The following is a 56698-nucleotide window of genomic DNA, read 5'->3' on the forward strand; positions in this document are numbered from 1 at the left end:
CCCTTTTCACGAAACCAAGTACCTACACGTGAAAAAGTAGAAACGTGAGGAACGAAATATAAACCACAAGATACACGAAATGAAGGATATTGATGCAAAAAACGTGTTAATTTGCGTAAAGAGTCAATTTGAAATACAGTTTTCAAGAAAAAGCATTTCAGTAAGGCTTTTCTACAGATTGGTGGGCGACCTGTCACAGGCGGAACGCCTTCAATAGTTAAACTGTCTACGTATGCAAATAAAATCTGTAAAATGGATTGATTTTCATCAAATTTGGTTATCATACTAGTAAATCCGTCCTTTCTGGAGATAGTTTCGGTTACTATCATTTTTCCAGGAAAACGGATTTTTTTATGCATTCATTTTTGGATATTTATGAGTTTTGCAACACCCTCTATAAAAGTAAATCCAATTCATTGCCTCTATGAAACTCATATTAACTTGCATGACAATATAAAATAACGCTACTGTATGAGCTAGCAAAAATAATATAAAATGCACTCGTAGGGATGCTCTAAGTATAGACATCTCTTTTTTATTGAAATGCGTAATATAAAACGTTATGCCCCATACGAAAATCATCATAACACTTAAAACAAGCTTTTGATTTAAATGATCTTTCATCATGTCTAAATTGAAAACCTTTAAAATCATAAACAGCATAGTTATTACTAATAAAGTCACCATACTACTTATAATGCTAGAAATTAATATATTTCTTTTTGGAAGATGAAAAAGTGTAGAACCATACTTCAATTCATTCCCTCGTTTCTATGTCTTAATTTCCCCCGCATCGAAAGAACTATTTCTATTAAAATAACATATATTACATATTTCGTCTGCATACTTGTTTCTATCATAAATGTATTGTCTTAATATTCCCTTAATCAACAGTTAAATTGTGGCATACAAATTACTCATTCTTGAAAAACTTAATTTCAGCATTCCACTTTATGATATAATAACTATGTTTTGGAAATCCTTAATACTATTAAAGATTTCATATAAAAATACGAAAGAATTAATAAAAAAGGAGTTGCTCATTTTTGCTTACTAAGTTTAAGAGTTTGCCTAAAGCGGTATATGTAATTTTGGCGCTTTCTTTCCTGTTGCACGTTTTTTGTTTAGTAAAACAGCCAGGATTAGATGGAGAGTTAGTCAAAGTAACATATGGTGCAAATGATGCCTTTAACTATTCGTTAACAGCTGAACAACTATTAAAACATGGTGTATTTGGTTATGTGTATTTAGAACCTAGTGAAGTTCCAGGAAAAAATGCATATATTACACCAGGTCAGCCATTACTATTAGCTGGCGCTATGATTATTTCTGATATTACATCAATTCCTTACTATTACGTAGCAACTGTTATTAACATGATCATGAACCTTTGCACAGTGCTATTAGTATTCTTAATAGGAAAAGAATTGTTCGAAAAAAACATTTATGGAATTGTTGCAAGTATTTTATATGCTATTTATCCAAGTAACTATACATACTTCCGTACATTGCTAACAGAAGTTCCATCCATATTCTTATTGGCGTTATGTGTATATGTATTTGTTCTCGCATGGAAATACAATAAAGTGAAATTCCATATATGGTTTGGAATTGTCGTTTCAATTTTACTTATGTTCCGTCCAAATCCAGCTCCAATGATGCTCATTCCTGTTCTTGTTGTGTTATTTACATATGGATTTAAAGACTCCATTCGAATCGGATTGTTATGGTTTATCGGACCTTTCTTTATTATTGGCGCATGGGTTGTTCGTAACTACTTAGCACTCAACCAATTTATTTTATTCTCAACCCAAGGTGCAGATCCACTAATTGCCGGTGCAGATCCATTTAATAAAATTGGATATGAAAATATAGTAAATGAAATGAGGGCTAAAGGCTTAGATGACAAAGGTGCATACGCAAAAGAATTAATCAAGAACGGATTTAAGACGGACTTCACTTATTGGTTCTCTTGGTTCACTGTCGGTAAAACAATTGAATTATTCAAAACAGCTCCTGCTGTAGACCAATACCGTATTCACAACTTTATGCAACTATGTCATAGAGTGTTTATCATCGGTACATTCTTGAGCAGCTTCTGCTTCATGCTAAATTCATTTAAACATAAACGCGTTATGATGCTAGTAGCAAGTTCTATTATTTACATTATCTTCTCAAACTTATTCTTAGCAATTAATCGCTATGGATTTTTCATTAATCCTCTTATGTGCTTAATTCTTGCATACGGATTAATTCACATTGTGCAGAAACTTCCATTCTTCCGCACTAACCAAGCATAATAAGAAAGAGGTCGTCCACCGTTGGACGACCTCTTTCTTATTCCCCACACTTTACACACGGCCAATTTGTCCATTCTGTAATTACACTTTAATTCCGTATGTATGTGTTTCTGTATTTGTCAAAATATCTTTCACAACACCACTCACTGCTTTATGTATAAATGCAAGTTTTTTACAACTATTACTATAACGAAAAGAACCCGCCACAAGACAGGTTCTTTTCGTTATTTTATGATAAAAGAGAAGATGATTAGCATGTGTATTATATAAAAGGAAGCAGCCATATTTTCCATACGATACATACGAGTACTGTAACTACAAAATCAAAAAAATCTAATCTCGGGCTTTTTTCATATTCATATGTAGCCACATATGAAACCATTTTATTTTTGTATATTTATGGATGTTTTTCTTTGCAAATCGGTAAATAAGCATTTGCATAATAAAAAATCCGGCCACAAAAATAAATAATAAGATGAGAAATCCAATCACAAAATTCCTCCTATTTTTGTAGCGTTTTTTCTACTATCCGATTTTTCAAAACCCACTCTTCAAACTGGGCACTTCCAAATTCCCAACTAAGATCGCGAGCATGTACAGAAAAAACGTAATAACCGGCATATTCATCCATAAACCTACCTAACTCTACATCGTCTTTCTGAATACCGTATACTCCAAAATTAAAATACACATCCCATACGTCTTCATTCTTCCTCTTATAAGCAATCGATTCCATATCACATTCTGTCCCGAAATAATCAAGATGTAAATGTACGCTATCATCGTATTCGTACTCCATTTTATCACCCCTTATATTTGTACTTCTTTACCTCCAAAAAAATTCCTGCTATCTACACTCACATATGGGCACTTACCTACATATCATGCTTGTAGAGTGACTTCTGGGAGGTGTTATATAGTGAAAAAATTAATCGCGATTTTTTGCATCATGTTACTAGCTGTTTTTACTTTTGCTGCTTGTAGTAGTAAAAAAGAAAGTACGAAAGAACAAACCCAAAACATTCGCGTCGGCGAAGTTACCCATTCTCTCTTCTATGCCCCATTATATGTCGGGATTGAAAAAGAATTTTTTAAAGATGAAGGACTAAATATTGACCTACAAACAACAGCTGGTGGCGATAAAACGATGACCGCCCTATTATCTGGCGGAATTGATATTGCTCTCGTCGGTTCTGAAACATCTATTTACGTTCATCAACAAGGAGCGAAAGACCCTGTCATTAACTTTGCACAACTTACACAAACAGATGGGACATTTTTAGTTTCACGTAAAAAACTAGACTCTTTTAATTGGAATGACGTAAAAGGTGTTACATTTTTAGGACAGCGTAAAGGCGGCATGCCGCAAATGGTTGGGGAATACGTTTTAAAGAAAAATGGCATTGATCCTCGCAAAGATACGAACTTAATTCAAAATATCGAATTTGCTAATATTGCAAATGCCTTTGCATCTGGTACAGGAGAGTTTGTCCAGCTCTTTGAACCGACTGCAAGCATATTCGAAAAAGAAGGTAAAGGTTATATCGTCGCTTCATTCGGAAATGAATCTGGTACTGTTCCTTATACAACATTCATGGCAAAAGAAAGTTTCTTAAAGAAAGATAAAGCTGCTGCTGAAAAGTTCACACGTGCGCTCTATAAAGCACAGCAATGGGTTGATACACATAGTCCAGAAGAGATTGCTGATGCTGTTTCCCCGCTATTTAAAGACACTTCAAAAGACATTACAGTAAAAGTAATTGAACGGTATAAAAAGCAACATTCTTATGCGACAAATCCACTACTAGATGCGGAAGAATGGAAACAGCTCCAAACGATTATGAAAGACGCTGGTGAATTACAAAAAGAAGTCCCACATGAAGCGCTCGTCAATACAAAAATTGCCGAAAGCGTTATTAAGAAATAGAGGCGAAGTGTATGAGTTTTTTACAAATACGTAACGTTTCTCACTGCTTTTTTGCAAAAGAGAATGCCAAACTTATTCTTGAAGATATGAGCTTACAAGTGGAAGAAGGCGAATTTATTTCTATACTCGGCCCAAGTGGTTGCGGTAAAACAACGCTCCTCTCAATCATTGCTGGGTTACTTGATCCAATTGATGGTATTGTCTTTTTAGATGGTGAACCAATTACAACGAAAACATCATCTATGGGATATATGTTGCAGCAAGATTACTTATTCCCGTGGAAAACGATTGAAGAAAATATTATGCTTGGACTTCATATTCGAAGAATTTATGATGAACAAATGAAAGAACATACTTTAAACCTTTTAAAGCAAGTCGGTCTACATGGGGTAGAAGGACAATATCCTCGTGAACTATCCGGCGGTATGCGTCAACGTGCTGCTCTCGTTCGAACGTTAGCAACTAATCCGAAAATTTTATTACTAGATGAACCATTCTCCGCACTCGATTATCAAACGAAATTAAAACTAGAAGAACTCGTTTTCAACTTACTAAATAAATATAAGAAAACATCACTACTTGTTACTCACGATATTGAAGAGGCGATTGCGATGAGTGATCGTATTTATTTACTTCAAGCGAATCCTGGAAAAATCGCGAAAACCTTTATCGTCCCGGAAAGTATCCGTTCTTTATCACCGTTAGAAGCACGCCATCACTACGATTTCCCAGCCCTCTTTCAAGATATATGGAAGGAGCTGGAACGACTTGGATAATATAAAACAACTACATGAACAATTTCGAAAGAAAGAACGCAGGCGTGCTTGGATTGCTCGCTCACTACAGCTTTTACTACTTATTCTTTTCTTTGCACTATGGGAAATAGCTAGCAAAAAAGAATGGATCGATCCTTTACTCTTTAGTTCTCCTTCGAGTATTTGGGATCTCTTCTTAACGAAATGGATCGACGGTTCACTTTGGGTCCACATATGGACGACATTGCTGGAAACAGGAGTAGGTTTCATTCTCGGAACGGTACTCGGTGCTATTATTGCCACGTTTCTTTGGTGGATGCCACTTCTAGCCCGCGTACTTGATCCTTACCTCGTCGTCCTAAATGCAATGCCAAAAGTTGCACTCGGTCCAATCATCATCGTTATTTTCGGTCCAAACATTTCATCTTCTATCGCAATGGGAGTAATCATTTCCATCATCATTACCATTCTCGTTATTTACAGTGCATTTCAAGAAGTCGATTCTAACTATATAAAAGTGATGGATACATTTGGCGCAAATAAATGGCAATGTTATAAGCAAGTCGTTCTCCCTGCATCCTTTCCAGCAATTATCTCAACGTTAAAAGTAAATGTTGGTTTATCCTGGGTCGGTGTTATTTTCGGAGAACTTCTCGTTTCCAAACAAGGACTTGGCTACTTAATTAGCTACGGATTCCAAGTCTTTAACTTCACACTCGTCTTACTTAGCGTACTACTCACATGTGTTCTTGCAACTCTTATGTATGTATTTGTTGAGGCATTTGAAAAAATTCTAATTGGAAAAAGAAAAAGAAGCTGACTCAAAACAGTGCGCTATAGTCAGCTTCTTTCTTTTACCTTTTATCACACATTTTCATTTCATTTGTAATGTTTCCATCCGCAACCGTAACTGTATGGAAACAGTCTTTCACACGTACTGTAACGACATTATCTTTTCGATCTATCACATGATAATCATTAAACTTTTCATTCAAAGCACTACGAATTTGCTCCCCTTCAAAAATCGGAAAACCGTGAGACATTACCCAAATGAGACCAGCAACAGCAAGAATCGTTTTCATACGTTTCATTACCTCCTCGAGAGTAAACTTATAGTCCCTACAACACGCGCATTATAATTGTGTCTAAATTGTGACATTTTTATACTAATTCTCTTTTGTGCCTCCAGTTCCTTCTTCTTTTTGATAAAAATACAGAATTTTCAATTTTATCAACATAAAAAAACGCAAAGAATTAAAAATTCTTCACGCTTTTCTTTAACGAAACTATATCGAAAGCATAACTCACATTAGTCTCCACTTTGTTGTTCTATCGTTTTTGAAACATCATATAATCCCGACAGCACTTCCGCTCTCATTTTTACAAGCTCAGGGAACTGATAGAAGAAAGCAATTTTCTTATATTTTAACTCTGTTCCTTCTTTCACCTTTTTTGAATCTTGCAAAATGAACGCTGTAAATGTATCTGCGATATCTTCCGTTACATTTGTTGTTCCATATAGCGATACAAAATCATCATGCTTTTCTTTATAAAATTCAATTTGTGCCTCTTCACTTTCTTCTACTTTCTTTTCTGTCCACTCTTGCTCAATTGGTTTCCAAAATTCATTATAAAATTGGTTAATATACGAAGTTTTTCTCGCACATCCATTTTTCAAGAACACCGTTTTACATTTATTTCGATATGATGAAATGTCTTTCTCTTCATCAAACGCCTCTAAATACTTTCTATCCACTGGTACTTGTTTATGTCCAATCGTTAATACGTGAGCCGTTTCATGAATTAATGTTTTCATCACTTCATCTATATTCACCCCAGAATCCAGCACGTCTAAACTAAGCACCCAATCTCTCGGGTCATCTATACTTGGCATGACATGGGCAACAACGCCATCATAACCATCCGTTATTAGACCAAATCCTGTTATATTCTCACGATATTTCACTGGGACGAGAGTGCGATACATGTCCCATAAGGTTTCATGATACTCTCTATCTTGTCGCTGACTTAACAAATCATCTTTTGCTACTTCGTCATCTGCAAAAACTTTATTCAATCTCTTACGATCCAATTTCTCAAAATAAGGATCTACAATTTCATCATCATCGATATAATAAGAAGCTAAAAAGAAGTAATTGTCATCCTCTTCTTTTTTCTGTTCCGCCTCTTTCATATTCATACTTTCATACTCTTCTATGTCATAATCCTCTACTTTTTCAAGTTCTGAAAGTCCCTCTATCTTTTTATATACTTTTTGTAATGTTTTATCTCCTATTTGCGTGCACTCTTCTTCTGTTTTACAAATTTCTTTTTCTTTTGTAACCTCGATAGCACTATCGCATCCTGCAACTAAACCGCTTGCTATAATACAACACACTAACTTGCCATACAGTTTCTTCATACAATCCCCCATTATTCCATTCTACAAAATATCATAATCATTTTTTTGCGAATATGCGATAATTAATTATAAAAACTGCAAGGAGGCTTCCCATGATTCGTGCAATCCTATTCGACTTAGATGGAACACTATTAGATCGGCGCCAATCTTTAGAACAATTTATTTGTGAGCAATATAATCGCTTCGCCTCACATTTGAAGAGCATAGAGAAATCAGAGTATTGTTCTCGATTTCTTGAACTCGATAATAATGGCTATACGTGGAAGGATAAAGTATATGCTACTCTCCTTTCCGAATACAACATTACTACTTTAACGCAAGAGCAACTACTACACGACTATATTACAAACTTCCAACATCATTGTATTCCTTTCAAAAACACGCATGAACTACTTCAACAGTTAAAACAGCGAAACATTAAAATTGGTATTATCACAAATGGTTTTACTGAATTTCAGATGAGCAACCTTCGAGCACTACATATACATACGTATACAAACACCATTCTCGTTTCAGAAGCTGAAGGAATAAAAAAACCTCACCCTGAAATTTTCGAACGTGCTTTGCAAAGACTAGATGTTAAGGCAGAAGAATGTCTTTATGTTGGAGATCATCCAGAAAACGATGTGCTTGGTTCTGAACAAGTAGGGATTCTTGGTGTTTGGAAAAAAGATTCGTTTTGGGGTGATTTTAAGCATTCACGTATCGTAGATGATTTGTTGGAGGTGCTTTCGTTTTTAGAGGTGGAGATAAAAATACAATAATAGTAATTAAATTATATCAACAATTTTCACAATATATTGATTCACCGACAAAAAATAATAAGAGGAGGCAGTTATTCAAAAACGCCTCCTCTTTCTTTATTATTCATATACTGTAAACTGTGGTTTACTCGGATGATCTTTTACTAGCGCATCATCTGGAAACTTTGAAACTTTTTGATATACGGCAATGTCGCCGATACACCCTGCTGTTAGTAGAATTCCTAAAAATGAGAGTGGCTCCAGATTCATAGCTAATCCCAATACAATTGGCAAAATTCCAGTTGGTAAAAACGGAAGCATTAACACTTTCTTCATTTGCTTTACTGTAACCGCCTGTTTAGAATGAGCATATGCAACACCTAATTTCCAATTAACGCCCCATTTTAGTTCACTCCACGGAACACCTCCGATATAGCGAAAGCCAATTAAATGTATCGCTTCATGAATACAAACGAGAACAATCATTGCGATAATAAAAAGAAACATCGTTAATAATGTAACTTCGACTTGAACCCCACCTGAAAGAAATATATGCAAATAACCAATTCCAAACGACAAAGCAATTATTATAAAAAATAAAGAAAAGTTTAATTTAACCATCGAAACAGTAACAGTCGTTTCTTTTCTTTTATCCATCTTCCCCCTCCTAAAATGTAAATATTTCTTTACAAAATTGTATAATATACCCAAAATAATGTAAAGATATATTTACATTTATTCTTACATACAAAAAAAGAAACCGGCTACTTTACTTCGTAAAACAGCCGATTTCTTCTATATGTTTCATCGTACGCGCTAATACGTCATCGCGCATTATAAAGCTAAATTTTCTATTCGTTTTAATGTTGTCAGGAATGTCTTTTAATAAAACAGACCCTTTCGTTTCTTCGTAATGCGTATGTTCTTCTACCGTACTAATTGTTGCAAAATAAATGTTTTTAATGATTATTTTGTCTTTTCCAGATACTTTGTATTGTCCTAAGTAAGTTAAATCAGAAACTATGCCGCCGGTTTCTTCATGAACCTCTCGAACTGCCGCTTCTTCCGGTGTTTCCCCTAGTTCTACTTTACCACCCGGAAATTCAAGACCGCGACGTAAATGATGCGTTAATAACCATTGATCCCCGTACCGGCATACAACCCAAACATGCTTTGGCTCAGGAGAAAATGGATAACGTTCAAACGATAATTGTACAGTGTTGTGGTAATAATCTTTAAATTTGTACATGCCATTACTCCCCTATTGATGGTTACAAGTTTTTCCTACCACAAATTGTAGCATATTCTCGCTTTTCTGCATAATATTATCCAATTACAATCCATTGATTATTCCCATTTGCGCGACTAATTCTTTCGTCTCATGATTTCCTAAATCGTAAATCATTTTATATGCTTTTTGTAGTTGTTCATCATATCGGTCATTATTTGAATCGTGATGATACTCAACAAATGGAACGTGGGAGCGTACAAATGAACCTAAATCTTCTACATATGCTTGATCGAAGTGCTCTCTTAATTCCGTAATTTCCTCATCATTTGCGGAAATCTCAAAATTATACGTATCCGCCGTCTTCACTTGTGAAATTTGACCGTTTCCTATTGATATATAATATGTTTTTTTCGTCTCCATGTAACACCCTTCTTTCATCCTTTTAATTTCTATTGTTTTCATCAATTACAAAATTATGTAAAATAAAGAAAAGGAGGGATTTTATGTTCAAAATATTAATTATCGGTATTATCATCGTCCTAATCATCCTCGTACTCTCCATCATGACAATTAATAAAGGCTATGCTTATAAACATTCCGTCGATAAACTAGAAGACAATCCTTATACAAAAAAGAATAAGGAGAATTCCTAATATACTTCGCATCATAGTAGCACTCACTGTGATCGTTATGTCGGCAATTGGATTATATACAGGTCAAAATAATTTTTTACCTCTTTCACAATTTCTATTAGGGGCTTTAATGTTTCTCATCGCATTTGAACAAATAAAGAAAAAGGAATCAGCAACTGGACTTATTTGTATTATTGCCGGTGCTTTCATTTGGATTGTTCTCATCATTAGCTATATCAAATAAAAGGAGGTACATGCATGCTAAAAGGAGTACGGATTACTTTATCACTTATTGCTTTATCTATAGCAATCTATGGATTTTTTACTAGTAATAGAGAAATAATGCCGTATATGTTTATCTCTTTAGGAGTTATGGCCCTCACCATAAGTTTAGAGGAAATATTAAAGAGGCAAACAGGAGGTAGTGTGCTCGCTCTACTAGCAGGAGCCGCTGCTTTATTTATTGGTTTCACAGAAATATTCCGATAAATGGTCTAAAGGAGGCTATACAATGCTAACTCTAACTATATTACGGAGTTTTTTAGCATTTCTCATGCTTCTCTTACTCATTCTAAGCACTTATATCGATGTTACCGATAATTTTTCACTTCTTCCATACTTACAATTTATTCTCAGTTGTTCCTTTATTCTTCTAGGAATTAATGAATTAAAATCCGGACGAAAATCAATGAATATCCCGTATTTTTTCGTTTCTGGTCTTATATTCTTCTTCTTAATATCGAACTACTTTCACTACATGTAGAATGAAATTTTGACCAATTTAGCATTTATAATTATTTTCTCTCAGTAACTATGTCTTTCTACTAAGGGGGATTCCATGTTAAAAAACATTCGAATTATAATCGCCACTATCGCTCTTTCTCTCGCCCTATTTAGCTTCTTTGCAAACTTCACTATTCTTTTACCTTACGTGTTTATCCTTTTAAGTATTATGTTTATCCTTTTTGGAATTGATGAAATGAAGAAACAGGAAAAAGCAAAAGCATTTGTTTATTTTCTCGGTTCTGCCTTTGTTTTATATGTTGGAGTATCTAATATATTTTCATAAAAAAGAAGAGTATGGTCGCTCTTAGCACAATAAAAAAACTGCCCTTTCACAGGCAGTTTTTCTTCTTATCCAAACACTTTCTCAAGTTCATCTTTATCTTGGCTTAACCAGAAGTTCATTAAGCGTTGTGCTCCTTCTAAATCGTGAAGCTTCGCTTGACCACATTGTGTTTCATTTGCAGCTGGAATTTCTGTAATTTGAACCGCATCTTTTAATGTTAGTTCTAATAAATCAATAATTTCTCGTACTGTCGGTGTTCCGCTTACTACAAGATAATATCCTGTTTGGCAGCCCATCGGTGAAATATCGATAATATCAAAGTGCGGATAACGATCAATATATTTACGTAAATTAAATGCTAATAAATGTTCTAACGTATGAATAACATCTGGTTTCATTGCTTGTTTATTCGGTTGGCAGAAACGAATATCGAATTTATTTACAATACCGTCACTACCTACATTGTGAACTCCGCAATGTCTTACATAAGGTGCCTTTACAATCGTATGATCTAATTCAAAGCTTTCTACTGATGGCATACAACATCTCTCCCGCTTTTAATTTAATTCCGTTATATCCAATATGATATAACGGAAATGCACATTAGTAAAGTATTATGTACAGTCGTGCTATAATACTTTAAGAATATGCTGAAAAGGAGACCGTTATGAAACAGATTTTTATTGGGATTATACGCTTTTATCAAAAGTTCATTTCTCCGATGACACCACCAACATGCCGTTTTTATCCGACTTGTTCTCATTACGGATTAGAGGCGTTTCAAAAACATGGTGCATTCAAAGGCTTTTGGCTTACTTGTAAGCGTATATTAAAATGTCACCCTTTCCACCCGGGAGGATTTGATCCTGTCCCAGATAAAAAGGATGACAAAGTAAATTCTTAATTGTCGTAACCATTCACAACTAAATCTAATTTTCCTGTTTCAGGATCGATAACAAGACCGTGAACAGGTACTTCTTCTGGAAGTAACGGATGGTTGCGAAGTATCGATACGCTATGTTCTACACTTTCTTCTACACTAGAGAACCCTTGTAGGAATCTTTCTAAATCGATTCCAGAATAACGGAGTGTATCTAATTTCTCATTTGTTATACCGCGCTCTTTCATCTTCTCAATTGTACTGCTTGCCTGAATTTTTGCCATACCGCAATCGTGGTGACCAACTACACAAACTTCATCAGCACCAAGTTCATATACAGCAACTAAAATACTACGCATAATACTTCCGAATGGATGTGAGATAACAGCTCCTGCTACCTTAATAATTTTCACATCACCGTTACGCATATTCATTGCTTTTGGTAATAATTCAACAAGTCGTGTATCCATACAAGAAATAATTACCATTTTTTTATTCGGGAATTTTCCTGTTTCATACTCTTCGTATTTTTTCTCTTCAACAAATTTCTCATTGTACTGCAAAATCTCTTCTAATGACTTCATAGTAAAGGACCCTCTTTTCTCTCGTTTACACTACATAAATAGTGTACCAAAATATGAAAAACTCAAAAAGGATATCGCTTTATAGTAAAAATAAGATATTTTCAGATAATCGACATAATTCTTTCAAAATATACACACAGCTTTGTAACAAGTTTCACATACTTTAAACGTATTTTCACTATAAACTGATTGTAGATAATGTAAAAAAGGAGTGAATATTCATTATGTCCGACGTTCTGTTACTGAGTCGTTTTCAATTTGCAATTACTATTTTTTATCACTTTTTATTTGTACCTTTGACAATCGGACTTGTCATTTTAGTAGCATGTATGGAAACTCAATACGCCCGCACATTGAATCCAACATACCGCAAAATGGCAAATTTCTGGGGTAAATTATTTACAATTAACTTCGTAATGGGGATTATAACCGGGATTACGATGGAATTCCAATTTGGAACAAACTGGTCTGAGTACTCCAAATATATGGGAGACATTTTCGGATCACCTCTCGCAATCGAAGCACTTGTTGCCTTCTTCTTAGAATCTACTTTCATGGGAATATGGTTATTCGGTAAAGACAAAATTTCACCAAAGTTCCGTGCCTTCTGCATGTGGATGGTTGCACTTGGAACAAACATTTCTGCCCTTTGGATTATTACAGCAAACGGCTTTATGCAAAACCCTGTTGGCTACGTAGTACGTAACGGCCGCGCTGAATTAAATGATTTCTGGGCACTCGTTACGAATCCATACGCTTGGAATATGTTCTTCCATACTGTAGTTGGTTGTTATATTGTTGGTGCTTTCTTCGTTATGGCAATTAGTGCCTATCACTTATTACGTAAAAATGAAGTTGAATTCTTCAAAAAATCATTTAAGTTCGGCTTAATGTTAGGCTTATTCGCCGCAACAATTACACCGTTTATGGGACATCAATCTGGTGTATCAGCGGCTAAATATCAACCCGCAAAAGGAGCTGCGATGGAAGCAGTTTGGGAAACCGGAAAAGGACAAGGCTTCTCAATTGTTCAAATTCCTGATGTAAAAAACGAGAAGAATTTTGAATTCCTTACGATTCCAAAACTCGGAAGCTTCTTCTATACAAACTCATTTGATGGCGAAATTGTTGGTTTAAAGGATATTCCGAAAGATGAACGTCCAAATGTTAACCTCGTGTATTATAGCTTCCGCTTAATGGTTGCACTCGGTATGTTCTTTATGGCATTAACTTGGTATGGCTTCTATTTAAACCGAAAAGGAAAACTAGAAAACTCAAAACGTTATTTAAAAATTACAATATGGTCTGTCTTACTTCCTTATATCGCGATTAACGCAGGATGGATCGTCGCTGAAGTAGGTCGCCAGCCATGGACAGTATATAAACTAATGCGTACAGCAGAATCTGTATCACCTATATCCGTTCCGCAAATTTGGTTCTCATTAATTAGTTTAATTTTGTTCTACACTTTACTTTTAATCGCAGACGTATATTTAATGCTGAAGTTTGCGAAAAAAGGACCTGCCGCATTAGAAGAACCTGCTACTGAGGGAGGTGTGGCTCATGTCTCATGATATGCTTGCAATCATCTGGTTCGGTTTATGGGGCGTGATTTGGACAGTTTACTTCATTCTTGACGGGTATGCACTTGGTAACGGAATGATTTTTCCCTTCGTTACGAAAGATCGACAAGAACGAAATCAATTACAAGAAGCAATTGGCCCGTTCTGGGGCGGTAATGAAGTATGGTTAATTACAGCTGGTGGCGCAACATTTGCTGCCTTCCCAGTCACGTATGCTAATATGTTTAGTTATTTATATACACCGTTATTCTTAGTATTACTTGCACTATTTGCTCGTGCCGCTGGACTGGAATTCATGCATAAAGATGATTCACCAATTTGGCAAAAAACTTGTAAATGGGCATTTGCAATTGGCAGTTTCCTAATCGCCTTCTTATTCGGTGTTACATTCGCTAACTTGTATTACGGACTACAAATCGGAAAAAATGGCTATGAAGGAAATTTACTTAGCTTACTAAACCATTACGGTATATTAGGTGGTCTTTTCTTCACTGCTATATTTGTCGTATCCGGTGCCCTTTGGGTCATGATTAAAACGACTGGTGAAGTATCTGATCGTGCTTATAAAATCGCAAGACCATTTTCAATGGCAGCTGCTATCATTTTAGCTATTTTCTATGTAGCAACTGCTAATAGAACAAACTTATTCCAAAACTTTACAGAATATCCGGTACTATTCATTCTTCCAGTACTTGCAATGCTAATGAGTGTACTCGCACTAATTATGGTGTACAAACATAAAATTGGCCTTGCATTCACATTCGTTTGCCTAACAATCGCAATGTTTATGACAACTGGCTTTGCAGGTATGTTCCCAAGAATGTTACCATCTCGTATTAACGATGCATACAGTACAACGTTATACAACGCAGCTGGTAGTCAATTAAACTTAAAAATTATGTTCTTCGTTGCAATGGTCATGGTACCAATCGTTATTGGATATCAGCTTTGGAGCTACAGTCTTTTTAAAAATAAAATTCATAAAGACTCTGCTAAAGGGTATCACTAAGTTAAAAAAAGACACTTCGTTTGAAGTGTCTTTTTTTTACGTATGATTTTCGATAAGATGTTATATTTCTAATCTAACAACTATACTACAGAAGAATCATTAACAGCTCACAGCTAGATTGTAGCACAGGACAAGTTCATCATTTTATGCAATTTTACATACTGTACTATAAAGTAAACTGTATCCCCTGATCATTCGCATCATTATCCCATACATCAGCTGTACTAATCCCGCTAAACGTTTGTACTTTCATTCCTGTATTTGATGATCCCGATCCATTATAAGCCTTCGTCTTTTCAATCGGCTGTACGTTATATTTGTCACCTACATTAATTGTTCCATTGCAGTTTTCAATAATAACACCTTCCACAACTGCCGGCATTTTGTCACCCACTTTCATTTCTTTACTTTTATTTTATGAAAATCGCCTAGAAAAATAGCATGTTTCAATAAGAAAAAGCACTCAATTTGAGTGCTTTTTCTTTAAGCATAAAGACAAGTTTGGAGACAGTTGACTTCTTCAAAATTTTATTAGGGGTAATATTTTGAAAAAGAAAGCCTTTCATATGTAGGTTAACACCACTGGAATATATAGTAAATTGATAATATTTATACGGAAGATTGCTAATGTTTAGTATAGATAGTTTACACTGTGCTAACAGTGAAAACTATCTATACTAACAAAAAAAGATGCCTTCAAAAAAGACACCTTTCAAAAACAGACACTATAAAACAGAATTATTTATTGTTATACGATTGTTAGATACAAAAAGTAGAGGGAAATGTTTGTATTAAATTCTGCTTTATAAAGTCTGTCTACAACTTATATTGTAATCCTCTTCATTTGAAAAAAAATATAATATGCACAATTGCATACAAAAAGAAAAAGCACTCTACTGAGTGCCTTTTCAACCATTTTACTTTTAATATATCGCTTTGAATATATTGTAACATATGTATCCATATATTTTATTGAGAAAATTCAAAATCCTTTTTCTTTCATTTTCACTTATAAAATCATGTAATATAAAAGGTATGTCAAATTCTTATACAAGTTGAGGTGTACTATATTTATGCTGTATTTTGGAATTATTCCTCTTATATTGTTTATTATTTTTCTTATCTCATATTTAAAAGATCCGCGGAAAATAATAAACGGCTTTTTATTTAATTCCTTTGTCTGTTTTTTCCTTCTTTTTTGTGTGATTATATCTGTGAATTCAAGTAGTGATGTCCTACGCTATATTATAATTTTACCTATTTTAGCACTTCTTATTATGCTTCCTTTCGGTATTGTTGCTTTAATGTTTGGGCTATTTCTTAATGCTAGAATTTTAATGAAGCGAGAAGGAAGACGGTTCACTAACTGTTTAACACTCCTTGCTGCTTTAGGGATGTTATTCTTTATGTTACTCCCTATCATAAATCCAGCAAGTTTGGTCTCATCGCATTTAGAGCCTATTTTCGCAGCTATTTCTCTTATAAGCTTCTATTTCTTTATACACTTATCTAACTTCTTAAGCGCTTATTTTTTATACCAATTTAACAGACCAAGACGTAATCAAGATTTCATTATCGTTCTTGGTAGTGGCTTAATTAATGATAAAGTACCACCCTTACTTGCAAGCCGCATTAATAAAGCTATCGACTTCTATTGGAAACAAGCAGCTGTAAATACACCACCGACAATTATTTTCTCTGGTGGTCAAGGTCCAGATGAAGGTCTTCCAGAGGCAGAAGCAATGCAAAATTATGCTGTTGAAAAAGGAATTCCTCTTGAACATACAGTCCAGGAAAATCGCTCTGTAAACACATATCAAAACATGTTGTTCTCTAAAGAAATTATGGATTCTTTAAAACCTGAAGGTAAATATAAAAGTATTTTTACAACGAATAATTTCCACCTTTTCCGCGCTGGTATATACGCTAGACAAGCTGGTCTTAATAGCCAAGGAATCGGGTCAAAAACTGCATTTTATTACTGGCCTAACGCAATGATTCGTGAATATGTTGCGATTGTCGTAATGGGACGTAAGCGCCATATGAAAATATGTGGAACTATTTTAGGTTTCGCTTTATTCATATCAGTACTTAGTTTTATATTTTCTTAATAGCATCCCATCCTTTGAAAGGATGGGATTTCTTATACTGATTTCAAAAATATTTTAAAGATAATATGGTGATAATATTCCCTGCATACATCCATTAAAGGAGAATTTTTTCAAATTAAATGTTAAAATAAAATTTAGGTGTGAATTACGTAACAAATAAGAAACTAGTTTGAAACGAGGAAATTACATGGAGAAAATTATCAAAAACAAGCCCAATAAGCTAAGAATTGCTTCAAAAGCTTTGATGATTATTATTGGGGCATTTATCACAGCGTACGGATTAGAAGCAGTATTAATTCCAAATAACGTATCAGACGGTGGTGTAACTGGTTTAAGTATCGTTAGTTCAAGATTATTTGGATTGCCATTAGGAGCTCTAATCGCAGTTATTAACATTCCTTTCGTTTGGTTAGGATATAAGCAAATCGGTAAAAGCTTTGCTATTTATTCCATTATCGGGATTGCTTCATTAGCAATAGGTACCGTTGTCATGCACGGAATACCAGCTATTATTGAAGGCGATACATTATTAGTTACAGTTGTTGGTGGTATTATCATCGGTTTTGGTATGGGACTAGCATTACGTAACGGTGGGGCATTAGATGGAATCGATATGCTTGCTGTATTACTTTCTCGTAAGTTACCATTTGGAACGAGTGACCTTATTTTATTCTTAAACATGTTCGTATTTATTTTCGTATCAACGGTATTCGGCCTGCAAGGAGCTATCCTTTCGGCAATTGCTTACTTTATCGCTTCGAAAGTGATTCATATCGTTGAAGTTGGTTTAAGTGGTTCAAAAGCATTTAAAATTATTACAAAAGAGCCTGAATTAATGGTAGAAACAATTCGCGATCGTTTAGGCCGAAGTGCAACATATAACGAAGTATACGGTGGTTATTCAAGAGAGAAGTTTAAAGAAATTTCATGTGTAATTAACCGTTTAGAAGAAAGTAAAATGAAAGAACTTATTAATGAAATCGATCCACATGCCTTTATTACAGTTTATGACGTAGCAGAAGTAAAAGGCGGTAACTTTAAGAAACGTGATATTCATTAATCGTTATGAAAAAGAGGGTGTGCCAAAATTTTGGCACACCCTCTTTTTATTATTAAGTTGCTATCGTTATCAGTTTTTGTCGGTAAGTCGATATATTTCAATAATCGCTGATATATTTTTACTTCCTCCCTTATGCCTAAATCGTACCACCTGAGAGGAATTAATTCCCATAACAAAAAAGACCAAAAAGCAAATTCCACTTTTCGGTCTCTACACTATCTTCTCTTCGTAATTTTTCCTGAACCACCGACCCTCGTTTTCGGAGGAGATGTATTCCTTGGCGGCGTTTTAATAGATGATTTTGGCTTCACATCTGATCCGCTTGAACCGCCTGGTGTTTTTGTAATTTTACCCTTGCTTCCAGTAGAAGGTGGGGGCGTCGTATTACTTCCTTTTTCAGTAATACTTCCCTTATCACCTACTGATGGTTTCGAATCTACATTATCGCCTCGCTTAATGATAGACCCTTTCCCTTCCTTCGTAATTGGAGGTGGGGTTTTCTTTTCTTCTTTCGTAGGTGGTCTCTCTGGAATAACTGGTTTATGATTTTGTCTGTCATTATATCCTCGATAATCACCGTATGATGATTTTCGTGAACCGAATATATCGTTTAATATGCTACCCATAATATATCCTTGCAAGAAGGACGGTTGGTAATTTTGACGGACAAATTCTTTATTACTTATTTCAATTAACGTATCAGATGGTTTCTCTTTATCCTTTTGCAGGTTATAAATCTTATCAGAATAAACGAGGAACATTTGATTTTCGTCTTCTTTAGATGCTTGCTTCGGTTCTCTTTCGTTAATGAGTTCCTTCGCTACTTCAGGAACTGACCGATTGGCGGCCCTATACACGTAAGATTCTTGTTTACCTTCCTTGGCAACAGATTCAAGTGGATAACGGTCTTGAATCGACTTTGTCTGCCCGCCTTGACAACCTGATAAGGCATAACCAGCAACAACAAGTAATATAACGATAGCAAGTATAGGGATCACAAACGATTTAATCATGGTAAACAATCGGTTTGACATGATTACGCCCCCTTACGTTGCTCTTATAATTTGTACATCAGCAGGAATGATTGCTTCTCCCTCATACATCATTGTGCGACCATTTTGCCATTCAATACGCAATAATTTTCGATTATCTGATTGGAATTCCCATATATACTGTTCTTCTGAAGCTGAGAATGGAGTTTTTCCCATCACAACAACACGTCCGTTATATTGTTCTTCCATATGGTACTCGATATCATCCATTTCAATTGTCGTCGGAATTTCATCAATTGAATCTAAGCGACCATCAATTGGTGTATATAATTTGTAATACGTATTTTCACGATCTTCAATTTTTAAATAACGAATGTCTTTCCCGTCTTGCAGTGTCAAAACAATTTCCTTGCGAGAATGCATACTCGTTTTCCCAGTTAATTCGTACATGACTAATGAAACTTCAATCATATCACCAGGAGCTAACGTTAAAAGACTCTTTTCCGGCTTCGGTGGCTCTGGGCTTTTCATTATATTTTTAATTCGTTTAAATAAACTCATGATCTACCCCTCCTTTTCTCTTTATAAACAAGCACCTAAAATAAGTGCACCAACAATATGTAATGATCCAGCTAACATCGCATGTGCAACGCTGCCTTCTTTCGTACCTTCTTCTAAATCTAAGCCAGACATTTTCTTTAACACAAATTCGATAAACATTTCTACCACTAATAAAATAACGAAAGAAACTGCTGATGCAAGTAGCGCTTGCCATAAATCATTTGCTTTCGTTATCGATTGAGATAAAATGTACCCTTGTGCAAATAATTTCATAATAAAACGAGTTGTTACAGCTGTATTTCCATTTTTGATTTCTTTTAAATCATTGTATTTTGTAAAAATTGAATCAACCCACATAATTGCAAATAAAAGTACTGCACTCGCTCCAGTCCATACAAGCATGGCAACTACATTCATCCATGTCATTGCAAAACCTCCTCTAAAATATAATAGAAAACCGACATGAATATATTTAGACATGTCGGTTCATTTGTCTTTATTCTATATTATTTCTCATACTGTTTCATAATACGAGCTAATTCATCGTCAACAGCAGAATTTTTGTTTAAGCTTGCGAATTCATCATCTAATGATTTTTCTTTCTTATAAACTTCACCGCTTGCTTCCGCTTCAGCCTCTAATTGAAGAGCTTTCTCTTCCATACGGCTTAAACCAGCTTTTGCTGAGTTTGAATCAAATCCAGACATCGCCTGATTAATATTCTTTTGTGCTTTCGCCGCATTTACACGCGCTACAAGTGTTTCACGTTTATTTTTCAGCTCATTTAATTGCTTACGCATTTCTTCTAGCTTTAGGCGCAGGTTATCAGCAGCAGCTTTATTTTGCTCGTAGCTTGCTTTATACTCATTCATTTTTTGCTCTGCATTTTGTTTTTCTTCTAATGCACGACGCGCAAGATCTAAGTTATTAGCTTGAACAGCCATATGAGCCTGCTCTTCACGTTTTTTCACAAGTGCTTCTTGCTCTTCAAATAATATTTTGAATTTCTTCTCAAGTGCGATTTGAGCTGCTACACTTTTCTCAGCCTCTTGTACATCGGCTTGCATATCGCGTAAATATTGATCAGTCATCTTAACTGGATCTTCCGCTTTTTCAATTAACGAATACACATTTGACATTGTTAAATCTCTTAATCGTTTAAATACAGACATCTAAATTCCTCCTATGATATACCTCATATTTCAAATTCACTACTTGGAAAACTGAAAAATCTCCCTTTACAGTAAAGAATATTCATTTTACAGCCTATGTGTTTATTATAACAAAACTAATATGTCCTTACATGTTATTTCCAAAATACATCCATTATAATATGACATTCTATATACAATATTGTATTTCTAATATATTCTCATTATCCCTCTTTGAAATTAACTTACTTTTGCGCACTTTCACTAAATTACATAAGTGTAATGTTACTGTAAGCTAACTCGATAGTTACGTTTCCATATTTCTTATACACTAATACCAGAAGCAGCAAACAAGCTTCTCATCATTTCGGAACTAATACAAAAATGTATTTACTATAAAACATATAAAAGGAGAAATCATCATGAAAAAATTAGTAGGAATCGGATTAGCAGCAGCAATTTCATTTGGAGCATTATCAGGTTGTTCTTTATTAGGAGAAAAAGCGAACGGCTTTGTACTGTACGGATCAGAAGAACAAGTTCAGCAAATTACAGATAAAAACAAAAAAGAAGTGAAAGAAAAAGACTTCTATAAAATGAAAATGACAACATTAGATGGTAAAAAAGTTCTTGTAATGGATAAGAAAACTGGTGAAGAACTAGTGAAAAAAGAGTTACTTAGCAAAGTTGATGAAAAAGACAACACGAAACCACTTGATAAATTACCAGCTGTAACAACAGAACAAGGTGTATTATTTGCAAAAGAAAAAGTAGAAAATGCTGCACTTGATGGGGCAAAATTAAAATATGAAGGCAACACAATTATCGGAAGTGGTCGTGCATATACAGATATGTATGCGATTGTTGATGACGCAACTTACAGCAATGTAAAAGGTGATGAAAAATCTGTAGGTGTATTAAAATTTGATAAAGACCCAAGTAAAGAATTCCATGGTTACAAAGGCGTAGAAGCTTCTCAACTTGTAAAAATTAAAAAGTAAAAAGTAAAACAAAAAAGCTTTGCGAAATTCGCAAAGCTTTTCCTATTTATTATGAGCAATTTGCTCCATATCCGGGCTACAAGTTTGCGACTGACATGACTTATTTAAAGAACATGCTGCGCATTTTCCTTTTTTACTTCTCTTTACAAAATTAACTAACGTATATGCTGCATAACCAAAAATGATAGCTCCAATTATAATATTGACCATCATCACAATACATCTCCTTCTAGAATCCGAGTAAGGATCCAACTTGGTATATAATGAGCGTTAATACATAAGCAACTACGAGTGGATAAACGACTGAAAAAATCGTCCACTTCGCTGATCCTGTTTCACGTTTAATAACAGCTACCGTCGCTAAACACGGAACATATAATAAAATAAAGAACATAAATGCATAAGCTGATAATGCTGTATAATGTGCTCCCATTACATTTCCAAGCACATCTTCTTTAACTGCATAAATAATTGCCATTGTAGAAACGACAACTTCCTTCGCTAAAAATCCTGTTAAAAGGGATGCTGCAGCTTGCCATGTTCCGAAGCCGAGCGGTGCGAATAGTGGTGCGATAAATCCACCAATCATCGCTAAGTAACTGTCTCCCATATCAACACCAAATCCTGATGGACCTGCATAGTTTAATAACCAAATGACAACCGAACCACCAAAGATGAATGTACCAGCTTTACGAACAAATCCTTTCCCTTTCTCCCATGTGCTTAGCCATAATGTTTTTGCTTGTGGCACACGGTAAGGCGGTAATTCAATTACGAAAATAGACTTTTCCGCTTTCAAAATCGTAAGAGACATAATTTTTGTAACTAATAACGCAAGAACAATCCCTGCAACATATAAAGAAAATACAACAGCCGCCTGACTATGCGGGAAAAATACGCCCGCAAATAATGCATATACAGGTAATCGTGCTGAACAAGACATAAATGGTGTTACTAAAATGGTAAGTAAACGTTCTTTTTCCTGTTCAATCGTTCTCGCAGCCATGATACCTGGAACGTTACATCCAAAACCGATAATCATCGGAATAAAAGCTTTTCCGTTTAAGCCGAAAAACTCCATAATTCTATCCATAACAACTGCAATTCGCGCCATATACCCTGAGTCTTCTAATAATGAAATAAAAAAGAATAGTGCAAAGATTTGTGGTACGAATACTAATACAGCACCAACACCGGCAATAATACCTTCTGTAACGAGCGCTTGAATAAAATCAGAAGCTCCAATACTTGTAAGTCCAGCCGTCACCCAATCCGTAAGCTGGCCACCAAAAAACTCATCTAACATATCCGATAAAGGTGTACCAATCCACGTAAACGTAACCTGAAAAATAAAAAACATAACTGCTAAAAAGATTGGAAGTCCTAAAATTTTATGTGTAATTAATCTATCAATTTTTTCTGAAAAAGGAATTTTTCCTTCTTTCTCATGCTTCATAACATTTGTTTTTAACTTTTCAATATACGCTTCACGAGTTTTGTAAATGTGCTCTTCTAACGTACAATCAAGTTTTCCTTCTAAGCGAGATCGAATGGCTATGAGTTCCTTATAAATTGGTAATGCTTTCATTTCTTTTTCTACTACTTCGTTATTGCTTAAAAATTGAAGTGCTAACCATCTCGGATGCTCGTAATTCGCTGTCTCTAAAAGAGCAATTACTTCTCCAATTCCTTCATCCATTTGTACACCATATGAAATAAGAAATGGCTTTTTCTCTTGTTTGTTATTTTCTTTAAGAGTCGTAAGCAGTTCTTCACAGCCTTTTCCACTTCTTGCAACAACAGGAACGACTGTTACACCTAATAGCTCTGATAATCGTTTTACATCAATGACAATTCCTCTTTGCTTCGCCACATCAACCATGTTTAAACCAATTGAGACTGGCTTACCAAATTCAAGTAACTGCAACGTTAAATGCATATTTCTTTCAAACTGCGAGGAATCTACGATATTTAACATATGATTAAATTCTTCTGTTAATAGAAAGTTTGTTACAACACCTTCATCACGTGAAACTGGATTTAAATCATAAACACCTGGTAAATCAATTAATGTTCCTTGTCTATCTTTTAATTTACCAACCTTCTTTTCTACTGTTACACCGCTCCAGTTTCCTACATACTCATAAGAACCAGTAAGTGCATTAAATAATGATGTCTTCCCTGTATTCGGATTCCCTAGCAAAGCTACCTTATTCACGCTAATTCCACCTTTATCATTTTCGCGTCACAATGACGAATACTAATTAACTGTCCACGACACTCCAATGTACAAGGACCTTTGAACATCGCTTTCTGTTTCAGGCGAAGTTCGCTTCCTTCAGCAAGACCGAAAGCAGCTAGTCTACGCTTTAATAGCTGATCTAAAGACTGAATACTTTTTACTAACACTTTCTCTCCAATTTTAATATCTACTAAGCTCATAACCTTCCCCCTCAGAAGAGAATGATAATTATTTTCAAAAAAATTATACCACACCCAATTTCTCTTGTACTATACCCTTTTGCTTCATATTTATTAACATTTCGCTACAATTCTATTTCAATTATTGTCATACTGTATTCGTTTGCCATTCTCATCCATTTCACTTACAATAAAGAGGGTGTTGCAAAACTCATAAATATCCAAAAATGAATGCATAAAAAAATCCGTTTTCCTGGAAAAATGATAGTAACCGAAACTATCTCCAGAAAGGACGGATTTACTAGTATGATAACCAAATTTGATGAAAATCAATCCATTTTACAGATTTTATTTGCATACGTAGACAGTTTAACTATTGAAGGCGTTCCGCCTGTGACAGGTCGCCCACCAATCTGTAGAAAAGCCTTACTGAAATGCTTTTTCTTGAAAACTGTATTTCAAATTGACTCTTTACGCAAATTAACACGTTTTTTGCATCAATATCCTTCATTTCGTGTATCTTGTGGTTTATATTTCGTTCCTCACGTTTCTACTTTTTCACGTGTAGGTACTTGGTTTCGTGAAAAGGGNTATTGCTTCAGGATATAAAAGATCAAAATGTGTTATTTTCCGTTGCAGATGCTGCTTACGATAGTCAACGTATTTATGAAATTGCACGAACATGTAACATCTTTGCCATGAATCCAATCAATCCTAGGAATGGTGAACAAAATAAGAGTACACATCGTCGTGTATTATCTCATTTTATACAAACTATCTTTGGTAAACAATTGATGAAAGAACGTAGGAAAATTGAACAACAGTTTAGTAAACTCAAAGATAAAGGGTTGGAACAGCCACGTTGGTATGGTCAAAATCGCTATCTATTGCATGTTCAGCTAGTTTTTCTGATTCATAACATTGCATGTTTATTTTAGTTTTGCAACACCCTCAATAAACAATAGCAAATAAAGAATTTCGTTATCACTGGGGGAGCCATGCCGCTGAGAGGGAACACTTCGTTCCGACCCTTCGAACCTGTTAGTTAATGCTAACGCAGGGATTGTGCAAACGTCCGAAATACATACCTCATTTTTATTTACGTATTTCGTATCCTCCTATGATATCTATTCTTTTTTGTATAACTTGGATTTAGGGGGAAACAACATGCGTAACACCAATTTACAAGCGATGATCGAATCTGCTATTCTTGCAGCCTTCGCCATGATTATCGATATTTTACCATTATCACTTAAACTTCCAACAGGCGGTTCTATCTCATTCGCTATGATTCCTATTTTTATTATTGCTTACCGCTGGGGCTTTAAATCAGCTTTCTTAGGCGGTTTAGTTTGGGGACTATTACAAATTGTCGTGGGAGATGCTTATATTTTAACACCTGTTCAAGCATTCATTGAGTACTTCATTGCCTTTGCTTTTATCGGATTTGCTGGCTTATTCTATCGTCCAATTCAAAAAGCACTTTTAACATCCAATGAAAATAGCTTAGAACAATCAAATTTAGGTAACCGTAAAGACAAACCTTCATCAAAACAAAATCAGGGTAAGAAAGTCCTTGCTTATATTATCCTTGCTACATTTATCGGTAGCTTTGCTCGCTATTTCTGCCACTTTATTGCCGGCATTATTTTCTGGGGACAATATGCACCGAAAGGTCAATCAGCTGTGTTATATTCATTAATCGTAAATGGAAGTACAATGCTTGGTTCTTTTATTTTATGTACCGTTTTACTTATATTTTTATTTATCACTTCACCACGATTATTCAAAAGCATCAGTGCTTATCAAATGAATACACAAAAAAAGGGCGCTTAATGAGCGCTCTTTTTTCATATCGTAATATCAATTAAAAATACAATAAATGCGCAAAAGAAAATAAATACCATTATACTTAGCCAATTGCTATGCACGGTTCATCGACTCCTTACATAACCTCATATTCTAAACAAATTATACTGATTAAAAATAAAGATTAGGTAAAGATAATATGAAAATAAATTAAAAAAGCGTAAATCATATTATTTACGCTTTTTTCGGTAAATAGAAGTAAAATAACACACCATCTTCTGTATTTCCTGCCCCATATTCAGTATCATGTAGTTCTAAAATATTCTTTGAAATGGCAAGCCCAAGTCCCGTCCCACCTTGTGAACGCTGACGAGCTGTATCCACTCGATAAAAACGATCCCAAATTTTATCTAATTGTTCTTCTTCAATGTGAGTACCTTTATTTTCAATGCACACTTTTATACGATCCTTCTCATCTATTGTAGAAATAATAATATCTTCTTTATTTGGTGTATAACGTATGGCATTCGTAATGAAATTCACGATGACTTGTTCAATCCGGCCTTGATTTGCAATCACTTCAAATGAACATATATTTTTATGAACACGAAGCTCTTTTTTCTCTATTTCCACAGATAGATGTTCACATATGTCTTCAATTACTGTATCAATATAAAACGAATCCTTTTTCATTTTATATGTACCAGATTCAAATTTAGCTAACTCAAGCATATCCAAAATTAACGTATCCATTTTGTCTACTTCTCTCTCCATTGCCTGAAAATAATACTCTTTTTTATGTTCAGCTACCCCGTCTTTTAAAATAGAAATACAGCTTTTCATAATACTTAGCGGTGTTTTTAATTCATGTGAAACACCAGAAATGAATTCTTTTCGCGTCTTTTCTAACTTTCTTTCCTTTTCAATATCTTCTTCTAACTGCCCAATATGCGAATGGAGTTTATTTGATAGAACATTAATATTTTTCGATAAATCTCCAATTTCATCTTTTGAAGTAATCGGTATTTTTTCTGTAAAATCTAATTGTGCTATTTTCTTCGTCGTATCATTTATTTTTAGTAATGGTTTTGCAATTTGTTTTGAATAATAAAACGAAGCTAAAAAAATAAGAACGACTACAAATGCAATGATATAGATGTAATAATCTTGCACCATTTGTACAGCTTCATCTACAGGCTGTAAAGAAGCCATCGCATAAATATATGTTACTGATCCATCTTTTTCTTTTATTGGTTTCATTAATAATTTATATTTTATATCATTCTTTTCATAGTCCATTGTCTTTGTTGAATACTCTATTTGATTACTCTCTTTTAGTAATACATCCGTTTGAAATTCTTTTATACTATCCAAAAACAAAGTATTTTTATAAATTGGATTTACGAGGCCTTTTACATCTGGAAACTGTACTTTTGTAACAAACCCACCTATATAAGCATCTGGTTCTTGGGCAGCTTGCTCCTGAACAGCCGGCTTCTTTTCCTTACTTACTTGTTCCTCAGCTGCTTTCTTTTTCTCCTCATCTAATTTACTCATTTTCTCCTTAAATGCTTTTTCTAACGGTTTATTAGATCCACTTAAATTCTGCTTAGATAACGAGAAAAAGAATGGAATAAAACTATCTCCTTTTTTCACTCCAGAAAAATAAATTCCTTGGCCTAGAAACTGATCTGATGATTTATTCTCAATCTCTTCTATATTGACGAGATTGCCTAAAGGAATTTTGAATATTTGTTGTCCAAAGCTCTTTTGTTGCCTACGATCTATCGTTACTTCAAAATAAAAATCATCTGCATGTTTTAAATTCCCGTTCTTATCTAATGTCGTAATCCACGTATTATTTTCTCTTAAAAAGTCTTGCTCTAGTTTTTGAATTTCTTCTGCATTTCCTGCATAATTTAAATAATTCTTCTCAAAGGAATTTAAATTTACTTTAATATCTTCCACTTTTCGATTCGCATAATATTGTTTAAAAAATATCGTTTGTCCAATAAATATCGTCGCTAAAATCAACATACATAATGCTGTTGTAAGAGTAAATAATTTTAGTACAATTCCTTTTCTCATATATTCCCCTCAAATTTATAACCAGTTCGTACTACAGTTGTAATGTACTTTGCTTTCTCTCCTAATTTATTTCTTAAATTACGAATATGACTATTCACCGTTCGATCATCACCAGCAAATTCATATCCCCAAATTCTTGAAATGAGTTGCTCTCGCGTTAAAACGATTCCTTGATTTTTCATGAAATACGCTAATATTTCAAATTCTGTATGCGTTAAATTAATATCGGTTCTATCTACCGTAACAGTGCGAGACGGAAAATGAACGTGAATGCCGTGGATTGATAATGTATCATCTTCATTCTCTAAAAATTGCTTTGTCACTTTTCTGCTTTCTAACAACCTTTTCGCTCTTGCTAATAAAATTGGCGGACTATACGGCTTCGTCACATAATCATCTGCCCCAAGTTCAAAACCAAGTAACGTATCGTCTTCATCTACACGCGCCGTCAGCATAATAATAGGCACCTCGGACGTCTTTCGAATCCTTCGGCAAACAGACCATCCATCGAGTTCTGGCAACATAATATCTAAAATAACTAAATCAACCTCTTCTTCTTCAAATACAACTAAAGCCTCTTTCCCGTCCCTCGCTTCAAACACTACATATTGCTCACTTAAAAAATAATCTTTTAATATTTCACGTAATATGTCTTCATCTTCAACAATTAAAATGTTTTTTGACATAACTTATTTATCCCCCTCTCGCTTTCAGAAACTATAATTTCACTTTGAATAACTAGCAGTTAACTTCGCCTCGATAATATATCTATCTGGTGCATCCCCTATATAATTAAATGGGTAACAAGTTGTCAGTGTTAATATCGGTTCTTCTTTTTTTATAATAACAGTGCGATCATCCGCATGGGTAATCCACGTCTTTTGAATTTCGTATGTGTACGTTTTATTATCATACTCTAAAATAAGAGTATCCTTTTCTTTCAACTCTCCTAAATCTGTAAATACAGTATCTCGATGTCCACTGAGTACAGTATGTCCCCCTCCAGATGGAGTTGTCGTTAAATCGCTAACGAACATACCCACTCCTTTTTTCAAAGTCGTATCATCTGCTCCCCAATATATAGAAAACTTCTTCTTTATTTTCGGTATGTTTAACATCGCTACCTTTTCTCCTTCTTTATGTTCTGTTTGAGAAGAAGGCACTTGAGAAGTTACAGGTGTTTCATGAGAAAGTTGAGTATCTTGTATATTTTTAAGACTCTTTATTTCTTCTGCAGTTAATTGCCCGGCAGAGCTTCTTCCTTTATACCATTCCACAGCATAATAGGATCCCATGAATAGCCCTATAGCCATCAATATGATACCGATATAATTGAGTAACTTCATTCTTCATTCCTCCATGCCAAAAATGGTAGGAGTAACCTACCATTTTTAATATATGAAATTATCCCATTCTTTATAGGAAAATATTTTATTTACGCTTTAATCTTATTGCGACGATTCAAACCAAATAATGTACCTACCGCTACAAGACATGCACTTAATCCCATCATTGCTACATTATTTGATGCTGTATTTGGTAATTTTTCACCTTGTATAACTGGCTTTGCTACTTCTTTTTTAGCTACTTCATTCTTTTGCTCGGCTTTTATCGCTGCTTCTTTTTTGGCCATATCGTTTTTTAACTGTTCTTGCGCTATTCTCTTTTTCTCTTCTTCACTTTTTTTCTCAGCTTTTATTGCTTCTTCTTTTTTAGCCATATCATTTTTTTCTTGTACTTGTGCCGCTTGCTTTTTCTCTACTTCACTTTTTTGCTGTTCCTTAATTGCTTCTTCTTTTTTAGCTTTATCTTGTTGCACTTGCGCTTCTTCCTTTGTTACTGTTCCAGTATCTGCACTCGCTACTGAAGAATATCCTACTGTTAAAAGTGCCATTGCACAAATTGGTAATAGTTTCTTTTTCATCTTAATTCTCTCCTTATATTTTATTCACATCAACTCGCACCAGATGTATTACTAGAATAAGCAAGAGATATAAATATAAGATGCAGATGAAATATATTTCACTTAAAGATTTCATTGTAGAAAAAGAAAAAAACATCGCAATATGTACGATGTTTTTTTCGGGTGTGTGTCTCAATTATTTACATGTTACTTTCGCGTGATTTGGAAGTAGAACGGGCTGGAGCGATAACTAATTGTCTCGGCTCAGTTTTCTTGAAGTGATTTTTGACGTTACACTTACGACGTTGAACAACCCACGCTTTAATAGGGTTTGTTAAAATAATCTTTTGCTCTTCGTTAGGGGCCTCTTCTTCAAACCTACAACTCTCGCTCCATTTATTCCATTTCATTGTAAATTTAGAAGAAGAATGATCATCTTCACGATCAAACAAGTGCAAAAAATCCATTTTTCCATCTAGCATTACGGTGTTACTAGTCGCTAAAAAAAAAAAGGTCGTCCAACGTTTCTCCATGCCCTCCTACTCCTTTTTCACATATAGAGTGCCTAAAACTTAATTTACCTAAAATATGCTTGCCTTTTACCTTACACCCATAGTTTATCCAAAATGCTCTTATGCAACTATCGATTTGCCTTACAACTACCTTACATTTTTGTAAGAAACAAAAAAACCTTCACTCGATATAATGAAGGTTTCTTACTTTTTATCTATATGATCTCTCATATCATCAAGTCCAGCTTCTTTTAGCTGCGACATCATACCGTGCGAAATTGCTCCTAACACTAAAGTCATTCCAATTAATGAAATACGAATCGCAGGTACATCAATTACGTAAGCCAACAGGCCAAGAACAATTGTTAAAAGTAATGCTTTTATAAATGTTACACTTGTGTACTGTTTCTTCTTCATCATATTCACCCTTTATGGAAGCGTTTTCTTAATACACTTAGTATATCATATCATCAGATGATTTTGGCGTTATCTTTGTAAAAAATTACTATCTCCTTTGACTTTTTCTATTCTATCCTTTACAGTCGAAATGTTCGCAAGTTTTACACTGTAGGAGGATTACAATGAATATTGAAATAAAAGACACTTTAATTTCTGAAGAACAATTACAAGCAAAAGTTAAAGAATTAGCACTTCAAATCGAACGTGACTTTGAAGGAGAAGAAATCGTAGTTATCGCAGTATTAAAAGGTTCATTCGTATTTGCTGCTGATTTAATTCGTCACATCAAAAATAATGTAACAATTGACTTTATTTCTGCATCTAGCTACGGAAATCAAACAGAAACAACAGGAAAAGTGAAACTACTAAAAGATATCGACGTAAACATTACTGGAAAAAACGTAATTGTTGTAGAAGATATTATCGATTCTGGTTTAACACTTCATTTCCTAAAAGACCACTTCTTTATGCATAAACCAAAAGCACTCAAGTTCTGTACATTACTTGATAAGCCAGAACGTCGTAAAGTAGACTTAACAGCTGAGTATGTTGGCTTCCAAATTCCAGACGAATTCATCGTTGGATACGGTATCGACTGTGCGGAAAAATATCGTAACTTACCATTCATTGCTTCAGTTGTAACGGAATAAGCGTATAACTTAAAAAATTGATAGTATATAAAATGTATATCGGCGATTTTTTAAATATATCGACTTACCGACAATAACTGACAATGTTAGCATCCAATTAATAGGGAGAAGCTGTTCTAAAATACATGGGCACAGCTCCTTTCTTTCCATTACAAACTACAGGGAGAGATGAAATATGACAAAGACAAAATTTGAAAAAGTACTCCTCATCGTAAATCCGAAAGCTGGACAAGGTGACTTACATACAAATTTAACGAAAATCGTACCACCTCTTGCCGCAGCTTTTCCTGACTTACATATCCTTCATACGAAAAAGCAAGGTGATGCAACAAAATATTGCCAAGAGTTTGCTAGTAAAGTAGATTTAATTATCGTCTTTGGTGGTGACGGCACTGTATTTGAATGCACAAATGGCTTAGCACCTCTTGAAACTAGACCTACACTTGCAATCATTCCAGGCGGAACTTGCAACGACTTCTCTCGCACACTTGGCGTTCCGCAAAACATTGCAGAAGCGGCAAAACTTATTACAAAAGAACATATAAAACCAGTTGACGTTGCAAAAGCAAATGGACAACATTTCTTAAACTTCTGGGGGATTGGTCTCGTATCTGAAGTATCAAACAATATCGATGCAGATGAAAAAGCAAAGCTTGGTAAAATCGGTTACTATTTAAGCACAATTCGAACTGTAAAAAATGCTGAAACATTCCCAGTAAAAATTACTTATGACGGACAAGTATATGAAGACGAAGCTGTCCTTGTCATGGTTGGAAATGGTGAATATCTTGGTGGTATTCCATCCTTTATTCCAAACGTAAAATGTGATGACGGAACACTTGATATTTTCGTAGTCAAATCAACAGGTATTCAAGCATTTAAAGATTACATCGGAAAGAAACTATTCGAGGATTCAAATGAAAATGACATCTTCCACGTAAAAGCGAAATCCATTCATATTGAAACGAAAGAAGAAAAAGAAGTAGATACAGATGGAGAAAGTTCGCTTCATACACCTTGTCACATTGAATTATTACCAGGACACTTTACGATGATTTATAATCCTGCGGTTGTGTAAAGAAAAAAACGAGTGCTAGCACTCGTTTTTTTCTCTTCTAATCTAGTTATGTCGTTGAATCATTTCTTGTATTTCTTTAACTCTCTCTAAAGTAATTCCATTTCTTTGTTCGATCGCTAAAGGATGCTCGGTTGGCTCTAATTCAACATACGGTGCCGTTCCAACTTCTCTTATATGTACATTTGTTTTTAAATTTAATGTTTCTGGATAAACTGGTATTTCTACAGATAACCAACCAAAATAAGGATCACTATTTTCTCGGCCTCTCTCATCCCACTTTTCTAATACTTCATCATAACTTTCTTTACTAAGTGATACCCACACAGTCCATATGAAATTTTCGTGGTAGTCAATGATAGGAAGCTCTAAACATCCTCTAATAAAATAATGTTCATCATCCATTACACAAAGATCTGATGTTAAATGGAAGCGTTCCTCTCTTTCATGGGGCGCTACCTCGTAATAATAATATGGTGCTTCACTTCCGTAGCATAGAGGTAGTGCAAAACGATGCATTTGTACTTTTTCTCCGGATTTTCTTCTTCTTTTCATTTGTTATTCTTTCTCCTATCCTTTTCAGTCACAATCAAACTCTATCCAATTTCTCCAATGCGTATTAGCATTTTCATTCACAATAACACTTGGATCTTTCTTCTCTATTGCAGCGGCTACTGATTGGAAGAATTCATTTTCACTTACTTTTTCGTCTTCAACATGTTTCCATTCTTCCGTTTCATACGCTACTTCCCAGTCGCCTTCTAAACCGAACTCTTCTAAAATTTCTCCTTTATCCCACCACAATAATTTTTGAACTTCCTCATTAGTAGCAAGCATACGCATGAAGTATGTTGGATAATGCTCTGTCGTTTGTACTTCTATTCCATTATTTATATAATCTTCTTCTGTAAATTCATATTCAAAATGATGCTCGCGAATTTTTAAACTGCCGGTATAAATATTCGGTATAAATTCACCTTCATCATCAAACAACTCATAATCGCCATTATTTAATTGTAAAATGCAATCATCACCCATTGAATGAGTAATTCTATCGCCATATACTTGAATATCATTACATACACCTAATGAACCTACACCAACAATTTGAAACACCATTAGCCAATCCTTAGTATCTTTAAAGAAAAGAGAGAATTTCACTTGTGAAATATCCATATATTCATTATCAAAGGCAGGAAATTCATACTTACTTTGCTTTTTATCTAATAGTTTTAAAATATCTTTTTGCATATGTAGCATCTTCACCTCGATATAAACAAAAATATTTTTTTAATTTCACTAGAGTATAACATAACCATACTTACCTGTGACATTCTAATAACACTACTAAAAAATAGAAGAATGGCTTGTTTGCATACTCTAGTTCTTTTTATGTACAATGAAGGAAAGAAGCACCTTCATATAAGGGAGAGGACAAACTTTGTTCAACCAACAGTTAGTTAATTTACGCATTGATTTTGCATTTAAACAATTGTTTGGTACGAATGGTAGCGAAGATATTCTAATTGCATTTTTAAATGCTATGTTACAAGAGTCTTTAGAGTCGCCCATTGCTTCTCTACAACTAGAAGATCCACATTTACACAGGGAATATGAAGAGGATAAGTTATCTATTTTAGACATTTCAGCGACATTAGACACAGGAACAAAAGTTAATGTAGAAATACAACTCAATAATAATCACGATATGGTTAAACGCAGTTTATATTATTGGGGAAGACTATACACATCTCAACTACAAAAAGGGATGCCCTACAGTGCACTTCACAAAACCATCACCATAAACTTACTAAACTTCGTAATGTTTTCGGAACACCCAGCCTTCCATACAACGAGCATATTATGGAATACACAACAACAAAAAATCCTGAGTGAAGACATAGAAATCCACATTATAGAAATTCCAAAGTTAACTGAACAATGGCATGAAGAAAAAGTAAATCCGTGGAAAGATCCATTTGTTCGTTGGCTTTTATTGCTTTCAGCAAATGAGGACGAGCACTTAACTAAACTATTGGAGGATATTGCTATGAACCAAGACCCTATTTTACAAAAAGCAATAAATAAATGGGAACGTATGAGTCAGGATTCTTCTTTCCGACAAGCCTATGACGCAAGGGAGAAAGTTTTAATGGATGAAGCAGCAAAATTCGCCCATGCAGAGACAGAAGGAATAAAAAGAGGAATGGAACAAGGAATTAAAAAAGGGCTTGAAAAAGGCATTGAAAAAGGCATTCAACAGGGGAAAATTCAAATGATTAAAAATATGTATGATCTTGGTATACCACTTGAAACGATTGCTAAGGCAAGTAAATTAAGTTTGCATGAGATTGAGCATATTTTAGGACATAAATAGTGATAAAAAAAGAGCTTGAATAGTTTCAAGCTCTTTTTTTATCAAATTTCCTCAATACTATCCAATTGAGTCTTATAACACTCATCACACTCTGACCTAGTAGGAAGAATCCCTCTTTCATCAGGTAATAAAACCCTCAAAACTTCTCGATCCATCTCTACGAAAGACTTCATAATAATGGGATATCCTTCAATAATATTCGTATACTCAATCCCTTGTTCAAACTTTTTTCCGCTCTTTATTTCTTCTATTATGGTACAAAAAACACTATGCGCGACTTCAGAATCCATATTTAATGCTATTTGTAAATCTTGATGATTAAAGTTATCTCTTAGACCATGCGTATGATAATTAGCATGGATGCCATCAATATCTTCTGCTAATATGCTATGCATGTACCATTCATCTGCATCCTCTTCTAAATCTTCATCAAACAAATTCGGATCATACCACACGTCCTCGTAATCTCCAGCAATTAAAAATCTCCAACCAGGTGGTAACCCTAAATACTTCTTTATTTCAGGTGCCCATTCATCAATATGTTGAACATGTAAAGGAAGAAAGAAATCTTCTTCTGTCCCCATTTCTTCACCAGCCCAAATGTACCAACCTGTCGTTCCGTTTTCTATAGGCATTCGTAACCCATTAATCGGAACAATACCATCTTTCACATTTTGCGCTATTCCTAATTTCAAGTCATTCGGAGATTCTACATACTCCGCTTTATATTTATCACATATACTCCTCTGTTCTTTTATGTATTTTTCCATCCTTTTAGCACACTCCCCAATTTTTGAAAGATAGATTTCTTTGCCGAAGCACTCTCTAACTTCCATACCCCACACGGATTATAAAATGGATCCTCTTGTTCATAACGATTATCTATATAATGAGATAAGAGATACACTGGAGCATCTTCTGTGAAACTAATTGTATCTCCATCTTTCAAATTAGGTTTTTCCAATATATTATGTAGGTTAAAATCATTCAATAAATCTACAGCTACTTCCGGATCTATCCCTCCGTCTAAAACAACGTCTGGTAGATTAAATGCTTGCATTCCACATGAATAATAACCGTCCTCTTCATCTCCAACTAAAGTTACAAGGTGCGAATACATCGGGAAGATTTCCTTATCCTCTGTAAGCTCTTGCCATTCTTCTTTCGAATAAGCCACACCTGCTGTTTCAACTTTTAAAGCAAGTCCACCTGCATTTAAAAGTTCCATTCCTACATCAATTACTTCTTGTAATCTCTCTGTATCGTCAACTTTTGCAATAACATACACTGTATAAGTATGCTTCTCCAACTCCTGAAGCAATTCTTCATCAAAACGCTCACCACCTGCATAGAAGAAAGCCTCTCTCAAAGAAGGGTCTTGTTCATATATATCAATTTCAAAGCCAATCTCTTTCTCCTTATGGTGCATAACATTTCCCGCTAATATATAGTTACTTTTACTCACAACTTCTTGTATTAATTCTGTTCTATCTTTCCATAAACCAGGTACTCCAATAACGATTTGTGTCTCCATCATATGCACTCCACTTCTCATCTATTTTCAATCTATTCTTTCAATCTTCCAAACTAAATTAGCTGGGATATCTTTCTCTAAAAAGGTTAACATCCATACAGTTTTTCCTTTATCGTTCATCAGTAGCACTTTATGGTTTAACTTCCAAGCCACTTCACTAACATGATGAAACATCTTATACATATCTTCTTCTCTAATAAGCTTTTCCTTTTTGATTAACCGCCTCGTTCTATACTCTCTTATTTCTAAGTACACGTCAGCATAAGCCACTTCATGCTGACATGTTATACTACATACGTATTTTTTATTCGGACTACTCTTTTTTATATATACGAACTCGTTTCTATAATTCAATTCTAGTATCTTATTCTTCACTTTTTCTAACTCTTCTATATCCCAATCATATTTCACAGCTAAACGCTTCATTTCAACATGAACGATTTGAAGGGCTAATTCTTTTTTCTCTCTATCTGATAAATATGGAAAATCCTTCACACTCTCATACTCCACAAAAACATTCATATATTCAGGGAAAATTCTATATTTCTTCTCCCACTCATCGAGTAATGAAATATCATCCACACAATGAATCAAAATCCCTTTCTCATAATCCATTCTTAACTTTGGCATATGTCGACAATATAAAGAAGTAATACTGCTCGTCTCTTTACCAAAAGAGATATCTTCATCGTAGTTGCTTGTAGATGTTAACTGTAATGCTTCTATGTTTCTGGTATGCTCTTTTACTTTTAGAAAACTCAATTGTATATCTCTTATAACCGGCATTTGCTCTCTCCTCTTCGCAATACAACTATGAAATATCTTTGTTAATACGCCTTAATCAATTTCAAGCCAGCCCATTCCCATAGAAAGAAATAACAGTCCGATTACCAAAAAGAGACCCCCAGTTAAAAAATAGAATGGCGCTCCGTGCAATGGATCACTAAATAACTCTATCAAATTTCCAGCTACTACTTTCCATTTCTCTCTCTTTGAATTTTTTTCTTTTAATTCTTTTACAAATCGATAAATACTGAAACTGATTAAAGTGATACCAATTAATAAACATCCTGCTATGATAAGAATTTCCAAATGTAACACTCCATTTAAATACCATCTTCATTTACACCTCATTTTAACTAAAAAAAGCAAAAGAGAACATAATTTTCACTATGCTCTCTTTCGCTTTTTCAAAAACTGTATACCTTATTTTCATTTACTAACAACCCTGAAATAAGAACGAACCGTTAAGTAATAATAACCAATATAAATAACACTATACACACCGATGCTAATTAGTAACGGAACTGCAATTTCATACGGAATAACTGTCGCTAATCCTTTTAGTGCAAATAAAGTGTGTATTATACCAACTACTAAAGGAATAAAGAAGATAAATCTCATTTGTTTTGCGATTGCCTTTTTCATTTCTTTTTTCGTGACACCGAGTTTTCAAAGGACGATGTAACGCTCTCGATCTATATGTGCTTCTGTCCTCTTTACATCCACAGTTTCTTCATTCTATTATAATTCGTGATGTTCTCTTTAAGTAACAGCATTGAGTATAGATATATTTTCTTAAAAAGAAATTCTATACTCATAAAAAAGCCTGCAGCTGTTACACTGCAGGCTTTCAAATGTTTAATAAATTGATTAAGCTAAATACGCTTGTTGTAACGCCTCTAAACCATCTTTATAAATTCCATAGAATAGATTAATTGCCTCTTCATCAGTAACCTCTACAGGAGTGAAGCTACCAGACCATTCAACTAATGATGTGTTAGCATCTTTCCCTTCTTTAACACGGATTGTAGATAAATAATTAGTTACAGGGAATGGTGCTTGCATAATTGAATATGTGTAGTAACGTTCTTTCTCATTAAATGCTTCTAAACGCTCTACAATCGCGTCGCCATCAGGATTAGCTAAATGGCGTACACGTCCGCCTTCAGTTACTTTACTGCTAGGAATATACGGTAACCAATCTGGAAGTGCATCAAAACCTCCGATTAATTTCCATACTTGTTCAGGTGAAGCTGGAATTTGAATAGATGTAATAGTCTTTGCCATGTTAATTACTCTCCTTTTTATTTAACGTTGATTGGTAGTGGTGCATTAGCTGCAACTAGTTTTTGTTCACGCATTTCTTCCCAGAACGCTGCCGGAATCACTGTTTTTAATGCAGCTTGGTCTTCTGCAATTCGTTCCGGTTTACTTGCACCTGGAATAACAGCAGCAACTGCTGGATTAGCCAATGCAAATTGTAAAGCAGCAGCTTTAATACTGATTCCATGACGATCTGCAAGGTTTTTCATTTTATTAACTTTTGCAATGATTTCTGGTGACGCTTTTTGGTATTCGAAGTGAGCTCCTCCAGCAAGAACACCTGAGCTATATGGTCCACCAACAACAATGTCCATATTGTTTTTTACAGCCGCAGGCATTACGCGTTGTAACGCACGCTCATGGTCTAATAATGAATAGCGACCAGCTAGTAAAGAAACATTTGGTTTTGCTTCTTCTAAGTCCAGCATAAGTTCAATTGATTCTACTTTATTTACTCCAAGGCCCCAGCCTTTAATTACACCTTCATCACGCAATTGAGTAAGTGCACGGAATGCTCCTGTTCGAGCAATTTCAAATTGTGAAATCCACTCATCTCCATAAAAATCTTGTGCTACGTCATGAATATAAACAAAATCTAGACGATCTGTTTTTAAACGTTTTAAACTATCTTCAATAGAACGAAGAGTTGCGTCCGCACTGTAGTCGTTGATAATTTTATTTTTACGACCAAATTCGAACAGTCCGCCTTTTTCACCTAAATCACGTGTAGATGGATCTTCCAATTCATCTGAAATAATTCGACCTACTTTTGTACTTAAGAAGTACTCATCACGATTTCTTTTCGATAGTGCTTCACCAAGACGAATCTCTGCTAAACCAGATCCATAAAGTGGAGCTGTATCAAAGTAACGAACACCATTATCCCAAGCAGCATCCACTGTTGCGATTGCTTCTTCTTCCGGAATATTGCGGTACATATTACCTAGTGGTGCCGTACCAAAACCAAGTGTACCTTTTAATAAATCTTTCATTTAAAATTTCCTCCTAAAATCTATTTAAAAATGTTTAATGAATATCAATTAATGTGACAAGGACTGGCCGATCAAAGCACGATAGTTATGAAAAATAACATAGATGCTTTTTAGCTCCTCACTACTCATTTCCCTCTCACGTATGTAATTATGTCTTATCTACAACACAATAAAAAGTACGCACTTTAAAGTGTTATAGATACAAATAAGTAACAATTTTACGTTTCAACGTATGTAGCTCCAAAATAATTTCATTTAAAATGATTTTATTAAAAAAATACGCTATTTTTGCGGAGGTAACTGTAAAAGTTATTAGTGAGAAATGAAAAATTGTTCTTATTCTTCATTAAAAAAGGCAAAAACGAACCGAAATATGTTCGTTTTTGCCTTTTTACCTTCTCTAAAATATTAAATTACATTTCGAACAAAAAGGCGCAGCATTCCCTTTTCTAATTTTCACATCACATTTTGGGCAATATACATATCGCTCTTCTATCTTTTGTCGTTCTATCATATGTAAGGATACTATTCTCATACTGCACATAATCCCAATCAATATAAGGCTAACAATAAGTAGCATGCCTCTCACTCCTCCCCTCTAAATTTTACCATAAAATAACAAACCCGATTCTCTCATCAAGAATCGGGTTTATATTTACAATCCTAACTTTGCCTTCGCACCTTCAGGAATTTTCTCTATCGTTACTTGCACTTTGTCATGTAAAAACTTCCCTCTTGTAATTACATGCCAATACGAACCTTTCGGTAACTCATCAACCTCACTAATCGTAACTTCTTTTGCCTCACCTTTCTCATCATAAGCTTTCACTGTATACTCACGGCCTTTATTTCCACCTAATTCTTTTCCATCATTATCAATAATTGCGTAATGGTTCTCTAAATCAATAAATGGATTCACTCTATCAATCGTAGCACTCCCATTTAACAAATATGCCGCTCCTGCTATGATGACAAGTAATGATCCTAAAATAAATCTTTTCATCTATATGCCGCCTTTCATTATGTTTTTCTATAAGACCTTTCTAAGTATAGAGAGCATTTCTTAATAAAAACTCGTACGGTTTCTTAACTTTTTCTTAATGTAACAGGGCTTTGCATCAGCACTTCGATAAATAAAGCCATATTAATAATAAAAGGAGGCTGCCGCCTCCTTTATTTACTCATCACTGTATTTCTTTTTTGTCTGTAAAAATAAAACACACTCACAATCAATGCAATGCTCCCGCCAAAATACACACCATACTCTATCGCAACTGCTACAATTCTTTCAATATGTTGTCCAAATAAAGAACCTAGCACAAAGTAAACGAGTGTCCAAAGAAATCCTGTCGTATAAGAATACAAAGCATACGTCTTAAATGACATGTTATTCATTCCAACTAAATACGGTACAACATGTCTTACAACTGGTATGAAGTAACTTGTAACTAATGCATAATGACCATACTTCTCTACCATCTCTTGCGATTTCACAACATACTTTGCTTTTTTCTTTTTCATTAGCTTATCAAGTACTTTTGTACCAAATATTTTCCCTAATATATAGCCTAAAGAAAGTCCGGACACAACGCCTAAATACGTTAATAAAAACGCAGGAATAACATTTAATATACCTAATGAAGATACAAAGCCTCCGCTCATAACAATCATTTCATCTGGAATTGGCATACCGATAATACCTAACCATAAACAGAAAAATAATGCCCAATAACCGTACTGCTCAATATAGGATAATAATTCATGTAATTCCATTATGCATACGCTCTCCTTAGCTCTTTTTTACAGCTAAAGACGTACGCTGGTGGGAAATTGAGCCACACTTTCTCTAGCGTAATTTCAGGAAAGAAGTGCTGTATAAATCCTTTTTTCACAAGTGAATATTGAAATGTAATAAATTCACCATTCTCATGTATCGCTTCCATTACATTGTTTAAAATACGTTTTGAAACTTCTTCTGGTAAAGAAGTAAAAGGTAATCCCGATAAAACGTAATCCACGCATTCTATATGGAACTCTTCCATATACTTCTTTATATTTTCAGCTGAACCGTGCACAACAATGACGTTCTGCTCATCTTTAAATTTTCTCTTTAGCTCTTTGCAAAACACTTCATTAATTTCAATAAGAAAAAATATTGTTTCCTTCTTTTTTCTCTTCATAATCTCTTTCGTAAAGACCCCTGTACCAGGCCCTAACTCTACAATACATTTCGCTTTATTAAAATCAATTACATCGACCATTTTCTTTGCTAATATTTTTGAACTTGGCGCAATTGCACCAGTATGTTTCGGATGTTTCATAAATTCATGTAAGAATGTTATGAGTTGCATATAAACCTCTCCTCATTCGTTCGGTAGTTTTTAACTTGTGTCTAAGTATAACTATCGTTTCTTAATAAAAATTGAGGAAGTTTCTTAAGATTTTATGAAGAATAAAAAAACAGCTATCGCCTGTAGCGATAGCTGCCCCTTATTACTTCGCACTCACGATCTTATAATAAGAACGAACAGTTAAGAAGTAATATCCAATATAAATAGCACCGTATACTCCGATACTAATTAGAAGCGGAATCATAATTTCAAATGGTAGTATGTTCCCTAAACCTTTTAATGCAAACAAGCTGTGCAGGATTCCGATTACTAACGGGATTGCAAAGATAAAGCTTACTTGTTTTGCAATAGCTTTTTTCATTTCTTGTTTTGTGACCCCTATTTTGTGAAGTACAACATAACGCTCACGATCAGCATTTGCTTCTGTTAATTGTTTAAAGTAAATGATAGAACCTGTTGCTAGTAAGAATACAAGCCCTAAGAACATTCCAATAAACATCATTAATCCTGTTCCTTCAAGCCCCATATGGAAACCAGTGTAGAAATCTCTAAATGATAACACCATTTCTGATTCACCAGCTGGCATCACTTTTGTTAATTTTTCCGTTAACACTTTACTGTTTTTCTCATCTTTCACATCAATATTTTTTACAATACGTGTTCCAAATGCTTGTTTCGCTTGTTCATACATTTCATCTGAAACGACAACAACTAATTCACCTAAATTTGTAATCGCAACGTCATTTGCACCTTGGATTTTTAATTGCTTCGTTTCGTTCCCAATTTGGAATACTGCTTTGTTTCCTTTATATTGTGGACTAAACTCATGTCCTTCAATATACGAACTATCATATATAAATGCTTCATCAGCAGCTACATTCACTGTTTCTGCGTCGATTTTCTTAGCAAGCTTATTAAATTCAGATTGAGACATAAATTGATATTTCTCTGAGATACTGTAGTTCATATTAAAGATGAAATCAACTTTATCTCCTTCAAACTTCCCTTTTACAGGAACTGTCTCAATTTCAAATTGATCTTTAATCGGATGATCTTTCTTCTCTTCTGCAAAAATCGCATTTACTTTCTTATCAAGCGCTGCATCTTTTTTCTCATAAGAATAGCTATATGGTGCAACTGCTTTTGATTGCGTAAATGTGTTGTAATACATCGTAACAGACGTACCAACCGCTGTTAATGTTACCGCACTTAAAATAGAAATTGTCGCAAGTGATTTTGCATTTCCTTTAATACGATATAGTAGCTGCGACGTCGTTACCATATTCATACCGTTATAAAACGATGATTTATTATTTCTTGCACGTTTCAATACGAATACTGTAAAGAACATAAATAGTAAGTACGTACCTAATACTGTCGCCAATAAAATATAAAGTGCAACTGCCATAAAGTCTGCATATTTAACTGCTTTCATGAACATTAATGCTAAAAAATAACCTGAACCGATTAAGATAACTGAAATTAATGCCATAATAACTGATCCTTTTGGCATTGCTTCTCCTTCACGTTCGGCGCGGAAAAGTTCAATTAGCTTAAATCGATAAATTAAACGATATCCTTGAAGTGATGTATATAAAATAATCACAAAGAAAATAAGTGCTGTATCAATAATGGCAGCCATCGGTACTTCAAAATGAACATTTAAGTTTAATCCCATCATGCTTACTAGCAGTTCAAGGAATAATTTTGAAAGGACACTACCAATCGCAATACCGATAATTAAAGACATTAATCCCATTAACATATTTTCATAAAAGAGCATTTTACCAATTTGTCTTTTACGGATACCTAATAACGAATATAAGCCAACTTCTTTTTTACGTTTACGTGTAAAGAAACCGTTCGAATATATAATAAACACTGCTACGAAAATGATAAGCATGACACTTGAAACTTGGAACGCTCCGCTAATTTTTTTTGAAGCTTCTGCAGCTTTTTCCATTTGTGAATTGTATTGCAATGCTTTAAATGTAAAATAAATAACGATACTAAAAATCATAGATGCAAAATATACAAAGTAGTCTTTAAAGTTCCGCTGTATGTTGCGGAGGGCAATGCTAGATAAGGTCATCAGCCATACCCCCAGAAATAGAAGACATTACATCAACAATTTTTTGGAAGAACTGTTTACGCGTCGATTCACCGCGGTGCAATTCTTTATATAGTTCACCATCTTTAATGAAAATAACTCGTTTACAATAACTTGCTGCAAATGCATCATGCGTTACCATTAAAATTGTTGAGTTATCATATTCGTTTAACGACTTCATACTTTCAAGTAAATCTGTTGCAGATTTAGAATCAAGCGCTCCAGTTGGCTCGTCTCCGAAAATCATACTTGGATTCGTAACAATCGCACGTGATGCTGCGCAGCGCTGCTTCTGTCCACCAGATACTTGATATGGGAACTGACTTAAAATATGATCAATACCGAATTTCTTTGAGATTTCAAGAACGCGGCGATCAATCTCACTCGCTTTCACCTTTGATAACGCAAGTGGTAAAGCGATATTCTCTTTCACCGTTAACGTATCTAATAAGTTATAATCTTGGAAAATGAAACCTAAATGATCGCGGCGGAATAACGCTAACTTATCGTCATTCATTTTTACGATATCTTTTCCATCAATTAAAATTTCACCGTTCGTCGCATTATCAATTGTAGAAAGAACATTTAGTAGAGTCGTCTTACCAGAACCTGAAGGTCCCATAATTCCAACGAACTCACCTTCTTTTACTTGTAAGTTAATACCTTTTAACGCTGCAAATTTATTACCACCCGTGTCATATACTTTTTCAATATTTTTTGCTTCTAGCACTGTTTTCATCTCGACATCCCTCATTTCATCTATTCTCTATTTTCAACTATATACACTCTCTACTCTTGCCACTATCGATGTTTCTTACACAAACATGACAGTTATGTAAGGCACATAAGTAAAGAAATCAAAAAGTTAACGTAATGAATTAAAGTACTTTGTTACTATAACATTGGGATATCATACCATCCATTCATTCTCCTTACAGGAACATTACAATTTTGTAAGGTAAAAAATGCACCTACAAAGTTGTGCACGAAATGTCGGATGGAGCTATTTCGTTCCTGCTATTCTATGTACAGAGGAGGTCATAATATGGATTCACTTAAAAATATGAATGCTGCAATGCGCTATATTGAAGATAACCTTACGAATGAAATTGATTTTAAAGAAGTTGCGAGGCTAGCTCTTTGTTCTGAGTATCACTTTAAAAGAATGTTTTCGTTTTTAGCAGGTATATCACTATCAGAATATATTCGCTGTAGACGTCTTACTCTCGCTGCCTTTGAACTAAAAAACAGCAATGTAAAAGTCATTGATATCGCTATAAAATATGGATACAACTCACCAGATTCATTCGCTCGTGCATTTCAAAACTTGCACGGTATAACACCTTCAGAAGCCCGAAATAGTAGCCATTCTTTGAAGGCTTATTCACCAATGACCTTCCAATTATCCATTCAAGGAGGAAATGAAATGAATTATCGAATTGAAGAAAAAGAGCCATTTCGAATTATAGGTATTACAAAACGAGTACCAATCGTTTTTAATGGTGTAAATGAAGAAATTGCTTCTATGTGGAAAAGTTTAAACCCAGAGTCTATTCAAACATTAAAGTCCCTTTCAAACATTGAACCTACTGGAATTATTAGTGCCTCTACTAATTTTTCTGAAGGAAGAATGGAGGAAAAAGGCGAACTCGATCACTACATTGGAGTAGCCACAACGAAAGATTGCCCAGAGCAATTCGTACAACTTGAAGTCGCAGCTTCAACATGGGCTATATTTGAAGCTGTCGGGCCGTTTCCTGATGCACTACAAAATGTATGGGGACGTATTTATTCTGAATGGTTCCCTTCTTCGAACTATGAACTAGCGGAAGGGCCGGAAATATTGTGGAATGAGCAGAAAGATATATCTTCTCCAAACTTCAAAAGTGAAATTTGGATACCGTTTTTAAAGAAGTGATAACAAAAGGAAAGAGCTAAGCATTGTGCTTAGCTCTTTTTACATATTTGCTTACTCGTAAAAGTGTATATATTTCATCAGTTCTTCCATTCCTTTAAATTGGAGTAATAGTTGAGTGTTCAAGTTTTCTAAAGCCAACTGAAAGGAACGTTCAATTTTTCCATAAGGTAATGTTTCTAAATCATCTAGCAAGCTTTTCATATTTTCTATATAATACACGGTTTTTCTCAAACTGCTTATAACCAGTATTTTACGCAGTTCTGATATTGGAAACATTCTATAACCGTTTTCTTTATTTCTTTCTGAGTGGACTAACCCTTCATGTTCCCAATGACGGATAGCCGAAGTATTTACGCCTGCTATTTTTGCAGCCTCTCCAATGCTCATACGTTCACTTAACTCTACATTTTTATATTTAGTAAAATCAGCATTTCGAATCATGTTTAGTATTTCTTCTACTCGCTTTTTCTCCACCTGAATATTGAATTGCTGTTCATTAATTAACCAGAGTGCTTCTTCAAACTTTACGTTTTTAATCATCCTCATAACTTTATAAACAATAGGTATATCATATCCTTTTAATAATGCTCTAATGGTAATAAATGCTTGAAAGTGTATCGATGTATAAAACCGGTGATTACTTTCCGTTCTTGGCACAACAGGAATGAGATTTTGTTCTTCATATCTTCTCAAAGTTGTTGTGCTAACATTTAAGACATTCGCAATTTGTTTAGGACTATATGTCTTCATTTATTAACTCCTTTTTAAAGTTAAACCTTAAAGTGCTACATTAACATATTTCAAATAAAATCCTTATATATACGAGAAAAAAATCATAAATCCGGAAGATTGCATGAATGTTATATGATTTTAGTATAAACAATTTAGGAGTGATAGAAATGGAGAAAATCATAAAACTTACGGACGAATCAGTATTAAAGGTTGGTTTGGTTGGAAATCCAAAATTTAGAACAATCATGCTCCCAGTTGCTAAAGAATCTGTATATGGGCAAGATGCTGAAACTTTAAAGTTGTGGGGGGTAGATCCTGAATTTGGAAAACATTTTATTGATGGACTCATAGATAAGTTTCAGATTTTATATTTTGACTACGAAGGTCATCGTTTGCAACATCCAAATCCAGAGAATCTCACACCTGAAAATATAGTAAAAGACCTATTAACAATTGCTGACGAAATGAATATTAATAAGTTTAGTTATTATGGTTACTCTTGGTTAGCTTTAGCTGGGTTACAATTAGCCATTCGAACGGATAGATTAGACAGTATAATCATGGGCGGGTTTCCACCAATAGATGGTCCATATAAAGAAATGATGGTAGTAACAAATAAAACATACGAGCAAGCTGTGAATAATCACAATTCTCCTGTTATTGATCAAGCACATATTAATCCTGAAAAAATTGATTGGGATAACATACAGATAAAGATCGACATGAGTCAAACTAAACAGTTTGTTACAATGTACGAGAATTTGATGGAGTTTGATGATCAAGACATCCAACATAAACTAATCATTCCGAGATTAGCGTTTTCTGGGGAAAAAGACACTATTGTTTACGGTGAAAATTTTGGCAATGTAGTAGTTGATATTATTGGTATACTTCAAAAAAACAAACAAAAGTTAGAACATCTTGGATGGGATATAGAAATCTTAAGAGGAAATGATATGGATCACACTAAGGCTATGCAACCTATAACAGTTCTGTCATTGATAAAGCCTTGGTTAATTAAAAATTTGAATATAACTTATTAAATATAGTAATTCGAATACCCTAAAAACAAAGCTGCTCTTCCCTAAAAGGAAAAGCAGCTTTATTTACATTTTCAACTCTTCTTTATAAATACTATATGACTTTATTGTTGATACGATAATGCATATTAATATCATTCCAATCCCTATAAAAATATTAAATGGATCTGGAAGCAAAGCCCCGGCATATATACAAAGTGAACCTATTACAAATACCCTCGAAGCAAATCGGTGTGTTTTCCTCCAAACTACAGGATTTTCTAATGTCCAGTCCATTCGAATGCCTACTAACCCGTTCGGCTTCGTTTGTTGCATGTAATTACCTAGTACAAGAAACAATGTTCCAAGCCCAAAATTAAATGCAATTGAGCCCGATGCAATATAATTAGACGCGGCTAATAGTGCAAATAAGTTACAACCGAATCCTATTAAAAGAATTGCATAATGGATTGCGGAAAGGACTTTAGCATGCTGTTTATACTTATCTTTCGTTACATCAATATACCCAAGAGCTAGCCATATCAAATACAGCAACATCATGCTACCTATTGAAACAGAACTTGCTTCTATTTTAGAAAAATATCCATCTACTACTCCTGCTGCATTATAATGGCGTGGAATTTGTTCTGGTAAATATGTCCATACAATATACCATCCAATTGCAATGCCAATAATTAAACTCCATGGTAATACGTGTCTTTTCATCCTCTCTCCCCCATAATTTTTTATTAGGCCCCTATTTCTTTTTTATAAGCAATATATGAATATCCCATCGTTAATCCTACTGCACCAATAATAATTCCAACCATTACGAAAGATTTCCACGCCACTGGTGCAAAAACACTTAAAATCATAATGATCCCCAATGCAACAAACACCTTTCCGCTAAAACGGTGCGTTTTTCTCCACACTTCTTCGTTACTTAATGTCCACGGTGTTTTTATACCTACAAAGTAGTTTGGTTTACATTGTGGTAAATAGTTTCCGATGACTATAAATAAAATACCAACTAATAATTCCGGCACACGATTAATGAATAAGTTGTATCCTAATCCACTTGTAATAATATCTATATTCCCTACAAATAGTAGCAGTAGTATCCCGTTATTCATCATCATAAAAGCTTTAGAGAACTTCTCGTAATTTGCTTTCTTTGGGTCAATCTTTGGTAACACGTTTAGAAAAATATATAAAACAATCATAATTCCAATCATAGAAACCATTCCATACAATTTAGAAGAATATCCATCTACTTTACCGCCGCTCCAATGCGTTGCAATTGTATCCGGCAAATGTGGCCAAGCAAACGCCCAAGCTAAACAAGTTATAACAATTAATAAGATTGCAAAAAGATGCTTTCTCATTTCTCCTCTTCCCCCTTATTCGTAAATGTAAACACCCAAGTCAATAAATCTTGAAAGACCGTTGTGTTTAAAGAGTACATAACGAATTGCCCTTTCTTTTCATCTTGAATAAGTTCAGCATTTTTAAGTGCATTTAAGTGGTGTGAAATACTTGGTTTTGTCATATTGAAATGTTCAGCAATCTCACCAGCGGTTAGATCGCCTTCTTTTAATAAGTCTAAAATTTTTCGCCTTGTTGGATCTGCTAATGCTTTGAATGCTTGATTCAATGTCTTTCTTCCTTTCGATAATTAGACATTTAGATATTTATCTAAATATTAAACCGATTACCGTTATTTGTCAATTTCATCCAGCGCCCTTTTTACTTTTCTCACTTTTAACCTATACTGTTTACTAGCTTATCTTTCAACATAATGAAAAGACTTGAAACACATGATACACTATAGCTACAATTGTTTTTTTTGAGGAGGAATATACATATGTATAAAATTTTAATCGTTGAAGACGATCCAAATATTTCATCATTACTGCAATCTCACATTCAGAAGTACGGTTATGAGGCTGTGGTAGCGGAGAATTTCGATGATATTATGGAATCGTTTAACGCAGTGAAACCACATCTTGTTTTACTTGATGTAAACTTACCGAAATTCGATGGTTTCTACTGGTGCCGTCAAATTCGTCATGAATCTACTTGTCCAATTATTTTCATTTCAGCGCGTGCTGGTGAGATGGAACAAATTATGGCAATTGAAAGCGGTGCGGATGATTACATTACAAAACCATTCCACTACGACGTTGTAATGGCGAAAATCAAAGGACAATTACGCCGTATTTACGGTGATTATGCACCAAATATTTCGGAACGTATCGTTGAAGTAGAAGGATTAAAACTATTCCCTGAACGTCCAGAAATTCACTTCGGATCTGAACAAGTTCTTTTAACGAAGAAAGAGGCAATTTTAGCAGAAATGTTATTATCTAAATTTCCTCGTACAGCGAGCCGTGAAGATTTATTAGCTGCGCTTTGGGATGACGAAAGCTTCGTTGAGGAAAATACATTAAACGTAAACATTACACGTCTTCGTAAAAAGTTTAATGAGCTTGGCATTGAGAACTCTATTGAAACAGTACGTGGACTTGGATATCGCTTTAACGCAACTTGGAGTGAATAAGCATGAAGCTATTTTTACGTGATCATTTTGCATTTTTCCTACTGTACGTTTTAAACTTCGGTATCATTTTCGTTCTTTATGATGCAGTAGATGGATTTCAAAACAATAAATTTTACTTCGTCGTTTTAAGTTTATATTTATTTATTTGTTTCCTCGCTTACCGTTACGTTCGCAATCGTAGAATGTACCATAGATTAAGTGAGCAACCAGAAAAAATGGAAGATGCGTTTATTGAAAGAGCGACTGCTCCGATGCCTCACGGTGTCAATGAACTCGTGCGTACGCAGTACCGCCTCTTCCAAAAAGAACTACAATCGTATGAAGTAAAACAACAAGAACATCAACTATTCATTAACCATTGGGTACATCAAATGAAGACACCTGTTTCTGTTATGCAGCTTATGGTGCTAGAAATGGAAGACGAGCATTTAATTCCAAAGTTTAAAAAAGAATTAGAGCGTCTAAACCAAGGGCTTGATATGGCTTTATACATGGCTAGGTTAAATAACTTCCATGAAGATTTCCATGTCGAGACGATTTCATTAAAAGATACGGTAACAAAAAATATTAATGGATTAAAAGAACTATTCATTCGTAATGGTGTCTTCCCTGTTTTAGAAGTCCATTCTGATTTAAAAGTTGCTTCTGATGCGAAATGGCTAAAATTTATCATCTATCAATTAATGACAAACGCTGTTCGTTACTCCGGTGAGCGCGGAAAGAAAGTTTTCTTATCTGCTTACCGAAACGGAAAAGATATTATTTTAGAAGTTCGTGATGAAGGTGTTGGTATTCCACAAGAAGATATTCGAAGAGTATTTGAACCGTTTTACACTGGGAAAAACGGTCGCGCCTTCGGAGAATCTACTGGTATGGGACTTTATATTGTAAGTAAAATTTGTGATTATTTAGGTCACTCTGTCAAACTAGATTCTGAAGTTGGTAAAGGAACGACCATTAAAATCATCTTCCACAATGCTGCAAATAATCAAGCAGAACATACGGAGAAGGTGACCGAAGTATGATCGTAACATATGCAAGCAAAATGTATGAGAACTCACTCTCATACATTTTTTGCAATACAACTACTTCTATATCTTCTAGCCGGAGGTATAATCTATGACATTTTGGCAATTTGCATTTAAAAACGTCACGCGCAACTCAAGAGCTTATTTTGCTTACTTTGTAAGTAGCTCCTTTTCCATTGCTGTGTTCTTTTCGTTTGCTGTTTACTTATTCCATCCGAAATTACAAAACTTTGACATGACCTCTGAAATTTCAGGATTAATGATATTTTCAGAAGTAGTAATTGTATTTTTCTCTTTCTTCTTTTTACTATATTCCATTGGTACTTTTTTAAAAGTTAGAAAAAAACAATTTGGTATTTTGACCATTTTAGGAATATCGAGAAAACAATTACATCGTCTTATTTTTATGGAGAATATGTTAATCGGGATTTTATCTATCTTTTTCGGCATGCAGTTTGGAGTTGTTTTTTCTCAATTTTTCTTATTAGTAACCGCCAAACTTACCCATGTTCCAGGAATATATTTATACGGGCCTACTAACGCGTTTATTTTAACAACCATTGTTTTCCTTAGTCTTTTTATCATTGTATCTGCATTCACACCAATGCTTATTCGTACAAAAAAAGCAGTACACCTTTTAAAAACAAATGGTGGAAAACAAAAAGAAAGAAAACCATCCATACTTGTTTCATTATTTGGTGCGATTTGTTTATTTGGTGGTTATGCGTTAGCTGGAAATCCTAAATATTTCGTATCAGTAAGCCCGCAAATCGGTGTTATATATATGGTTTCAAGTATTTTCGTTATCCCAACGCTTGTTACAATTGGAACATATTTCTTCTTTTCACAAATTAGTTTCTTACTTATTTATATTTTAAAGAAAAGAAGGAAGTTTTATATGAAACGGATTAATATGCTTTGGATTTCGGATTTAGCGAGCCGTATTCGAACGAATATTAATATGCTGTTTATTGTAGCGATGCTATCTACAATTGCTTTCACAATGATTACGTTTCTATATGGATTCGGGAAATTTATTAAGCTAGAGGTGAATAGAACTTCTCCTTTTCCAATTTCTTATTTTTCTTATGATGCGAACCCTTTTGTTACAGAACATTTAAATTGGCTTGAGCAACAATTACAAAAAGAGCATTTCCCTTATCAAAAAATAAAAGCTGATATATATGAAACACCACTAAAAGAAGATAAAGATATAGCTATTTATAATGACGTATACGCAATTAAGCAAAGTGACTATAACAAACTTGCAGATTCTTTACGAATGAAACAACTATTTATGGATGATAACGAAGCATATGTGCTAACAGGGACATCTTATATCACCATATTCAACGAATTTGAGCAAAGCTACAAAAGAGATTACATTACACTCTCTAGTACAAATACGAAATTACGAGTAAAAGGTTATGAGCATGTAAACGCAATCCCATCTGACTTTTCATATCAAACGATAGTGTTGCCTGATATTATCGTAAATAACTTACCTAACACCGTAAAACATATATCAGCATACAATTACAAAATTCAAAACTGGGAACAGACATATGAAATTGCTGATAATTTTATAGAAAAAGTGCAAAAAGATCGAAATAAATCCCAGTATGAAGGACCTCTTATTCGTTCCTTTGAATCAGCAGGATCGTTATACAAAATAACATCAGGCAGTGCTGCATTTTTCCTAATTGGGACATTTTTAGGAGTTATTTTCTTCATTGGAGCTGGTAGCGTTCTTTACTTTAGAATGTATACGGATTTGACGAACGAACAAGAGAAATATATAACGATTTCTAAAATCGGTGTAACAGATACAGAGATGAAACGATCTGCAACCATTCAACTTAGTATTTTATTTTTCATTCCGTACATTATGGCATCCATTCATACAATGTTCGCAACAAAAATGCTACAAGATGTAATTGGTTTATCTCTGTTCAAAGAAGTTTCAGCCGTTCTTATTATTTTTGGATTCGTTGAAATCGTATTTTTCTTATTCATTCGTTCACTTTATATGCAAAAATTATCACATTACACGAGTGGACAAAATATTTAAAACAAACTTGATGAAAAGAGTATCTCTCATACTCTTTTCATCTTCACCCTATTAGGAGGTTTAGGTGAATGACATTTTGGCAGTTTGCATTTAAAAACGTGACGCGGAACGCCAGAGCTTATTTCGCCTATTTTGTAAGCAGTGCGTTCTCCATTGCAATCTTTTTCTCATTTGCAGTTTATTTATTTCATCCGAAATTGCATATGACAGACGTTAATTATTATCTGAACATATTAATGACAATTTCAGAGGTTGTCATTGTGTTCTTTTCATTTTTCTTTTTACTGTATTCAATCGGGACGTTTTTAAAAGTACGAAAAAAACAGTTCGGGATTTTAACAGTACTTGGCATATCTCAAAAACAATTAAAACGACTCATATTTATAGAAAATATGTTAATTGGTGTTCTTTCTATATTTTTTGGCATTCAACTTGGAGTTGTCTTTTCACAGTTCTTTTTGTTAGTTACCGCCAAAATTACACACGTACCTGGTTTATATTTATATGGGCCTACAAGTGCTATCGTTTTAACTATCATCATCTTTCTTGGGCTCTTCATTCTCGTATCATCTTTTACACCGATGCTCATTCGTACGAGAAAAGCCGTACGTCTTTTGAAAGAAGGAACACAACAAAAAGAAAGAAAAGCATCCGTGCTCATCTCTCTATTTGGTGCGACGTGTTTAATATGTGGATATGCGTTAGCCGCAAATCCGTTGTATTTTATGTCGCTAGGTGACATCATTGGGCTTTTATATGCCGTCTCTAGTATATTTGTCATCCCATCCCTTATTGCAGCTGGAACATACTTTTTCTTTTCACAAATTAGTTTTTTACTTATTCGTATTTTAAAAACGCGAAGAACGTTTTATATGAAACGAATTAATATGCTTTGGATTTCTGATCTAGCATCACGTATTCGGACGAATATTAATATGCTCTTTATTGTAGCGATGCTATCGACGCTCGCTTTTACAATGATTACATTCTTATATGGATTCGGGAAGTTTACAAAGTTTGATGCGATTAGACAAAACCCTTTCCCGTTTACGTATTTATCGCATACTGAAAATACGTTAGCTGATGAACATTTAAACTGGTTAGAGCAGAAATTTAATGAAGAGCATTTTACTTATACGAAATTTAAAACGGATATATATGAAGTATCTTCAGCTGAAGATAACACGCAGCTCTATTACGCAATTAAACAAAGTGACTATAATGTACTTGCTAAGGCTTTAAATTGGGAAACGCTCACAGTAAATAAGAATGAATCTTATATTCTTATGAAAGACTTAGATGATCAAGTTATTGGAACGCTTCATAATAAAGAACAGAAAAATACTCTTACACTTACTCAAAACAATTTACAACTACAAGTGAAAGAATATAAAAGTTATAGCCCATTCCCAAATAGCTTAATATACAAATTACTCATACTATCTGATGAAAATGTAGAAGCCTTATCCACCGTTTCCAAACAAATGAGTGTATATAACTTCAAAGTTACGGATTGGGAAAAAGCACATAATATCGGTTCATCGTTTATAACAAAAATCGATAACGATAATGCAGCAATTCAAGCAGAGCACCCGCCTTTCCATGCAAGTGAAGCGAGCGATTCTCTATACAAAACAAAACTAAATGTCGCTTCATTCTTCTTAATTGGTACTTTCTTAGGTGTTATTTTCTTTATCGGTGCTGGTAGTGTTCTTTACTTCCGAATGTATACAGATTTAACAAATGAGCAAGAAAAATATATAACGATTACGAAAATTGGCTTAACTGAGACTGAAATGAAACGTTCAGCGACAATTCAGCTTGCGATTCTTTTCTTCGTGCCTTACATTATGGCATCAATCCATACGATGTTTGCGACAAAGATGTTACAAGAAATATTACATCTCTCGTTCTTCGCTGAGGTTACAGTCGTACTTATGATTTTTGGAACAGTTGAAATTTTATTTTTCCTTTTAATTCGTTCCTTTTATATGCAAAAATTATCACAACACATTAAGTTTTAAAAAGTAGAAAGGTGATTACTATGGAAGAAGTATTACACATAAAAAACGTCTCAAAAGTATATGAGGGAAAAGTCCCTCATACTGCTTTAAAAAATATAAATTTACACGTGGATAAAGGTGAATTCGTTGCCATTATGGGACCATCTGGTAGCGGAAAATCTACATTTTTAAACGTTATCTCTACAATCGATTCTCCGACTTCTGGTGACGTCGTTATTAACGGAAAAAAACCGCACACATTTCGTAGAGAGAAGTTAGCTATTTTCCGCCGCCAAGAGTTAGGATTTGTTTTCCAAAACTTTAACCTACTAGATACACTAACAATCGGTGAAAATATCGTACTACCTTTAACATTAGATAATGTTCCATTAAAAGAAATGGATGAAAAGCTTGATAACATTTCAAAAAAGCTTGGGATTGATCATATTTTGGACAAGCGTATTTTTGAAGTTTCTGGGGGACAAGCACAGCGTACCGCAGTAGCACGTGCTGTTATTCATCATCCTTCACTTCTACTTGCCGATGAACCGACAGGAAACTTAGATTCAAAAGCGGCAATTGACGTAATGGAGCTATTTACGAAATTAAATAAAGAAGAAGATGCAACGATTTTAATGGTTACACACGATCCGTTTGCAGCAAGTTATTGTAACCGTGTTATTTTCATTAAAGATGGAGAGCTTTACAATGAACTACACCGCGGATTATATCGCGAGAAGTTTTATCAAGAAATATTAGATGTTCTAGCCTTATTAGGAGGAAGACGTGGATGACATTTTGGCAGTTCGCATTTAAAAATGTCTCGCGTAATTCAAAAGCATATTTCGCTTATTTCGTAAGTAGTGCGTTTTCGATAATGGTTTTCTTTTCATTTACTGTATACGCGTATCATCCGCGCTTACAAATTATGAATAAATTACAAGAACAAGATCCGCTCATGAACTTAAC

The 56698-nt window shown here is 34.4% G+C and carries 68 protein-coding genes, 5 pseudogenes and 1 riboswitch (1 of these 74 only partly in view); of the genes and pseudogenes, 28 read left to right on the plus strand and 45 right to left on the minus strand.

The window, feature by feature from the left end; all coding sequences use genetic code 11:
- Nucleotides 1-284 (minus strand): transposase (locus V6946_RS25495; protein WP_406622057.1); only part of this gene is annotated, 284 nt, incomplete at its 3' end.
- A gap of 112 nt (nt 285-396) precedes the next feature.
- A pseudogene (locus V6946_RS25500) lies at nt 397-756 on the minus strand (LTA synthase family protein); the annotation flags it as partial.
- Between the two features lie 290 nt (nt 757-1046).
- On the opposite strand from V6946_RS25500, the gene V6946_RS25505 reads away from it, so the two are divergent.
- Entirely contained in the window at nt 1047-2300 is a 1254-nt protein-coding gene (locus tag V6946_RS25505; RefSeq protein WP_000956221.1) for a glycosyltransferase family 39 protein, read from the plus strand.
- A gap of 81 nt (nt 2301-2381) precedes the next feature.
- Here V6946_RS25505 and V6946_RS25510 read toward each other — a convergent pair.
- The 3 genes and pseudogenes from V6946_RS25510 to V6946_RS25520 form a co-directional block, all read right to left on the minus strand.
- Nucleotides 2382-2453: pseudogene (locus V6946_RS25510) on the minus strand (DUF2196 domain-containing protein); the annotation flags it as partial.
- A gap of 109 nt (nt 2454-2562) precedes the next feature.
- Nucleotides 2563-2792: pseudogene (locus V6946_RS25515) on the minus strand (hypothetical protein).
- A gap of 10 nt (nt 2793-2802) precedes the next feature.
- A complete protein-coding gene (locus V6946_RS25520) occupies nt 2803-3099 on the minus strand; it encodes a DUF3986 family protein (protein WP_000455580.1) in 297 nt (98 codons plus the stop codon).
- Nucleotides 3100-3219: 120 nt separating this feature from the next.
- Between V6946_RS25520 and V6946_RS25525 the strand changes: the two genes are divergently transcribed.
- The 3 genes from V6946_RS25525 to V6946_RS25535 are packed head-to-tail and all read left to right on the plus strand — an operon-like array spanning nt 3220 to nt 5802.
- Nucleotides 3220-4227: an ABC transporter substrate-binding protein gene (locus tag V6946_RS25525; protein ID WP_006925592.1), complete on the plus strand. Its 1008-nt coding sequence runs from the start codon at nt 3220-3222 to the stop codon at nt 4225-4227.
- An 11-nt stretch (nt 4228-4238) separates the two neighbouring features.
- Nucleotides 4239-5003: an ABC transporter ATP-binding protein gene (locus V6946_RS25530; RefSeq protein ID WP_006925593.1), complete on the plus strand. Its 765-nt coding sequence runs from the start codon at nt 4239-4241 to the stop codon at nt 5001-5003.
- The gene (locus V6946_RS25535) at nt 4996-5802 is read left to right on the plus strand and encodes an ABC transporter permease (protein ID WP_000368771.1); all 807 of its coding nucleotides are present in this window, start codon (nt 4996-4998) and stop codon (nt 5800-5802) included. Before V6946_RS25530 ends, V6946_RS25535 begins: the two co-directional genes overlap by 8 nt.
- Nucleotides 5803-5836: 34 nt before the next feature.
- Here V6946_RS25535 and V6946_RS25540 read toward each other — a convergent pair whose 3' ends face one another.
- Together V6946_RS25540 and V6946_RS25545 are read right to left on the minus strand one after the other, a co-directional pair.
- Complete coding sequence (locus tag V6946_RS25540; protein ID WP_006925594.1) at nt 5837-6064, minus strand: hypothetical protein; 228 nt, start codon at nt 6062-6064, stop codon at nt 5837-5839.
- Between the two features lie 227 nt (nt 6065-6291).
- Nucleotides 6292-7404, minus strand: coding sequence for a hypothetical protein (locus tag V6946_RS25545; RefSeq protein WP_000737819.1), 1113 nt, complete (start codon nt 7402-7404; stop codon nt 6292-6294).
- Between the two features lie 92 nt (nt 7405-7496).
- Between V6946_RS25545 and V6946_RS25550 the strand changes: the two genes are divergently transcribed.
- Complete coding sequence (locus tag V6946_RS25550) at nt 7497-8168, plus strand: HAD family hydrolase (RefSeq protein WP_006925596.1); 672 nt, start codon at nt 7497-7499, stop codon at nt 8166-8168.
- 99 nt (nt 8169-8267) lie between these two features.
- Here V6946_RS25550 and V6946_RS25555 read toward each other — a convergent pair whose 3' ends face one another.
- From V6946_RS25555 to V6946_RS25565, 3 genes are all read right to left on the minus strand, one after another.
- A complete protein-coding gene (locus V6946_RS25555; protein WP_000361288.1) occupies nt 8268-8804 on the minus strand; it encodes a DUF3267 domain-containing protein in 537 nt (178 codons plus the stop codon).
- Between the two features lie 112 nt (nt 8805-8916).
- Nucleotides 8917-9396, minus strand: a complete 480-nt coding sequence (gene mutTA / locus V6946_RS25560) for an antimutator 8-oxo-(dGTP/GTP)ase (RefSeq protein WP_366982119.1) — start codon at nt 9394-9396, stop codon at nt 8917-8919.
- Between the two features lie 84 nt (nt 9397-9480).
- Nucleotides 9481-9798: a hypothetical protein gene (locus V6946_RS25565; RefSeq protein ID WP_000448409.1), complete on the minus strand. Its 318-nt coding sequence runs from the start codon at nt 9796-9798 to the stop codon at nt 9481-9483.
- An 83-nt stretch (nt 9799-9881) separates the two neighbouring features.
- On the opposite strand from V6946_RS25565, the gene ytzI reads away from it, so the two are divergent.
- From ytzI to V6946_RS25585, 4 genes are all read left to right on the plus strand, one after another.
- Nucleotides 9882-10031 carry a YtzI protein gene (ytzI, locus tag V6946_RS25570; RefSeq protein WP_000472791.1) on the plus strand — a complete coding sequence of 50 codons (150 nt, stop codon included), beginning with the start codon at nt 9882-9884 and terminating at the stop codon, nt 10029-10031.
- Nucleotides 10024-10254 (plus strand): DUF3953 domain-containing protein, encoded by a 231-nt coding sequence (locus V6946_RS25575; protein WP_033687460.1) that lies wholly within the window; start codon nt 10024-10026, stop codon nt 10252-10254. Before ytzI ends, V6946_RS25575 begins: the two co-directional genes overlap by 8 nt.
- A gap of 14 nt (nt 10255-10268) precedes the next feature.
- Nucleotides 10269-10499 (plus strand): DUF3953 domain-containing protein, encoded by a 231-nt coding sequence (locus V6946_RS25580; RefSeq protein ID WP_000912059.1) that lies wholly within the window; start codon nt 10269-10271, stop codon nt 10497-10499.
- 349 nt (nt 10500-10848) lie between these two features.
- Nucleotides 10849-11079 carry a YczI family protein gene (locus V6946_RS25585; RefSeq protein ID WP_000916678.1) on the plus strand — a complete coding sequence of 77 codons (231 nt, stop codon included), beginning with the start codon at nt 10849-10851 and terminating at the stop codon, nt 11077-11079.
- Between the two features lie 65 nt (nt 11080-11144).
- On the opposite strand, the gene luxS is transcribed toward V6946_RS25585, so the two are convergent.
- Nucleotides 11145-11618, minus strand: coding sequence for an S-ribosylhomocysteine lyase LuxS (gene luxS, locus V6946_RS25590; protein WP_001141371.1), 474 nt, complete (start codon nt 11616-11618; stop codon nt 11145-11147).
- 128 nt (nt 11619-11746) lie between these two features.
- Between luxS and yidD the strand changes: the two genes are divergently transcribed.
- Nucleotides 11747-11983, plus strand: coding sequence for a membrane protein insertion efficiency factor YidD (yidD, locus tag V6946_RS25595; RefSeq protein ID WP_000809330.1), 237 nt, complete (start codon nt 11747-11749; stop codon nt 11981-11983).
- On the opposite strand, the gene V6946_RS25600 is transcribed toward yidD, so the two are convergent.
- Nucleotides 11980-12543 (minus strand): carbonic anhydrase, encoded by a 564-nt coding sequence (locus tag V6946_RS25600; protein ID WP_000838169.1) that lies wholly within the window; start codon nt 12541-12543, stop codon nt 11980-11982. The genes yidD and V6946_RS25600 overlap by 4 nt on opposite strands.
- A 224-nt stretch (nt 12544-12767) precedes the next feature.
- Here V6946_RS25600 and cydA point away from each other — a divergent pair, with 224 nt between their 5' ends.
- Nucleotides 12768-14117, plus strand: coding sequence for a cytochrome ubiquinol oxidase subunit I (gene cydA / locus V6946_RS25605; RefSeq protein ID WP_001286188.1), 1350 nt, complete (start codon nt 12768-12770; stop codon nt 14115-14117).
- A complete protein-coding gene (gene cydB, locus V6946_RS25610) occupies nt 14107-15135 on the plus strand; it encodes a cytochrome d ubiquinol oxidase subunit II (protein ID WP_006925605.1) in 1029 nt (342 codons plus the stop codon). Before cydA ends, cydB begins: the two co-directional genes overlap by 11 nt.
- A gap of 166 nt (nt 15136-15301) precedes the next feature.
- Here cydB and V6946_RS25615 read toward each other — a convergent pair whose 3' ends face one another.
- A complete protein-coding gene (locus V6946_RS25615; protein ID WP_002001299.1) occupies nt 15302-15535 on the minus strand; it encodes a spore germination protein in 234 nt (77 codons plus the stop codon).
- 673 nt (nt 15536-16208) lie between these two features.
- On the opposite strand from V6946_RS25615, the gene V6946_RS25620 reads away from it, so the two are divergent.
- Nucleotides 16209-17246 carry a YdcF family protein gene (locus V6946_RS25620; protein WP_000965218.1) on the plus strand — a complete coding sequence of 346 codons (1038 nt, stop codon included), beginning with the start codon at nt 16209-16211 and terminating at the stop codon, nt 17244-17246.
- Between the two features lie 187 nt (nt 17247-17433).
- Nucleotides 17434-18306 (plus strand): YitT family protein, encoded by an 873-nt coding sequence (locus V6946_RS25625; RefSeq protein WP_000411245.1) that lies wholly within the window; start codon nt 17434-17436, stop codon nt 18304-18306.
- A gap of 215 nt (nt 18307-18521) precedes the next feature.
- On the opposite strand, the gene V6946_RS25630 is transcribed toward V6946_RS25625, so the two are convergent.
- From V6946_RS25630 to V6946_RS25645, 4 genes are all read right to left on the minus strand, one after another.
- On the minus strand, nt 18522-19340 hold the full coding sequence (locus V6946_RS25630) for a DUF4247 domain-containing protein (protein ID WP_000071190.1): 819 nt from the start codon (nt 19338-19340) through the stop codon (nt 18522-18524).
- Nucleotides 19341-19352: 12 nt separating this feature from the next.
- Nucleotides 19353-19859, minus strand: a complete 507-nt coding sequence (locus V6946_RS25635) for a DUF4178 domain-containing protein (protein ID WP_006920701.1) — start codon at nt 19857-19859, stop codon at nt 19353-19355.
- 21 nt (nt 19860-19880) lie between these two features.
- Nucleotides 19881-20285, minus strand: coding sequence for a DUF350 domain-containing protein (locus V6946_RS25640; RefSeq protein ID WP_000220087.1), 405 nt, complete (start codon nt 20283-20285; stop codon nt 19881-19883).
- Between the two features lie 80 nt (nt 20286-20365).
- Nucleotides 20366-21031, minus strand: a complete 666-nt coding sequence (locus tag V6946_RS25645) for a PspA/IM30 family protein (protein WP_000110280.1) — start codon at nt 21029-21031, stop codon at nt 20366-20368.
- A gap of 401 nt (nt 21032-21432) precedes the next feature.
- On the opposite strand from V6946_RS25645, the gene V6946_RS25650 reads away from it, so the two are divergent.
- Nucleotides 21433-22011, plus strand: coding sequence for a lipoprotein BA_5634 family protein (locus tag V6946_RS25650; protein WP_366982118.1), 579 nt, complete (start codon nt 21433-21435; stop codon nt 22009-22011).
- A gap of 42 nt (nt 22012-22053) precedes the next feature.
- Here V6946_RS25650 and V6946_RS25655 read toward each other — a convergent pair whose 3' ends face one another.
- From V6946_RS25655 to V6946_RS25665, 3 genes are read right to left on the minus strand one after another with little or no spacing between them, the layout of a single operon-like run.
- Nucleotides 22054-22224: a FeoB-associated Cys-rich membrane protein gene (locus V6946_RS25655; protein ID WP_000989598.1), complete on the minus strand. Its 171-nt coding sequence runs from the start codon at nt 22222-22224 to the stop codon at nt 22054-22056.
- A 16-nt stretch (nt 22225-22240) separates the two neighbouring features.
- Complete coding sequence (gene feoB / locus V6946_RS25660) at nt 22241-24229, minus strand: ferrous iron transport protein B (protein ID WP_006920702.1); 1989 nt, start codon at nt 24227-24229, stop codon at nt 22241-22243.
- Complete coding sequence (locus V6946_RS25665; protein ID WP_000060512.1) at nt 24226-24453, minus strand: FeoA family protein; 228 nt, start codon at nt 24451-24453, stop codon at nt 24226-24228. Before V6946_RS25665 ends, feoB begins: the two co-directional genes overlap by 4 nt.
- 285 nt (nt 24454-24738) lie before the next feature.
- Here V6946_RS25665 and V6946_RS25670 point away from each other — a divergent pair.
- Nucleotides 24739-25370: pseudogene (locus V6946_RS25670) on the plus strand (transposase).
- A gap of 41 nt (nt 25371-25411) precedes the next feature.
- Nucleotides 25412-25513: riboswitch (TPP riboswitch) on the plus strand.
- An 86-nt stretch (nt 25514-25599) separates the two neighbouring features.
- Entirely contained in the window at nt 25600-26268 is a 669-nt protein-coding gene (thiT, locus tag V6946_RS25675; protein WP_001246588.1) for an energy-coupled thiamine transporter ThiT, read from the plus strand.
- A 207-nt stretch (nt 26269-26475) separates the two neighbouring features.
- On the opposite strand, the gene V6946_RS25680 is transcribed toward thiT, so the two are convergent.
- From V6946_RS25680 to V6946_RS25705, 6 genes are all read right to left on the minus strand, one after another.
- Nucleotides 26476-28329, minus strand: a complete 1854-nt coding sequence (locus tag V6946_RS25680; protein ID WP_366981742.1) for a HAMP domain-containing sensor histidine kinase — start codon at nt 28327-28329, stop codon at nt 26476-26478.
- A complete protein-coding gene (locus V6946_RS25685; protein ID WP_006928626.1) occupies nt 28326-29015 on the minus strand; it encodes a response regulator transcription factor in 690 nt (229 codons plus the stop codon). Before V6946_RS25685 ends, V6946_RS25680 begins: the two co-directional genes overlap by 4 nt.
- Nucleotides 29016-29054: 39 nt before the next feature.
- Entirely contained in the window at nt 29055-29675 is a 621-nt protein-coding gene (locus V6946_RS25690; protein WP_000771592.1) for a class D sortase, read from the minus strand.
- A gap of 89 nt (nt 29676-29764) precedes the next feature.
- Nucleotides 29765-30253 carry an LPXTG cell wall anchor domain-containing protein gene (locus V6946_RS25695; protein WP_006928625.1) on the minus strand — a complete coding sequence of 163 codons (489 nt, stop codon included), beginning with the start codon at nt 30251-30253 and terminating at the stop codon, nt 29765-29767.
- 179 nt (nt 30254-30432) lie between these two features.
- Entirely contained in the window at nt 30433-30765 is a 333-nt protein-coding gene (locus V6946_RS25700) for a hypothetical protein (protein WP_366981744.1), read from the minus strand.
- Nucleotides 30766-30948: 183 nt separating this feature from the next.
- Nucleotides 30949-31164, minus strand: coding sequence for a hypothetical protein (locus V6946_RS25705; protein WP_002001286.1), 216 nt, complete (start codon nt 31162-31164; stop codon nt 30949-30951).
- 161 nt (nt 31165-31325) lie between these two features.
- On the opposite strand from V6946_RS25705, the gene hpt reads away from it, so the two are divergent.
- A complete protein-coding gene (hpt, locus tag V6946_RS25710) occupies nt 31326-31853 on the plus strand; it encodes a hypoxanthine phosphoribosyltransferase (protein WP_006928622.1) in 528 nt (175 codons plus the stop codon).
- Nucleotides 31854-32028: 175 nt separating this feature from the next.
- On the plus strand, nt 32029-32931 hold the full coding sequence (locus tag V6946_RS25715; RefSeq protein ID WP_000167897.1) for a diacylglycerol kinase family protein: 903 nt from the start codon (nt 32029-32031) through the stop codon (nt 32929-32931).
- Between the two features lie 42 nt (nt 32932-32973).
- Here V6946_RS25715 and V6946_RS25720 read toward each other — a convergent pair whose 3' ends face one another.
- Nucleotides 32974-33483: a DUF2199 domain-containing protein gene (locus tag V6946_RS25720; protein WP_006928617.1), complete on the minus strand. Its 510-nt coding sequence runs from the start codon at nt 33481-33483 to the stop codon at nt 32974-32976.
- 24 nt (nt 33484-33507) lie between these two features.
- Entirely contained in the window at nt 33508-34179 is a 672-nt protein-coding gene (locus V6946_RS25725; protein ID WP_197228419.1) for a DUF7003 family protein, read from the minus strand.
- Between the two features lie 190 nt (nt 34180-34369).
- Between V6946_RS25725 and V6946_RS25730 the strand changes: the two genes are divergently transcribed.
- Nucleotides 34370-35305 (plus strand): Rpn family recombination-promoting nuclease/putative transposase, encoded by a 936-nt coding sequence (locus V6946_RS25730; RefSeq protein WP_149149970.1) that lies wholly within the window; start codon nt 34370-34372, stop codon nt 35303-35305.
- A 41-nt stretch (nt 35306-35346) separates the two neighbouring features.
- On the opposite strand, the gene V6946_RS25735 is transcribed toward V6946_RS25730, so the two are convergent.
- From V6946_RS25735 to V6946_RS25795, 13 genes and pseudogenes are all read right to left on the minus strand, one after another.
- Nucleotides 35347-36075 carry a DUF4262 domain-containing protein gene (locus tag V6946_RS25735; RefSeq protein ID WP_197228469.1) on the minus strand — a complete coding sequence of 243 codons (729 nt, stop codon included), beginning with the start codon at nt 36073-36075 and terminating at the stop codon, nt 35347-35349.
- A complete protein-coding gene (locus tag V6946_RS25740) occupies nt 36060-36839 on the minus strand; it encodes a DUF4261 domain-containing protein (protein ID WP_042867582.1) in 780 nt (259 codons plus the stop codon). The genes V6946_RS25735 and V6946_RS25740 overlap by 16 nt, the downstream gene beginning before the upstream one ends.
- Before the next feature lie 27 nt (nt 36840-36866).
- Nucleotides 36867-37625: a hypothetical protein gene (locus tag V6946_RS25745; protein ID WP_006929192.1), complete on the minus strand. Its 759-nt coding sequence runs from the start codon at nt 37623-37625 to the stop codon at nt 36867-36869.
- 51 nt (nt 37626-37676) lie between these two features.
- Nucleotides 37677-37931, minus strand: coding sequence for a hypothetical protein (locus V6946_RS25750; RefSeq protein ID WP_000404317.1), 255 nt, complete (start codon nt 37929-37931; stop codon nt 37677-37679).
- A 120-nt stretch (nt 37932-38051) separates the two neighbouring features.
- Nucleotides 38052-38333 (minus strand): annotated as a pseudogene (locus tag V6946_RS25755) (ABC transporter permease); the annotation flags it as partial.
- A gap of 159 nt (nt 38334-38492) precedes the next feature.
- The gene (locus V6946_RS25760; RefSeq protein WP_006929196.1) at nt 38493-38909 is read right to left on the minus strand and encodes an SRPBCC family protein; all 417 of its coding nucleotides are present in this window, start codon (nt 38907-38909) and stop codon (nt 38493-38495) included.
- A 17-nt stretch (nt 38910-38926) separates the two neighbouring features.
- Nucleotides 38927-39937, minus strand: a complete 1011-nt coding sequence (locus tag V6946_RS25765) for an aldo/keto reductase (protein ID WP_006929197.1) — start codon at nt 39935-39937, stop codon at nt 38927-38929.
- A 400-nt stretch (nt 39938-40337) separates the two neighbouring features.
- Nucleotides 40338-40517: a hypothetical protein gene (locus V6946_RS25770; protein WP_016123498.1), complete on the minus strand. Its 180-nt coding sequence runs from the start codon at nt 40515-40517 to the stop codon at nt 40338-40340.
- Between the two features lie 75 nt (nt 40518-40592).
- Nucleotides 40593-40940, minus strand: coding sequence for a YxeA family protein (locus V6946_RS25775; protein ID WP_000819384.1), 348 nt, complete (start codon nt 40938-40940; stop codon nt 40593-40595).
- A gap of 170 nt (nt 40941-41110) precedes the next feature.
- The gene (locus V6946_RS25780) at nt 41111-41710 is read right to left on the minus strand and encodes a DedA family protein (protein WP_000418905.1); all 600 of its coding nucleotides are present in this window, start codon (nt 41708-41710) and stop codon (nt 41111-41113) included.
- Nucleotides 41710-42288, minus strand: coding sequence for a class I SAM-dependent methyltransferase (locus V6946_RS25785; protein WP_006929198.1), 579 nt, complete (start codon nt 42286-42288; stop codon nt 41710-41712). The genes V6946_RS25780 and V6946_RS25785 overlap by 1 nt, the downstream gene beginning before the upstream one ends.
- A gap of 142 nt (nt 42289-42430) precedes the next feature.
- Nucleotides 42431-44380, minus strand: a complete 1950-nt coding sequence (locus V6946_RS25790; protein WP_000176132.1) for an ABC transporter permease — start codon at nt 44378-44380, stop codon at nt 42431-42433.
- On the minus strand, nt 44367-45137 hold the full coding sequence (locus V6946_RS25795; RefSeq protein ID WP_000859655.1) for an ABC transporter ATP-binding protein: 771 nt from the start codon (nt 45135-45137) through the stop codon (nt 44367-44369). Before V6946_RS25795 ends, V6946_RS25790 begins: the two co-directional genes overlap by 14 nt.
- Nucleotides 45138-45443: 306 nt before the next feature.
- Here V6946_RS25795 and V6946_RS25800 point away from each other — a divergent pair, with 306 nt between their 5' ends.
- Complete coding sequence (locus V6946_RS25800) at nt 45444-46316, plus strand: AraC family transcriptional regulator (protein ID WP_006929199.1); 873 nt, start codon at nt 45444-45446, stop codon at nt 46314-46316.
- Between the two features lie 51 nt (nt 46317-46367).
- Here V6946_RS25800 and V6946_RS25805 read toward each other — a convergent pair whose 3' ends face one another.
- Nucleotides 46368-47066: a MerR family DNA-binding transcriptional regulator gene (locus tag V6946_RS25805; RefSeq protein WP_000861047.1), complete on the minus strand. Its 699-nt coding sequence runs from the start codon at nt 47064-47066 to the stop codon at nt 46368-46370.
- Nucleotides 47067-47215: 149 nt separating this feature from the next.
- Here V6946_RS25805 and V6946_RS25810 point away from each other — a divergent pair, with 149 nt between their 5' ends.
- Entirely contained in the window at nt 47216-48091 is an 876-nt protein-coding gene (locus V6946_RS25810) for an alpha/beta fold hydrolase (RefSeq protein WP_000411236.1), read from the plus strand.
- A gap of 63 nt (nt 48092-48154) precedes the next feature.
- Here V6946_RS25810 and V6946_RS25815 read toward each other — a convergent pair whose 3' ends face one another.
- Genes V6946_RS25815 through V6946_RS25825 form a run of 3 tightly spaced genes read right to left on the minus strand, consistent with a single transcriptional unit; the run spans nt 48155 to nt 49721 of the window.
- The gene (locus V6946_RS25815) at nt 48155-48793 is read right to left on the minus strand and encodes an SdpI family protein (protein ID WP_006929202.1); all 639 of its coding nucleotides are present in this window, start codon (nt 48791-48793) and stop codon (nt 48155-48157) included.
- 23 nt (nt 48794-48816) lie between these two features.
- Nucleotides 48817-49452: an SdpI family protein gene (locus tag V6946_RS25820; protein ID WP_006929204.1), complete on the minus strand. Its 636-nt coding sequence runs from the start codon at nt 49450-49452 to the stop codon at nt 48817-48819.
- Nucleotides 49449-49721 carry an autorepressor SdpR family transcription factor gene (locus tag V6946_RS25825; protein WP_006929205.1) on the minus strand — a complete coding sequence of 91 codons (273 nt, stop codon included), beginning with the start codon at nt 49719-49721 and terminating at the stop codon, nt 49449-49451. Before V6946_RS25825 ends, V6946_RS25820 begins: the two co-directional genes overlap by 4 nt.
- A gap of 210 nt (nt 49722-49931) precedes the next feature.
- Between V6946_RS25825 and V6946_RS25830 the strand changes: the two genes are divergently transcribed.
- The 6 genes from V6946_RS25830 to V6946_RS25855 form a co-directional block, all read left to right on the plus strand.
- The gene (locus V6946_RS25830; RefSeq protein ID WP_000276738.1) at nt 49932-50627 is read left to right on the plus strand and encodes a response regulator transcription factor; all 696 of its coding nucleotides are present in this window, start codon (nt 49932-49934) and stop codon (nt 50625-50627) included.
- 2 nt (nt 50628-50629) lie between these two features.
- Nucleotides 50630-51652 (plus strand): HAMP domain-containing sensor histidine kinase, encoded by a 1023-nt coding sequence (locus tag V6946_RS25835; RefSeq protein ID WP_000765342.1) that lies wholly within the window; start codon nt 50630-50632, stop codon nt 51650-51652.
- 94 nt (nt 51653-51746) lie between these two features.
- Nucleotides 51747-53726 (plus strand): ABC transporter permease, encoded by a 1980-nt coding sequence (locus V6946_RS25840; RefSeq protein ID WP_006929207.1) that lies wholly within the window; start codon nt 51747-51749, stop codon nt 53724-53726.
- Between the two features lie 68 nt (nt 53727-53794).
- The gene (locus V6946_RS25845) at nt 53795-55750 is read left to right on the plus strand and encodes an ABC transporter permease (protein ID WP_006929208.1); all 1956 of its coding nucleotides are present in this window, start codon (nt 53795-53797) and stop codon (nt 55748-55750) included.
- Between the two features lie 20 nt (nt 55751-55770).
- Nucleotides 55771-56523 (plus strand): ABC transporter ATP-binding protein, encoded by a 753-nt coding sequence (locus tag V6946_RS25850; RefSeq protein ID WP_000393250.1) that lies wholly within the window; start codon nt 55771-55773, stop codon nt 56521-56523.
- Nucleotides 56520-56698, plus strand: partial view of an FtsX-like permease family protein gene (locus tag V6946_RS25855; protein ID WP_406622143.1) — the 5' end (the start) only. 1801 nt of this gene lie beyond the right edge of the window; 179 of the gene's 1980 nt are visible here — the first part of the coding sequence; it begins with the start codon at nt 56520-56522; its stop codon lies off the right edge, out of view. The genes V6946_RS25850 and V6946_RS25855 overlap by 4 nt, the downstream gene beginning before the upstream one ends.

Source organism: Bacillus sp. PPSBB_2, assembly GCF_045291115.1.
Taxonomy (GTDB): domain Bacteria; phylum Bacillota; class Bacilli; order Bacillales; family Bacillaceae_G; genus Bacillus_A; species Bacillus_A cereus.

Excerpts from the sequence above, each read along its gene's own strand:
- V6946_RS25520 (WP_000455580.1), bottom strand. The coding sequence starts at position 3,099 with ATGGAGTACGAATACGATGATAGCGTACATTTACATCTTGATTATTTC.
- V6946_RS25530 (WP_006925593.1), top strand. The coding sequence starts at position 4,239 with ATGAGTTTTTTACAAATACGTAACGTTTCTCACTGCTTTTTTGCAAAA.
- V6946_RS25540 (WP_006925594.1), bottom strand. The coding sequence starts at position 6,064 with ATGAAAACGATTCTTGCTGTTGCTGGTCTCATTTGGGTAATGTCTCAC.
- V6946_RS25545 (WP_000737819.1), bottom strand. The coding sequence starts at position 7,404 with ATGAAGAAACTGTATGGCAAGTTAGTGTGTTGTATTATAGCAAGCGGT.
- V6946_RS25550 (WP_006925596.1), top strand. The coding sequence starts at position 7,497 with ATGATTCGTGCAATCCTATTCGACTTAGATGGAACACTATTAGATCGG.
- V6946_RS25555 (WP_000361288.1), bottom strand. The coding sequence starts at position 8,804 with ATGGATAAAAGAAAAGAAACGACTGTTACTGTTTCGATGGTTAAATTA.
- mutTA (WP_366982119.1), bottom strand. The coding sequence starts at position 9,396 with ATGTACAAATTTAAAGATTATTACCACAACACTGTACAATTATCGTTT.
- V6946_RS25565 (WP_000448409.1), bottom strand. The coding sequence starts at position 9,798 with ATGGAGACGAAAAAAACATATTATATATCAATAGGAAACGGTCAAATT.
- ytzI (WP_000472791.1), top strand. The coding sequence starts at position 9,882 with ATGTTCAAAATATTAATTATCGGTATTATCATCGTCCTAATCATCCTC.
- V6946_RS25580 (WP_000912059.1), top strand. The coding sequence starts at position 10,269 with ATGCTAAAAGGAGTACGGATTACTTTATCACTTATTGCTTTATCTATA.
- V6946_RS25585 (WP_000916678.1), top strand. The coding sequence starts at position 10,849 with ATGTTAAAAAACATTCGAATTATAATCGCCACTATCGCTCTTTCTCTC.
- luxS (WP_001141371.1), bottom strand. The coding sequence starts at position 11,618 with ATGCCATCAGTAGAAAGCTTTGAATTAGATCATACGATTGTAAAGGCA.
- yidD (WP_000809330.1), top strand. The coding sequence starts at position 11,747 with ATGAAACAGATTTTTATTGGGATTATACGCTTTTATCAAAAGTTCATT.
- V6946_RS25600 (WP_000838169.1), bottom strand. The coding sequence starts at position 12,543 with ATGAAGTCATTAGAAGAGATTTTGCAGTACAATGAGAAATTTGTTGAA.
- cydA (WP_001286188.1), top strand. The coding sequence starts at position 12,768 with ATGTCCGACGTTCTGTTACTGAGTCGTTTTCAATTTGCAATTACTATT.
- cydB (WP_006925605.1), top strand. The coding sequence starts at position 14,107 with ATGTCTCATGATATGCTTGCAATCATCTGGTTCGGTTTATGGGGCGTG.
- V6946_RS25615 (WP_002001299.1), bottom strand. The coding sequence starts at position 15,535 with ATGAAAGTGGGTGACAAAATGCCGGCAGTTGTGGAAGGTGTTATTATT.
- V6946_RS25620 (WP_000965218.1), top strand. The coding sequence starts at position 16,209 with ATGCTGTATTTTGGAATTATTCCTCTTATATTGTTTATTATTTTTCTT.
- V6946_RS25625 (WP_000411245.1), top strand. The coding sequence starts at position 17,434 with ATGGAGAAAATTATCAAAAACAAGCCCAATAAGCTAAGAATTGCTTCA.
- V6946_RS25630 (WP_000071190.1), bottom strand. The coding sequence starts at position 19,340 with ATGTCAAACCGATTGTTTACCATGATTAAATCGTTTGTGATCCCTATA.
- V6946_RS25635 (WP_006920701.1), bottom strand. The coding sequence starts at position 19,859 with ATGAGTTTATTTAAACGAATTAAAAATATAATGAAAAGCCCAGAGCCA.
- V6946_RS25640 (WP_000220087.1), bottom strand. The coding sequence starts at position 20,285 with ATGACATGGATGAATGTAGTTGCCATGCTTGTATGGACTGGAGCGAGT.
- V6946_RS25645 (WP_000110280.1), bottom strand. The coding sequence starts at position 21,031 with ATGTCTGTATTTAAACGATTAAGAGATTTAACAATGTCAAATGTGTAT.
- V6946_RS25650 (WP_366982118.1), top strand. The coding sequence starts at position 21,433 with ATGAAAAAATTAGTAGGAATCGGATTAGCAGCAGCAATTTCATTTGGA.
- V6946_RS25655 (WP_000989598.1), bottom strand. The coding sequence starts at position 22,224 with ATGATGGTCAATATTATAATTGGAGCTATCATTTTTGGTTATGCAGCA.
- V6946_RS25665 (WP_000060512.1), bottom strand. The coding sequence starts at position 24,453 with ATGAGCTTAGTAGATATTAAAATTGGAGAGAAAGTGTTAGTAAAAAGT.
- thiT (WP_001246588.1), top strand. The coding sequence starts at position 25,600 with ATGCGTAACACCAATTTACAAGCGATGATCGAATCTGCTATTCTTGCA.
- V6946_RS25680 (WP_366981742.1), bottom strand. The coding sequence starts at position 28,329 with ATGAGAAAAGGAATTGTACTAAAATTATTTACTCTTACAACAGCATTA.
- V6946_RS25685 (WP_006928626.1), bottom strand. The coding sequence starts at position 29,015 with ATGTCAAAAAACATTTTAATTGTTGAAGATGAAGACATATTACGTGAA.
- V6946_RS25690 (WP_000771592.1), bottom strand. The coding sequence starts at position 29,675 with ATGAAGTTACTCAATTATATCGGTATCATATTGATGGCTATAGGGCTA.
- V6946_RS25695 (WP_006928625.1), bottom strand. The coding sequence starts at position 30,253 with ATGAAAAAGAAACTATTACCAATTTGTGCAATGGCACTTTTAACAGTA.
- V6946_RS25700 (WP_366981744.1), bottom strand. The coding sequence starts at position 30,765 with ATGGAGAAACGTTGGACGACCTTTTTTTTTTTAGCGACTAGTAACACC.
- V6946_RS25705 (WP_002001286.1), bottom strand. The coding sequence starts at position 31,164 with ATGATGAAGAAGAAACAGTACACAAGTGTAACATTTATAAAAGCATTA.
- hpt (WP_006928622.1), top strand. The coding sequence starts at position 31,326 with ATGAATATTGAAATAAAAGACACTTTAATTTCTGAAGAACAATTACAA.
- V6946_RS25715 (WP_000167897.1), top strand. The coding sequence starts at position 32,029 with ATGACAAAGACAAAATTTGAAAAAGTACTCCTCATCGTAAATCCGAAA.
- V6946_RS25720 (WP_006928617.1), bottom strand. The coding sequence starts at position 33,483 with ATGAAAAGAAGAAGAAAATCCGGAGAAAAAGTACAAATGCATCGTTTT.
- V6946_RS25725 (WP_197228419.1), bottom strand. The coding sequence starts at position 34,179 with ATGCAAAAAGATATTTTAAAACTATTAGATAAAAAGCAAAGTAAGTAT.
- V6946_RS25735 (WP_197228469.1), bottom strand. The coding sequence starts at position 36,075 with ATGGAAAAATACATAAAAGAACAGAGGAGTATATGTGATAAATATAAA.
- V6946_RS25740 (WP_042867582.1), bottom strand. The coding sequence starts at position 36,839 with ATGGAGACACAAATCGTTATTGGAGTACCTGGTTTATGGAAAGATAGA.
- V6946_RS25745 (WP_006929192.1), bottom strand. The coding sequence starts at position 37,625 with ATGCCGGTTATAAGAGATATACAATTGAGTTTTCTAAAAGTAAAAGAG.
- V6946_RS25760 (WP_006929196.1), bottom strand. The coding sequence starts at position 38,909 with ATGGCAAAGACTATTACATCTATTCAAATTCCAGCTTCACCTGAACAA.
- V6946_RS25765 (WP_006929197.1), bottom strand. The coding sequence starts at position 39,937 with ATGAAAGATTTATTAAAAGGTACACTTGGTTTTGGTACGGCACCACTA.
- V6946_RS25770 (WP_016123498.1), bottom strand. The coding sequence starts at position 40,517 with ATGCTACTTATTGTTAGCCTTATATTGATTGGGATTATGTGCAGTATG.
- V6946_RS25775 (WP_000819384.1), bottom strand. The coding sequence starts at position 40,940 with ATGAAAAGATTTATTTTAGGATCATTACTTGTCATCATAGCAGGAGCG.
- V6946_RS25780 (WP_000418905.1), bottom strand. The coding sequence starts at position 41,710 with ATGGAATTACATGAATTATTATCCTATATTGAGCAGTACGGTTATTGG.
- V6946_RS25785 (WP_006929198.1), bottom strand. The coding sequence starts at position 42,288 with ATGCAACTCATAACATTCTTACATGAATTTATGAAACATCCGAAACAT.
- V6946_RS25790 (WP_000176132.1), bottom strand. The coding sequence starts at position 44,380 with ATGACCTTATCTAGCATTGCCCTCCGCAACATACAGCGGAACTTTAAA.
- V6946_RS25795 (WP_000859655.1), bottom strand. The coding sequence starts at position 45,137 with ATGAAAACAGTGCTAGAAGCAAAAAATATTGAAAAAGTATATGACACG.
- V6946_RS25800 (WP_006929199.1), top strand. The coding sequence starts at position 45,444 with ATGGATTCACTTAAAAATATGAATGCTGCAATGCGCTATATTGAAGAT.
- V6946_RS25805 (WP_000861047.1), bottom strand. The coding sequence starts at position 47,066 with ATGAAGACATATAGTCCTAAACAAATTGCGAATGTCTTAAATGTTAGC.
- V6946_RS25810 (WP_000411236.1), top strand. The coding sequence starts at position 47,216 with ATGGAGAAAATCATAAAACTTACGGACGAATCAGTATTAAAGGTTGGT.
- V6946_RS25815 (WP_006929202.1), bottom strand. The coding sequence starts at position 48,793 with ATGAAAAGACACGTATTACCATGGAGTTTAATTATTGGCATTGCAATT.
- V6946_RS25820 (WP_006929204.1), bottom strand. The coding sequence starts at position 49,452 with ATGAGAAAGCATCTTTTTGCAATCTTATTAATTGTTATAACTTGTTTA.
- V6946_RS25830 (WP_000276738.1), top strand. The coding sequence starts at position 49,932 with ATGTATAAAATTTTAATCGTTGAAGACGATCCAAATATTTCATCATTA.
- V6946_RS25835 (WP_000765342.1), top strand. The coding sequence starts at position 50,630 with ATGAAGCTATTTTTACGTGATCATTTTGCATTTTTCCTACTGTACGTT.
- V6946_RS25840 (WP_006929207.1), top strand. The coding sequence starts at position 51,747 with ATGACATTTTGGCAATTTGCATTTAAAAACGTCACGCGCAACTCAAGA.
- V6946_RS25845 (WP_006929208.1), top strand. The coding sequence starts at position 53,795 with ATGACATTTTGGCAGTTTGCATTTAAAAACGTGACGCGGAACGCCAGA.
- V6946_RS25850 (WP_000393250.1), top strand. The coding sequence starts at position 55,771 with ATGGAAGAAGTATTACACATAAAAAACGTCTCAAAAGTATATGAGGGA.